Annotated in this window: 44 protein-coding genes and 1 tRNA gene (1 of these 45 only partly in view); 21 read left to right on the forward strand and 24 right to left on the reverse strand. The window is 30.0% G+C overall.

The window, feature by feature from the left end:
* The first annotated feature begins 204 nt into the window (after window positions 1-204).
* From ACSHW5_RS03235 to ACSHW5_RS03255, 5 genes are all read left to right on the forward strand, one after another.
* Window positions 205-765: a DUF2911 domain-containing protein gene (locus ACSHW5_RS03235; RefSeq protein WP_435674675.1), complete on the forward strand. Its 561-nt coding sequence runs from the start codon at window positions 205-207 to the stop codon at window positions 763-765.
* Between the two features lie 133 nt (window positions 766-898).
* A complete protein-coding gene (locus tag ACSHW5_RS03240; protein ID WP_435674676.1) occupies window positions 899-4,435 on the forward strand; it encodes a leucine--tRNA ligase in 3,537 nt (1,178 codons plus the stop codon).
* 59 nt (window positions 4,436-4,494) lie between these two features.
* The gene (locus ACSHW5_RS03245; RefSeq protein ID WP_435674677.1) at window positions 4,495-4,752 is read left to right on the forward strand and encodes a SemiSWEET family sugar transporter; all 258 of its coding nucleotides are present in this window, start codon (window positions 4,495-4,497) and stop codon (window positions 4,750-4,752) included.
* 220 nt (window positions 4,753-4,972) lie between these two features.
* Window positions 4,973-6,382, forward strand: a complete 1,410-nt coding sequence (locus ACSHW5_RS03250; RefSeq protein WP_435674747.1) for a sensor histidine kinase — start codon at window positions 4,973-4,975, stop codon at window positions 6,380-6,382.
* A gap of 66 nt (window positions 6,383-6,448) precedes the next feature.
* Window positions 6,449-7,225 (forward strand): enoyl-CoA hydratase/isomerase family protein, encoded by a 777-nt coding sequence (locus ACSHW5_RS03255; RefSeq protein ID WP_435674678.1) that lies wholly within the window; start codon window positions 6,449-6,451, stop codon window positions 7,223-7,225.
* Window positions 7,226-7,308: 83 nt separating this feature from the next.
* Here ACSHW5_RS03255 and ACSHW5_RS03260 read toward each other — a convergent pair whose 3' ends face one another.
* The 6 genes from ACSHW5_RS03260 to ACSHW5_RS03285 all read right to left on the reverse strand — a co-directional run bounded on the left by ACSHW5_RS03260 (window position 7,309) and on the right by ACSHW5_RS03285 (window position 12,871).
* Window positions 7,309-7,890, reverse strand: coding sequence for a DUF3244 domain-containing protein (locus ACSHW5_RS03260; protein WP_435674679.1), 582 nt, complete (start codon window positions 7,888-7,890; stop codon window positions 7,309-7,311).
* Window positions 7,891-8,292: 402 nt separating this feature from the next.
* Window positions 8,293-8,877, reverse strand: a complete 585-nt coding sequence (locus tag ACSHW5_RS03265; RefSeq protein ID WP_435674680.1) for a hypothetical protein — start codon at window positions 8,875-8,877, stop codon at window positions 8,293-8,295.
* A 401-nt stretch (window positions 8,878-9,278) separates the two neighbouring features.
* On the reverse strand, window positions 9,279-9,863 hold the full coding sequence (locus ACSHW5_RS03270; RefSeq protein WP_435674681.1) for a hypothetical protein: 585 nt from the start codon (window positions 9,861-9,863) through the stop codon (window positions 9,279-9,281).
* A 356-nt stretch (window positions 9,864-10,219) separates the two neighbouring features.
* Complete coding sequence (locus ACSHW5_RS03275; RefSeq protein ID WP_435674682.1) at window positions 10,220-10,798, reverse strand: hypothetical protein; 579 nt, start codon at window positions 10,796-10,798, stop codon at window positions 10,220-10,222.
* A 448-nt stretch (window positions 10,799-11,246) separates the two neighbouring features.
* On the reverse strand, window positions 11,247-11,828 hold the full coding sequence (locus ACSHW5_RS03280; protein WP_435674683.1) for a hypothetical protein: 582 nt from the start codon (window positions 11,826-11,828) through the stop codon (window positions 11,247-11,249).
* 386 nt (window positions 11,829-12,214) lie between these two features.
* Complete coding sequence (locus tag ACSHW5_RS03285; RefSeq protein ID WP_435674684.1) at window positions 12,215-12,871, reverse strand: hypothetical protein; 657 nt, start codon at window positions 12,869-12,871, stop codon at window positions 12,215-12,217.
* Between the two features lie 191 nt (window positions 12,872-13,062).
* On the opposite strand from ACSHW5_RS03285, the gene ACSHW5_RS03290 reads away from it, so the two are divergent.
* Window positions 13,063-13,935 (forward strand): AraC family transcriptional regulator, encoded by an 873-nt coding sequence (locus ACSHW5_RS03290; RefSeq protein ID WP_435674685.1) that lies wholly within the window; start codon window positions 13,063-13,065, stop codon window positions 13,933-13,935.
* A gap of 72 nt (window positions 13,936-14,007) precedes the next feature.
* Here ACSHW5_RS03290 and ACSHW5_RS03295 read toward each other — a convergent pair whose 3' ends face one another.
* The 3 genes from ACSHW5_RS03295 to ACSHW5_RS03305 form a co-directional block, all read right to left on the reverse strand.
* Window positions 14,008-14,667 (reverse strand): HD domain-containing protein, encoded by a 660-nt coding sequence (locus ACSHW5_RS03295; RefSeq protein ID WP_435674686.1) that lies wholly within the window; start codon window positions 14,665-14,667, stop codon window positions 14,008-14,010.
* A gap of 1 nt (window position 14,668) precedes the next feature.
* Window positions 14,669-14,908: a hypothetical protein gene (locus ACSHW5_RS03300; RefSeq protein WP_435674687.1), complete on the reverse strand. Its 240-nt coding sequence runs from the start codon at window positions 14,906-14,908 to the stop codon at window positions 14,669-14,671.
* Between the two features lie 95 nt (window positions 14,909-15,003).
* Entirely contained in the window at window positions 15,004-15,414 is a 411-nt protein-coding gene (locus tag ACSHW5_RS03305; RefSeq protein WP_435674688.1) for a BrxA/BrxB family bacilliredoxin, read from the reverse strand.
* Window positions 15,415-15,824: 410 nt separating this feature from the next.
* On the opposite strand from ACSHW5_RS03305, the gene ACSHW5_RS03310 reads away from it, so the two are divergent.
* From ACSHW5_RS03310 to ACSHW5_RS03320, 3 genes are all read left to right on the forward strand, one after another.
* Entirely contained in the window at window positions 15,825-16,586 is a 762-nt protein-coding gene (locus ACSHW5_RS03310) for a TerB family tellurite resistance protein (RefSeq protein ID WP_435674689.1), read from the forward strand.
* Between the two features lie 237 nt (window positions 16,587-16,823).
* A complete protein-coding gene (ileS, locus tag ACSHW5_RS03315; protein WP_435674690.1) occupies window positions 16,824-20,696 on the forward strand; it encodes an isoleucine--tRNA ligase in 3,873 nt (1,290 codons plus the stop codon).
* A gap of 4 nt (window positions 20,697-20,700) precedes the next feature.
* Window positions 20,701-21,078 (forward strand): TraR/DksA family transcriptional regulator, encoded by a 378-nt coding sequence (locus ACSHW5_RS03320; RefSeq protein ID WP_435674691.1) that lies wholly within the window; start codon window positions 20,701-20,703, stop codon window positions 21,076-21,078.
* 268 nt (window positions 21,079-21,346) lie between these two features.
* Here ACSHW5_RS03320 and thrC read toward each other — a convergent pair whose 3' ends face one another.
* The 4 genes from thrC to ACSHW5_RS03340 form a co-directional block, all read right to left on the reverse strand.
* Window positions 21,347-22,633, reverse strand: coding sequence for a threonine synthase (thrC, locus tag ACSHW5_RS03325; RefSeq protein ID WP_435674692.1), 1,287 nt, complete (start codon window positions 22,631-22,633; stop codon window positions 21,347-21,349).
* A 70-nt stretch (window positions 22,634-22,703) separates the two neighbouring features.
* Window positions 22,704-23,633, reverse strand: coding sequence for a homoserine kinase (locus tag ACSHW5_RS03330; RefSeq protein ID WP_435674693.1), 930 nt, complete (start codon window positions 23,631-23,633; stop codon window positions 22,704-22,706).
* Window positions 23,634-23,718: 85 nt separating this feature from the next.
* Window positions 23,719-26,157: a bifunctional aspartate kinase/homoserine dehydrogenase I gene (gene thrA / locus ACSHW5_RS03335; RefSeq protein WP_435674694.1), complete on the reverse strand. Its 2,439-nt coding sequence runs from the start codon at window positions 26,155-26,157 to the stop codon at window positions 23,719-23,721.
* A 315-nt stretch (window positions 26,158-26,472) separates the two neighbouring features.
* Window positions 26,473-28,035 (reverse strand): hypothetical protein, encoded by a 1,563-nt coding sequence (locus ACSHW5_RS03340; protein WP_435674695.1) that lies wholly within the window; start codon window positions 28,033-28,035, stop codon window positions 26,473-26,475.
* A 132-nt stretch (window positions 28,036-28,167) separates the two neighbouring features.
* Between ACSHW5_RS03340 and ACSHW5_RS03345 the strand changes: the two genes are divergently transcribed.
* The 11 genes from ACSHW5_RS03345 to ACSHW5_RS03395 all read left to right on the forward strand — a co-directional run bounded on the left by ACSHW5_RS03345 (window position 28,168) and on the right by ACSHW5_RS03395 (window position 44,143).
* A complete protein-coding gene (locus tag ACSHW5_RS03345; RefSeq protein ID WP_435674696.1) occupies window positions 28,168-29,343 on the forward strand; it encodes a 2-isopropylmalate synthase in 1,176 nt (391 codons plus the stop codon).
* A 101-nt stretch (window positions 29,344-29,444) separates the two neighbouring features.
* Window positions 29,445-30,566: a 3-isopropylmalate dehydrogenase gene (gene leuB, locus ACSHW5_RS03350; RefSeq protein WP_435674697.1), complete on the forward strand. Its 1,122-nt coding sequence runs from the start codon at window positions 29,445-29,447 to the stop codon at window positions 30,564-30,566.
* A gap of 342 nt (window positions 30,567-30,908) precedes the next feature.
* Window positions 30,909-32,585: a dihydroxy-acid dehydratase gene (gene ilvD / locus ACSHW5_RS03355; RefSeq protein ID WP_435674698.1), complete on the forward strand. Its 1,677-nt coding sequence runs from the start codon at window positions 30,909-30,911 to the stop codon at window positions 32,583-32,585.
* A 108-nt stretch (window positions 32,586-32,693) separates the two neighbouring features.
* The gene (gene ilvB, locus ACSHW5_RS03360; RefSeq protein ID WP_435674699.1) at window positions 32,694-34,427 is read left to right on the forward strand and encodes a biosynthetic-type acetolactate synthase large subunit; all 1,734 of its coding nucleotides are present in this window, start codon (window positions 32,694-32,696) and stop codon (window positions 34,425-34,427) included.
* A 95-nt stretch (window positions 34,428-34,522) separates the two neighbouring features.
* On the forward strand, window positions 34,523-35,053 hold the full coding sequence (gene ilvN, locus ACSHW5_RS03365; protein WP_435674700.1) for an acetolactate synthase small subunit: 531 nt from the start codon (window positions 34,523-34,525) through the stop codon (window positions 35,051-35,053).
* Between the two features lie 90 nt (window positions 35,054-35,143).
* Entirely contained in the window at window positions 35,144-36,619 is a 1,476-nt protein-coding gene (gene ilvC, locus ACSHW5_RS03370; protein ID WP_435674701.1) for a ketol-acid reductoisomerase, read from the forward strand.
* A 71-nt stretch (window positions 36,620-36,690) separates the two neighbouring features.
* The gene (gene ilvA / locus ACSHW5_RS03375) at window positions 36,691-37,953 is read left to right on the forward strand and encodes a threonine ammonia-lyase IlvA (RefSeq protein WP_435674702.1); all 1,263 of its coding nucleotides are present in this window, start codon (window positions 36,691-36,693) and stop codon (window positions 37,951-37,953) included.
* A 166-nt stretch (window positions 37,954-38,119) separates the two neighbouring features.
* Window positions 38,120-39,712, forward strand: a complete 1,593-nt coding sequence (locus ACSHW5_RS03380; RefSeq protein WP_435674703.1) for an NADP-dependent glyceraldehyde-3-phosphate dehydrogenase — start codon at window positions 38,120-38,122, stop codon at window positions 39,710-39,712.
* 334 nt (window positions 39,713-40,046) lie between these two features.
* Window positions 40,047-42,893 (forward strand): DNA polymerase I, encoded by a 2,847-nt coding sequence (polA, locus tag ACSHW5_RS03385; RefSeq protein WP_435674704.1) that lies wholly within the window; start codon window positions 40,047-40,049, stop codon window positions 42,891-42,893.
* Window positions 42,894-42,903: 10 nt separating this feature from the next.
* Complete coding sequence (locus ACSHW5_RS03390; protein WP_435674705.1) at window positions 42,904-43,293, forward strand: hypothetical protein; 390 nt, start codon at window positions 42,904-42,906, stop codon at window positions 43,291-43,293.
* A 43-nt stretch (window positions 43,294-43,336) separates the two neighbouring features.
* A complete protein-coding gene (locus ACSHW5_RS03395) occupies window positions 43,337-44,143 on the forward strand; it encodes an N-acetylmuramoyl-L-alanine amidase (RefSeq protein ID WP_435674706.1) in 807 nt (268 codons plus the stop codon).
* Window positions 44,144-44,200: 57 nt separating this feature from the next.
* Here ACSHW5_RS03395 and ACSHW5_RS03400 read toward each other — a convergent pair whose 3' ends face one another.
* The gene (locus ACSHW5_RS03400; protein ID WP_435674707.1) at window positions 44,201-44,929 is read right to left on the reverse strand and encodes a polysaccharide deacetylase family protein; all 729 of its coding nucleotides are present in this window, start codon (window positions 44,927-44,929) and stop codon (window positions 44,201-44,203) included.
* 7 nt (window positions 44,930-44,936) lie between these two features.
* Window positions 44,937-48,014, reverse strand: coding sequence for a DUF2723 domain-containing protein (locus ACSHW5_RS03405; RefSeq protein ID WP_435674708.1), 3,078 nt, complete (start codon window positions 48,012-48,014; stop codon window positions 44,937-44,939).
* Between the two features lie 170 nt (window positions 48,015-48,184).
* On the opposite strand from ACSHW5_RS03405, the gene ACSHW5_RS03410 reads away from it, so the two are divergent.
* Window positions 48,185-48,256, forward strand: a tRNA-Gln gene (locus ACSHW5_RS03410).
* Between the two features lie 320 nt (window positions 48,257-48,576).
* Here ACSHW5_RS03410 and ACSHW5_RS03415 read toward each other — a convergent pair.
* The 9 genes from ACSHW5_RS03415 to ACSHW5_RS03455 form a co-directional block, all read right to left on the reverse strand.
* Window positions 48,577-51,717, reverse strand: coding sequence for a type I restriction endonuclease subunit R (locus tag ACSHW5_RS03415; protein WP_435674709.1), 3,141 nt, complete (start codon window positions 51,715-51,717; stop codon window positions 48,577-48,579).
* A gap of 156 nt (window positions 51,718-51,873) precedes the next feature.
* Window positions 51,874-52,242, reverse strand: coding sequence for a YkvA family protein (locus tag ACSHW5_RS03420; protein ID WP_435674710.1), 369 nt, complete (start codon window positions 52,240-52,242; stop codon window positions 51,874-51,876).
* Between the two features lie 52 nt (window positions 52,243-52,294).
* Window positions 52,295-52,465 (reverse strand): hypothetical protein, encoded by a 171-nt coding sequence (locus tag ACSHW5_RS03425; protein ID WP_435674711.1) that lies wholly within the window; start codon window positions 52,463-52,465, stop codon window positions 52,295-52,297.
* Window positions 52,455-52,595: a hypothetical protein gene (locus ACSHW5_RS03430; RefSeq protein ID WP_435674712.1), complete on the reverse strand. Its 141-nt coding sequence runs from the start codon at window positions 52,593-52,595 to the stop codon at window positions 52,455-52,457. The genes ACSHW5_RS03425 and ACSHW5_RS03430 overlap by 11 nt, the downstream gene beginning before the upstream one ends.
* A 46-nt stretch (window positions 52,596-52,641) precedes the next feature.
* Window positions 52,642-52,908 (reverse strand): hypothetical protein, encoded by a 267-nt coding sequence (locus ACSHW5_RS03435; protein WP_435674713.1) that lies wholly within the window; start codon window positions 52,906-52,908, stop codon window positions 52,642-52,644.
* The gene (locus tag ACSHW5_RS03440; protein ID WP_435674714.1) at window positions 52,892-53,497 is read right to left on the reverse strand and encodes a hypothetical protein; all 606 of its coding nucleotides are present in this window, start codon (window positions 53,495-53,497) and stop codon (window positions 52,892-52,894) included. Before ACSHW5_RS03440 ends, ACSHW5_RS03435 begins: the two co-directional genes overlap by 17 nt.
* Window positions 53,498-53,657: 160 nt before the next feature.
* Window positions 53,658-55,733, reverse strand: coding sequence for a hypothetical protein (locus tag ACSHW5_RS03445; RefSeq protein WP_435674715.1), 2,076 nt, complete (start codon window positions 55,731-55,733; stop codon window positions 53,658-53,660).
* Window positions 55,734-55,747: 14 nt separating this feature from the next.
* Window positions 55,748-56,530 (reverse strand): M43 family zinc metalloprotease, encoded by a 783-nt coding sequence (locus ACSHW5_RS03450; RefSeq protein ID WP_435674716.1) that lies wholly within the window; start codon window positions 56,528-56,530, stop codon window positions 55,748-55,750.
* Window positions 56,531-56,566: 36 nt separating this feature from the next.
* Window positions 56,567-57,671, reverse strand: the 3' portion of a protein-coding gene (locus tag ACSHW5_RS03455; protein ID WP_435674717.1) for a PD-(D/E)XK nuclease family protein. The gene runs 41 nt beyond the window's last position; the window shows 1,105 of its 1,146 coding nt (coding positions 42-1,146); the start codon falls outside the window, past its right edge — the gene reads right to left on this strand; the stop codon is at window positions 56,567-56,569.

A 57,671-nucleotide genomic window follows, 5' to 3' on the forward strand; every position in this document is an offset into this window, starting at 1 on the left:
TAGCGGTTGTTTTTTTAGTGAAAAAATATGTGTTTCCGTCTAAAAAGGATAAGAATTGCAATTCAGATTGCGGTTGTAATTAAGTAAAACACTTTTTTCAATTTTTATATTTAGAGTTCTTTAACAGAAAAATAATAGTAAAACTGAGTAAGCTTTTCTATTTTTGAAGACTTAGTACAAAAATCACATCAAAATTATTTAAAAATGAAAAAAACAATTTTATCATTGGTAGTTTTTGCAATCGCAATATTTATATCAACAGAGACTTTTGCTCAAAAATTTCCAAAACTAGATGTTAGTCCTATGGATGCAGCTAGTTATCCTAATAACTGGAGAGAAGCAAATAAATTAATAAAAGTGGTGTATAGTAGACCACAATTAAAAGGAAGAGATTTGTCTAAATTAGCTCCAGAAGGAAAAGTTTGGAGAACTGGTGCAAACGAAGCTGCAGAAATATCTTTTTATAAAGATGTAACTTTTGGAGATAAACAAGTGTCTGCCGGAACATACACCATGTTTACAATACCAAACAAGCAAGATTGGACCGTTATTTTAAGTACAGCTAAAAATGTTTGGGGTTCTTATTTTTACGATGAAACTGAAGATGTTGTTAGAGTTACCGGAAAACTTTCTACATCAGCAGACGCTACAGAAGCTTTTTCTATAGTTTTTGAAGGAGAAGAAGGCAACGCAACCATGCATTTAGGTTGGGGAAAAACTATTGTTTCTGTACCGGTAAGTGAAAAAGAAGAAGTAGAAAACTAAAAATAGATTCGCATAAAAAACAATAAAAACCACAACATAGTTTGTGGTTTTTTTATGAATAAACTTTGGGGTTTACAAATTATAATCTTTTGTATAATAAACGTAAATTTGCCGCTTAATTAAGATACTAACAATGCAATACAATCACTTAGATATAGAAAAGAAATGGCAAAAGTTTTGGGCAGAAAACCAAACTTTTAAAGCCAATAATCCCGCCCAGAACAAAGTTGAAGGGGAATTGGAAAAACCTAAATATTACGTGTTAGATATGTTTCCTTATCCTTCAGGTGCCGGTTTACATGTTGGGCATCCTTTAGGGTATATTGCAAGTGATATTTATGCACGTTACAAACGTCATAAAGGTTTTAATGTATTGCATCCGCAAGGATATGATTCTTTTGGGTTACCAGCAGAACAATATGCAATTCAAACTGGGCAACACCCAGCAAAAACTACAGAAGATAATGTTGCAACCTACAGAAAACAATTAGATAAAATTGGTTTTTCTTTTGATTGGAGTAGAGAAGTTAGAACTTCTAGTCCGGAATATTATAAATGGACACAATGGATTTTTATTCAATTGTTTAATTCTTGGTACAATAAAGATACAGACAAAGCAGAAGATATTACTGAATTAGAAAAAATCTTTAAAACAGCAGGAAACGCAACCGTAAATGCAGTTTGTGATGAAGATATAAAATCTTTTTCTGCGGATGAATGGAAATCTTTTTCAACAAAAGAAAAAGAAGAAATCTTATTACAATACCGTTTAACATTTTTATCAGATACAGAAGTAAACTGGTGTCCTGGGTTGGGAACCGTTTTGGCAAATGACGAAATTGTAAACGGAGTTTCAGAACGTGGAAGTCATCCTGTTGTTAGAAAAAAGATGACACAATGGTCTATGCGAATTTCTGCGTATGCACAACGTTTGTTAGATGGATTAGAAAAAATAGATTGGCCACAACCTTTAAAAGATTCTCAAACCAATTGGATTGGTCGTTCTCAAGGAGCAATGGTTACTTTTGATATCCTATCCCCAACCCTTTCCGAAGGAAAGGGAGCAAATACGGACTCTAAAAAAGCACCTGGTTATATGACTGGAGGAAATAATTCTTATTTGTTGCTTGAGAAAGCAAAAGAAATGAGAGCAAATCCAACTCCAGCTGAAGCCATTTTATGGAAATATTTAAAAGGGAAAAAATTAAAATTTAAATTTAGACAACAACATTTAATCAATGATTTTATTGTTGATTTTGTTTGTTTAGCCAAAAAGTTAATTATAGAAGTTGATGGTAAAATTCACGATTATCAGCTAGAAAAAGATGATGCCAGAACTTTAGAATTAGAGCAAAAATCTGGTTTTAAAGTCATTAGATTTAAAAATGAAGAAGTAATTGGTAATGTTGAAGAAGTTATAGCAAAAATAGAAACCGAATTAAATAATCAATTTTACAAATTACAGAAATTAGAAAAAGAAATTCAACAAAGTCAAGAAGTTCAAACACAAAAAAATTCAGAGAAAGAAAATACAAACATTCACCACAAACTAGCTTCCACAACAGTGTCCCTTTCCACCGGAAAGGGAGTCAGGGATAGGATTGAAGTATTCACAACACGCCCAGACACTATTTACGGTGTAAGTTTTATGACGTTAGCTCCAGAACATGAGTTGGTGGCTAAAATTACAACAGATGCTCAAAAAGCAGAAGTTGAAGCTTATATAACGGCAACCGCAAAACGCTCTGAACGCGATAGAACGGCAGATGTAAAAACCATTTCTGGTGCTTTTACAGGTGCGTATGCAATTCATCCTTTTTCTGGTGATAAAATTCAGATTTGGATAGGAGATTACGTGTTGGCAAATTACGGAACAGGTGCAGTAATGGCAGTTCCTTGTGGAGATCAACGAGATTATGATTTTGCAAAACATTTTGGAATTCCGATTCCGAATATTTTTGAAGGAGTAGATATTTCTGAAGGAGCACATGCAGATAAAGACGGAACAGTAATTGCAAATTCAGACTTTTTATCAGGATTAAAATACAAGAAAGCATTAAAATTAGCCATTTTTGAAATGGAAAAACGTGGCTTTGGTTACGGAAAAATAAATTACCGTTTGCGTGATGCTGTTTTTAGTAGACAACGTTATTGGGGAGAACCTTTTCCTGTTTATTACAAAGACGGAATGCCACAAATGATTGATACAGAACATTTGCCAATTGTGTTGCCAGAAGTAGAAAAATACTTGCCAACTGAAGACGGAAAACCGCCTTTAGGAAACGCAACAGAATGGGCGTGGGATTCTCGTGGAAAGAAAGTGGTTTCTAATGATAAGTTAAAAAATAAAACGGTTTATCCACTAGAATTAAATACCATGCCAGGTTGGGCGGGTAGTTCTTGGTATTTTAACAGATACATGGATGCTACAAATGCTACTGAATTTGCAAGCAAAGAAAACCTAGATTATTGGAAAGAAGTAGATTTATATATCGGAGGCTCTGAACATGCTACAGGGCATTTATTATATGCTCGTTTTTGGCAAAAATTCTTGTTCGATAAAGGAATTGTACCGGTAGATGAGTTTGCAAAAAAACTGATTAATCAAGGAATGATTCTAGGAACTTCTGCATTTGTGTACAAAGCAACTGCTTTTGTAAAAAACGGTTGTGGTTGTTCTGATGAAAAATCGAATGATGATGTTATTGCAAAAATACCAGCTGTATTTGTTTCTAAAAATTTATTTACAAATGACAATGAATTTGAAACAGTTGTTAAAAATTACTTATTAGATAACAAGTTTTTAGATCCTAATTTTGCAGATTTAGTAATGATTACTAAAACGGCTTTGCATGCAGATGTTTCTTTGGTAAATGCTTCTGATGAATTAGATGTTGATGGTTTTAAAAATCATGCTTTAAATGCTGATTATAAAAATGCCGAATTTATTTTTGAAGACGGAGTTTATAAAGTAGGGCGTGAAGTAGAAAAAATGTCTAAATCTAAATACAATGTGGTAAATCCTGATGCTATTTGTGAAGAATATGGAGCAGATAGTTTACGTTTATTCGAAATGTTTTTAGGTCCTTTAGAACAAGCAAAACCTTGGAAAACTTCTGGTATTTCTGGAGTTTCATCCTTCTTGAAAAAATTATGGAAACTGTATTTTAATGGAGATAACTTTGAGGTTTCAGACACAGAACCAACAAAAGACGAATTAAAAACCTTACATAAAACAATTAAAAAAGTAGAAGATGATATAGAGAATTTCTCTTTTAACACATCAGTTTCTACCTTTATGATTGCTGTAAATGAGTTAACCGCTTTAAAATGTAACAAACGTGCAATCTTAGAGCCTTTAGTAATTTTGGTTTCTCCTTATGCACCACATATTGCTGAAGAAATCTGGAGTTTATTAGGGCATAAAGAGTCTATTTCTACGGCAGCTTTCCCAGTTTTTGAGGCAAGTCATTTGATAGAAAGCGCTAAAAATTATCCTATTTCTTTTAATGGAAAAATGCGTTTTACATTAGAATTGTCTTTAGATTTATCAAAAGATGAAATAGAAAAGGCTGTTTTAGAAAATGAAAAAACAATTGATCAATTAGAAGGTAGAACTCCTAAAAAAGTAATTGTTGTGCCAGGTAAAATAGTAAACATAGTGGGATAGAAAGTGCAGTGTATTTTTTGTTTGTAGATAAGATGTTTGTCAAGTAAAAATTAAATAAAATGATAGATCTTCATGAGATTATTGGATTGGTTGCAGCAGTTTTAACAACAGCTTCATTTTTACCTCAAGTTGTTAAAACGGCCAAAACAAAAGATACTTCCGGACTTTCTTTATCCATGTATATTATCTTTTTTATTGGAGTTCTTTTGTGGTTAATTTATGGTGTTTTAATAAACAGTTTATCAATAATATTAGCCAATATTATTACGGCGTCGTTAACATTATATTTATTACTTATGAAATTAAGGTATAAATAAAAAAATAATATTAAAATATAATTAAAAGTCATTACGCTAATTTGTATTGACTTTTTTTTTGCAGTTTATTTTTTTAGAAATTTAACAAAATAAGTGTCAAACTATTTTTTATTAATTGTAATTTTCGGAATGTTTTTTGTTGAAGGTAAACAAGAATAATAAAAACCAAAATTTGATTCGTTTTAACAACATTTCTTTAAAAAATCGCATCTTTTTATCAATGATATTGTTGGTGTTATTGGCATCAGTATTAATATTGGTAGTTACTGTTATTCAGTATGATGAACAAACAAGAGACTATAATATTCAGCGTTTCGAGCGTAAAGAAGCCATTACCAAAGAAACCATAGAATTAGAGTTGAAAAATAAAACAACCTATCCGGTAAATACGAATAACTTAGCTAAGATTTTTCAAGAGCGAATTTATGAGATATCTTCCATAAATAAATTAAACATTTCTATATATGATTTAAGTGGAGAATTATTAAAATCGTCTATTGCCAATGCATTTGAAAAAATTGATTTAGAACCAATTCCGGTTGCAGTACTAAAAGAATTAGCTCAGAATTCTAATCATAAAATATTAAAAAATAGAGAAGAAAACGGTATTAGTTACCAATCTTCTTATTCTTATATAAATGATCCAAAATTTAAACGAATTGGGATTTTAGAATTGCAATTTACCCAAGATAATTCTGAGATAGAACATGAACTTAAAGAGTTTATTTCTAGGTTAAGTTTGGTGTATTTATTAATGTTTATAATTGCCATTGCCTTGGCGTACTTTTTATCTAGTTATATCACGCGTTCTATACAAACTATTTCAGATAAAATGCAACAAACTCGTTTAAATGAGCGCAATGAAAAAATTATTTTAAATGCAGCGAGTTCCGAAATTGAGATTTTGGTAGAAGCGTACAATAGTATGATAGATCAGCTAGAAGAAAGTGCAGCAAAACTAGCAAGAAGTGAACGTGAACAGGCTTGGCGAGAAATGGCAAAACAAGTAGCACACGAAATAAAAAACCCGTTAACACCTATGAGGTTAACTGTTCAAAGTTTTGAACGTAAATTTAATCCAGAAGATGTAAATGCAAAAGAAAAACTGGCAGAATACAGCCAAACACTTATTCAGCAAATAGATGTAATGAGTTCTATTGCTTCTGCATTTTCTGATTTTGCCAAAATGCCAACACAAAAAAGAGAGAAAATTGAAGTTATAAGTGTTGTTAAATTGGCCTTAGATATTTTTAATGTTCAGGCGGTAAAATTTATTCCGGGTGAAAAAGAAATTTATGCCAATTTAGACAAAACACAATTGATAAGAATTGTAACTAACTTGGTTAAAAATGCTTGTCAGGCTTCAGAAAATGAAGAAAATCCTATTGTTGAAGTAAAAGTTTTATCTGATGGAAATGCCATTAAAATTATTGTTTCGGATAATGGAAAAGGTATTTCTGATGATGTAAAGGATCTTGTTTTTGAACCTAAATTTACCACTAAAACAAGTGGAATGGGGTTAGGTTTAGGCATCATTAAAAATATTATTGAGGCTTTTGATGGATCTATTTCATTTACTTCTAAAGAAGGAATAGGCACGGTTTTTACCGTAATTTTGCCTAAAACATAAGTTCAAAAGAACAATACATTAGCTTATTAAAGTAAGTACTTATAATAAATTTAAAATCTTAAAAAGATGGAGTTCAAGAATATTTTAGTTGAAAAACAAGATGGTTTAGGATATGTAACCATTAATCGTCCTAAAAAATTAAACGCATTAAATAAAGATACCATAGAAGAGTTGCATGAAGCTTTTAAGATGTTAGAAGAAATGCTAGATGTAAAAGTAATTATACTTACCGGAAGTGAAGAAAAGGCTTTTGTAGCCGGTGCAGATATTTCGGAATTTGCGCATTTTTCTGTGGATGAAGGAAAAGAGTTAGCCAGAAAAGGCCAGGAAATTTTATTTAATTATATAGAAAATTTATCTACTCCTGTAATTGCAGCTGTTAATGGTTTTGCTTTGGGTGGCGGTTTAGAATTGGCAATGGCATGTCATTTTAGAATTGCATCGGAAAATGCTAAAATGGGTTTACCAGAAGTTTCTTTAGGTGTAATACCTGGTTATGGAGGTACACAGCGTTTGCCACAATTAATTGGCAAAGGAAAAGCTATGGAGATGATTATGACCGCAAGCATGATTACCGCGCAAGAGGCAAAAGAAGTTGGCTTGGTAAATTATGTTGTTTCTCTGGAAGAATTAGTGCCTTTAGCAGAGAAAATTGCTGGGAAGATCATGAGAAACTCTTCAGTTGCCATTAGTGCTGCCATTAGAGCTGTTAATGCAAACTTTGAAGATGGAATAAATGGTTTTGAGACAGAAGTTATAGCTTTTGGAGATTGTTTTGGTACCGAAGATTTTACAGAAGGAACCAATGCTTTTTTAGAAAAAAGAAAACCAAAGTTTCAGTAAAATGTAATAACAAGAGTAAAACATAAAAAAGCGAGCCATTTTTGGCTCGCTTTTAATTTATACTAATTAAAGTACATTGATATTTAAATTTTAAATTCCTTAGTATATTCTTTGTTGTTACAATATACAATTACTTTGTAATCTCCTTTTTCTGTATTAGATAAGCGATATACTTTGTTAAGTATATCTTTGTTTTCTGTAATTGTTTTAGAATAAATAAGTTCATCATTATAGTAAAGAATTACTTTAACAGGTTTTCTATCAAAATTAATTTTTGAAATTAATACGCTGTTTTTTTCAGTCCTAATTACAGGTTTAAAAATTGTGTATTCTTTACTAGGAATAAAAGAAATAGTTCCTTTTTTAATTAAAAATGGTTTTACCGTAATCTCAAAATCTTTGTTTAATTCTGCTGTATAGCTTCCGTTTTTTAGAGCATTTAAATTAAACATTCTAGAATATTTTCCAGAATTTATAATTAATTGATTGTAAATTGTTATTCCATCTTTATTTTTAATAGTGAGGGTTTGTCCTTTTTTTACTGATTTAAATTCTACTCTCACTCTTTTTGCATCTTCATAAGAAGTACTGTTCAAATTTGCGTAGCTAATTAATGTTCCAAACATGAATGCTACTACTAGAATTTTTTTAATTGTGTTTTTCATTTTCTTGTCATTTTAATATTAATAACACTTCAAAGATAGGGTAGGAGTTTGTCCTAGAAAACAATAGAATTGGTATGTTTGTGTGGTAAATTATCAATATTGGTAAAAAAGTATTTTTATACTGATAATATAGTATAGAAAATAGATAATTTCAATTATCTGATTAAATTACATATTTTTAAAAATAGAAAAAATTTTGTTCTATTAATAAGAACAATTTGGTAGTTAAATTTCTGTAGAAATTCAATTGATGCAAAGCACATAATTGAGTTCTTATTAATTATAGATTTAATTTTTAGAGTGTTTTATAAATTTCTGTAAAAATAAAAGCGAGCCCTAGAAGGCTCGCTTTACTCATTAATGTATAAGCAGTACATTTAATGAAACAATTAACTAACTTATTTAAATTTTAAATTCTTCTACATAAGAATTATTATCATCATTAATAATAACTTTATACGTACCAGTTACATTTTCTTTTTCTAACAAACGAAATACTTTATTTAATACTGGTTCTTCTGTGAATGTATTAGAATAGATAATTTCATCATTATGATAAAGAGAAATTGTTAATGGTGTATTACTGAAGTTTATTTTAGTAATAAAAAGTAAATTCTTTTTAGTTCTAACTACAGGTTTAAAGATTTTATATTCTTCGCTGGTATTAAACGAAATAGATCCTTTTTTTACTGTAAATGGCTTTACAACAATCTCAAAATCTTTATGTAATTCTGCTGTATAGTTTCCTTTTTTTAGCGCAGTTAAATTAAATACTCTAGAGAATTTTCCGGAGATTAAAATTTCTTGATTGTAAATTGTTGTTCCATTATTATTTTTAAGAGAGATAGTTTGTCCTTTTATTACAGAGTTAAATACTACTCTTACTTTTTTTGCATCATCAAAAGATGTTTTGTTCTCATTTGCGTAGCCAATTAATGTTCCTAACATAAATGCTACTACTAAAATTTTTTTAATTGTGTTTTTCATTTTCTTGTCATTTATTGATTAATAACACTACAAATGTATGGCGAGTTTAAGGTTGTGAAAACAATAGAATTGGTGAATTTATATGCTAAATTATCACATTGGGTATTTTAAGGTTTTTATACTGATAATTTAGTATATAAAGTTGGTAATATCAATTAACTGATTAAATTACATATTTTTAAAAATAGAAAAGATTTTGTTCTATTAATAAGAACAATTTGGTAGTTAAATTTCTGTAGAAATTCAATTGATGCAAAGCACATAATTGAGTTCCTATTAATTATAGATTTAATCTTTAGAATGTTGCATAACATTCTGTAAAAATAAAAGCGAGCCCTAGAAGGCTCGCTTTACTCATTAATGTATAGCAGTACATTTAATGAAACAATTAACTAACTTATTTAAATTTTAAATTCTTCTACATAAGAATTGTTATCATCATTAATAATAACTTTATACGTACCAGTTACATATTCATTTTCTAACAAACAAAATACTTTATTTAATACTGGTGTTTCTGTGAATGTATTAGAATAAATAACTTCATTATTATGATAAATAGCAACTTTTACAGGCTCTTCATTTAAGTTGATTTTAGAAATAAAAAGTAAATTCTTTTTAGTTCTAACTACAGGCTTAAAGATTTTGTATTCTTCGCTAGTATTAAACGAAATAGCTCCTTTTTTTACTGTAAACGGCTTTACAACAATCTCAAAATCTTTATGTAATTCTGCTGTATAATTTCCTTTTTTTAGCACAGTTAAATTAAATACTCTAGAGTATTTTCCGGAGATTAATATTTCTTGATTATAAATTGTTGTTCCATTATTATTTTTAAGAGAGATAGTTTGTCCTTTTTTTACAGAGTTAAATACTACTCTTACTTTTTTTGCATCATCAAAAGATGTTTTGTTCTCATTTGCGTAGCCAATTAATGTTCCTAACATAAATGCTACTACTAAAATTTTTTTAATTGTGTTTTTCATTTTCTTGTCATTTATTGATTAATAACACTACAAATGTATGGTGAATTTAAGGTTGTGAAAACAATAGAATTGGTGTATTTATATGCTAAATTATCACAATAGGTTTTTTGATGATTTTTATACTGGTAATTTAGTATAGAAAGTTGATAATTTTAAATATTTTTAATGTACATCCATAGAAGTAAATTAAGTAGTCATTATTTTTATTTAAACTAAACAGTTGGTAACTAAATTGCTAACTAATTTTGTAATTTCAAAAGATCTTAAAGAACTTGAAAACAAAAAAAGCGAGCTCCAGAGAGCTCGCTTTATTCATTAAACGATAGCAGTACATTTAATGAAACAACTAATTATTTTTAAATATTAAATTCTTTTACAAAAGATTTGTTATCACTATTAATAATCACTTTATAATCTCCAGTTTTGTCTTTTAACAATCGAAATACTTTATGGAATACTGGTCCTTCTTTAAAAGTTTCTGAGTAGATAAGTTCATCTTTGTAATAAATGGTAATATCTATAGGCTCTTTACTTGAGTTGATCTTAGATATTAAAAGTCTGTTCTTTTCAGTTCTAATTACGGGTTTCATAATAGTATATTCTTTACTAATACTAAAAGATACTTCACCTTCTTTAACTGTAAATGGCTTAACAATAATCTCAAAATCTTTATGTAACTCTGCTGTATAATTTCCTTTTTTTAGCGCAGTTAAATTAAATACTCTAGAGAATTTTCCGGAGATTAAAATTTCTTGATTGTAAATTGTTCTACCATTATTATTTTTAAGAGAGATAGTTTGTCCTTTTTGTACTGAATGAAATACTACTCTTACTTTTTTTGCATCATCAAAAGATGTACTCTTCACATTTGCGTAGCCAATTAATGTTCCTAACATGAATGCTACTACTAAAATTTTTTTAATTGTGTTTTTCATTTTCTTGTCATTTATTGATTAATAACACTACAAATATATGGTAGGAGTTTGTTCTAGAAAACAATAGAATTGGTATGTTTGTATGGTATATTATCAACTAATTTTGATTTGTGTTTGTGTAGGGGTAATTTAGAATATAAAATGGTTAATTTCAATTATTCTCTTTGACACATGCTTAGTTTGTTTTTGTAAAGAAACTCTGTACTTTCTTTTAGTAGAATTTATAAAAGTACATTGCTTTTTCTTTAACGTTCTTTAAACTAAACTAAAAATTGCGCAATATTTTGTGAATGATAGATATTCTATACAGAAATGGGAAAATGAATTTTGTTTTGGATTCTTACCAGAAAGAGAAAATATATATATAAAAATAAAAGCGAGCCTTAGAAGGGCTCGCTTTATTCATTAAATTGTACCAGTAAATTTAATGAAGAAACAACTAACTATTTTATTTAATTATAAATTCTTTTACATAAGAGTTGTTATTACTATTAATAACAGCTCTATATGTTCCTTTTTTATTTTTTTTCATACGTAATACTTTTTCAAAAAGTACTTCATCTTTAAATTTTTCAGAAAAGATTACTTCATTATTGTAATAAAGTGTAACCACAATTGGTTCTTTACTTGTGTTCATTTTAGAAATAAAAAGTCGGTTTTTTTCAAATCTAATAAGAGGCTTGTAAATTGTATATTCTTCATTTTCTAAAAAAGAAATAGATCCTTCTTTTACTATAAATGGTTTTACAATTACCTCAAATGTTTTATTTAATTCTGCAGTATAAGTTCCGTTTTCTAAGGCTGCTAAATTAAATACTCTAGAGTATTTTCCTGAGTTTGAAATTTCTTGATTATAAATGGTGGTACCATCGTAATTTTTAATGGTAAGATTTTGTCCTTTTTTTACGAAATTGAATTCTACTCTTATTTTTTTAGCATCATCTAAAGATGTTTTGTGCTCACTTGCGTAGTTAATTAATGTTCCTAACATAAATACTACTACTAAAATTTTTTTGCTTGTATTTTTCATTTTGTTGTCATTTATTGATTAATAACACTGCAAATATATGGGGTATTTAAAATTCTAAAAACAATAGAATTGGTGTATTTGTATGCTAAATTATCAGAATAAACTTTGCATTGTTTTTTGAGTTGGTAATTTAGAATATAAAATAGGTAATTTTATATATTCAGATAAAGTTGTGTAATATTTAAAAGAAGTTCTTTGTAATGTTTAAACTATAAATTGTTGACAATGATGTTGCTAGCAAATCTTGAGGTTTAAAAGGATGAATCAGAAACAATTTTAGGCTAGTTTTTTTAGAAGATCATAAAATATGTATAAAAAATAAAAGCGAGCCCTGGAGGCTCGCTTTATTCATTAAACTATAGCAGTAGATTTAATGAAACAATTAACTAAATATTAAATTCTTTTACGTAAGATTTGTTCTGGCTATTCACAATAACTCTATAATTTCCAAATTCATTTTTTGCTAAACGAAAGACTTTATTCAAATTTTTCGATTCATTAAAAGTCTTAGAAAATATAAGTTCTTCTTTATAATAAAGAGTAACGTGAACAGGTTCTTTGTTTGTATCTATTTTAGAAATAAAAAGTCTGTTGTTTTCATTTCTAATAATTGGTTTTATAATTTTAGTTTCCTTTGATGTTAAGAAACTAACATTACCATCATTTACTACAAATGGTTTAACAATAATTTCAAAATTTTTATTTAATTCTGCGGTGTAGTTTCCATTTTTTAAAGCAGATAAATCAAACATTCTAGAATAGTTTCCGGTGGTTTTAAGATTTTCAGAAAAAAGAATACTACCATTGTCTTCTTTTATAATTAAAGTATTTCCTTTTTTTACTGAATTAAATTCAACTTTTACCCTTTTCACATTACTTATAGTAGTAATTCCTTCGTTTGCATAGCTAATGAATGTTCCAAACATTAATGCTACTAATATGTTTTTTTTAAATGTTGTTTTCATTGTAATCCTATTTACTTTATAAAATTGCTTACCATTTATTTTAATTGGCATTACATCTCTTATTATTCTGTTTTTCAATATTTAAGAATAATAATATGGCAAATTTACAGACAATACTAAGGTTAAAAAACATCAAAATTGGTGAGTTTGTATGCTATATTATCAATTAAGGTAGTGTTAATTTGATGTTAAGTTAAATGAACATATAATAGTGGTAATTTTATAACTATTATTAAAAAATTGTATTGTAAATTTGTAAAAAAATAATAATGAATAACGTAAAACCTACTTTAGAAAAAATAAGCCCCGGTTTTGGAAGTTCTATCTTGGTTAAAAAACATACAGAATTTCTAAAAAAAATAAAAGCATTTTGGCATTTTCATCCAGAAATTGAGCTAATATATGTTAATAAAGGAAAGGGGAAAAGACATATTGGTAACCACCTTTCTTACTTTAATAATAGTCAATTATTATTAATAGGATCTAATTTACCACATAATGGATTTACAGATAGACTTACCACAAATGGTTCTGAAACTTTAATTCAATTTAAACCAGATTTTTTAGGCGATGATTTTTTTGATGCACTAGAAATGCAGCCAATTAAAAAGTTATTAGAGAAATCTAAAAAAGGAATTTTATTTGGGGTAAAAACGAAGAGAAAATTAGGACCAAGAATTGAGAAAATTGCAGAAAAAGATGGTTTTAAACAAATCTTAATTTTATTAGAAATATTACACACACTTTCTAAATCAGAAGATTATACCTTATTAAATGCAGATGGTTTTGCTTTTGAAACCTTGCCACAAGACAGTAGTAAAATAGATGTTATTTTTAAACATATAAATGAAAATTTTAAAGAACACATAAGTTTAGATGAAATTGCCAGTTTGGTGAGTATGACAGTTCCTGCTTTTTGTAGGTTTTTTAAGAAAACTACAGGAAAAACATTTACAAAATTAGTAAATGAATATAGAGTTGTACATGCCACTAAATTATTGTCTGAAAGCCCAACAAGCATTACAGATATTTGTTTTGAATGTGGATTTAATAATTTTTCTCACTTTAATAAGTTGTTTAAAGAATTTACTGGAAAATCTGCATCTAAATATAGAAATGAAATGATGAGTTTAGTGCAGTAGTTAAATAGGGCAGCAGATTTGTCTTTTTTAGAATAGATTAAAACGGCATTTGAAGTAGCTAAGGAAAATTAGTTATTGAATGCCGTTCCATTCATTATAAAACTGGTTTAAAAACTGAACCATATAATTGTGTCTTTCTAATGCAAGTTGTTTACCTGTTTTGGTATTCATTTTATCCTTTAGCAAAAGTAATTTTTCATAAAAATGATTAATTGTTGGCGCCTCAGATTTTTTATATTGCTCTTTGGTCATCTTTAAATTGGGTGCAATTTCCGGATTATAAAGTGGCCTGTTTTTAAAACCACCATAATTAAAACAACGTGCAATGCCAATAGCACCAATGGCATCTAATCTGTCTGCATCTTGTACTACTTCTAATTCTTTAGAAGAAAATTTTTCTGTACCCGCTTCTAAAGAGTTTTTATAAGAAATATGTTTTATAATATTAATTACATGTTTCATAGTTTCTTTATCAACTAGTTCTTTTTCTAAGAAGTCTTTGGCTACTTTAGGACCAACGGTTTCATCACCATTATAAAATTTAGGATCTGCAATATCATGTAGCAAAGCAGCTAAAGAAACCACAAAAATATCAGTTTTTTCTTCTTTTGATATTAAGATCGAATTTTTAAAAACACGTTCTATATGAAACCAATCGTGTCCACCTTCAGCATTTTTTAATTCTTTTTTTACAAATGCTATGGTATTTTTTATAATAATATCCTGATTCATTTTATTTTCTTGAAGCTAGTTCTTTCTTAATTTTTTTAATTTCAATCATAAAATAGATTTGCATAGGAATAAAAAAGAGAGGTAAAAAAGAATTGAAAGAAATACCTTCTATATATGTTTTATATCCTCCAACTATAAAAAGTAAGACAATAATACATCCATGAAATAAAGACAGTTTTTTCTGAGTTTTCAGTTTTTTTAAAAGTTCTTCTTTTGTATATGTAGAAAATAATGATGCCATCTGTTTGGTTTTAGTTGAAACAAAAAATCCACGTTTTTTTTACGTGGATTTTTGTCTTAATTCTTATTTCAAAAAAAGTTATTGTCTAAAATAGATTAACAAAACTCTTCGTAAGCCTGTGCTAAATTTTGTGCAATCATTTGTGCAGATCTTCCTTCTATATGATGACGCTCTAACATGTGTACTAAATTACCGTCTTTAAACAACGCAATTGCTGGCGAAGATGGAGGAAAAGGAATCATAAACTCACGTGCTTTTTGTGTAGATTCTTTTTCTACACCTGCAAAAACGGTAGTTAAGTTTGTTGGTGTTTTTTCAGCACCTAAAGATGCAATAGCACCAGGTCTTGCAGTACCAGCTGCACAACCGCAAACAGAGTTTACCATTACTAAGGTTGTTCCTTCTTTAGACATTGCGTTTTCAACATCTTCACTTGTATATAATGCTTCAAAACCTGCTTTGATTAATTCATCGCGCATTGGTTTTACTAATTCTTCTGGATACATATTTTCTAAATTTTAAAATGCAAAGATAGGTATTTGTTTGTCAAAATTCAACAAACTTAAAAATGGAAATTTCAATAGAAACATCAATAAAATTGATATTACAAAGTTTTTTTTATTTTTGGGCATGCCCATTTTTGAATAAAAGTTACGTTAGCACTGCACTTTTATTCAAAAATCGTCAGGTTTGGAGTTTATCTTGAGCTTGCCGATGGGCACTCGTTTTTTTTGAGAAAAACAAAACAGCCCTCAAACAAATGTTTCAATCCTTCAGGCAAGTTAGTCACAAAGTAAAAATAAGGTATAAAGTTGCAGAACTAAGTTTTCTAAAAACCTAAAAATCCAATTTTCATAACTATAAACGGTTGTTTCTTTGAAACTTTGTAACTTTGCCACTTCAAAAAAAATAATAAATGGGAAGTTTTACAAAATGGTTAGGAGCAGGATTAGGATTTACTTTTGGAGGTCCAATTGGTGCAGCTATTGGTTTTGCAGTAGGTAGTTTTGTTGATGGTTTTTCAGAAAAAGATGTAAGTCAAGAACAAATAGACTACGAGAGAAGCAGACAATCTGGAACAAGAAGTGCTGCAGATACACAATCTGGAGATTTTGAAATGAGTTTACTTGTTTTGGCATCTATTGTTATAAAATCTGACGGAAAAGTAGATCAACGAGAGTTAGATTTTGTGCGTTCTCAATTTGTGGGTATGTATGGCAAAGAAAGAGCAAACAATGCCTTTAAACTTTTTAGTGGCATCATAAAAAAAGAAGTTTCTGCACGCCAAGTTTGTATACAAATAAGACAAAACATGTCTCATGCTGCGCGTTTACAATTGTTGCACTTTTTGTTTGGTATTGCAAAAGCAGACGGAAATGTATCTGAGTCAGAAGTTGAAGAAATTAGAAAGATGGCGGGTTATTTATACATCAATCAACACGATTTTGAGTCTATAAAAGCCATGTTTTATGATGCTTCAGAAAATGCTTATAAAATTTTAGAAATTGAGAAAACTGCCACAGATGCAGAAGTAAAAAGTGGTTATAGAAAAATGGTAAAAAAATACCATCCAGATAAATTACAAGGATTAGGAGAAGAGCATTTAAAAGGTGCAAACGAAAAATTTCAAAGCATACAAGCCGCGTATGAAAAAATTAAAAATGAACGTGGGTTGTAATTAGAGTCGCAAAGTTGCAAAGTAACAGAGTTACTAAGTTTAGTCCTCGGATTCTTAGTTTTTTTATCATTTTGATATCTTATTAAAGCTTTGTTACTTTGTTACTTTTTTTTCCTGCTGTTACTTTGAGCCTTTGATTCTTTGTAACTTTTTTACCCTTCGCAACTTCTTCATAAACAAACTCAAGAAATTCCAAGAAATTCCTTAATTTCGCACTCTTATTAGAAAAGACAGAAAATGAAAGCGAAATTTCCTGAGTATAAAGGACTTGACTTACCAAAAGTGGCGGAAGAAATTCTAAACTATTGGCAAGAAAATAACATCTTCGAAAAGAGTGTAACTTCTAGAGAAAACGCAACACCTTTTGTGTTTTTTGAAGGACCTCCTTCTGCAAACGGACTTCCAGGAGTTCACCATGTTTTGGCAAGAGCTATTAAAGATATTTTTCCTCGTTATAAAACCATGAAAGGCTTTCAGGTTAAAAGAAAAGCCGGTTGGGATACACATGGTTTGCCAATAGAACTGGGCGTTGAAAAAGAACTAGGAATTACCAAAGAAGATATTGGAAAAACTATTTCTGTAGAAGATTATAACGCCGCTTGTAGAAAAGCTGTTATGAAATATACAGATGTTTGGAATGACCTAACCAATAAAATGGGGTATTGGGTAGATATGGAAGATCCGTATATTACCTATGAACCTAAATATATGGAATCTGTTTGGTGGTTGTTAAAACAGATTTACAACAAAGAATTAATTTACAAAGGATATACAATTCAGCCATATTCGCCAAAAGCGGGTACAGGTTTAAGTTCTCACGAGCTAAATCAACCAGGAACTTATCAAGATGTAACAGACACAACAGTTGTTGCGCAGTTCCTATCCCCAACCCATTCCAAAGGAAAGGGAGCTGAAAACGATATTTATAAAGCATTCAAATTAGAGCATGATTTGGAAGTCCTTCCCTCTGGGAAGGATTTAGGATGGGATTTTTATTTCCTAGCTTGGACCACAACTCCTTGGACGTTACCAAGTAATACGGCACTTACGGTTGGACCTAAAATAGAATATGTTTTAGTAGAAACGTTTAATCAATATACTTTTGAACCAACAAAAGTTGTTTTGGCTAAAAAATTAGTTGGGAAACAGTTTGACAAAAAATTTGTTCAAGTTGAAGATTTTTCAGCAATAGAAAGTTTTAAGTCTACAGATAAAAAAATTCCTTTTAGAATTTTAGCCGAATGTAAAGGAGCAGATTTAGTTGATATTAAATACGAACCCGTTTTAAATTACTGTTTGCCAAATGACAATCCGCAAGATGCTTTTAGAGTAATTGCAGGAGATTTTGTAACCACAGAAGACGGAACAGGAATTGTACATACAGCACCCACTTTTGGGCAAGATGATGCAATGGTTGCCAAACAAGCAACACCAGAAATTCCGCCAATGTTGGTAAAAGATAGTGATGGTAATTTAGTTCCATTAGTAGATTTACAAGGTAAGTTTAGACCAGAAATGGGCGAGTTTGCTGGTAAATATGTAAAGAACGAGTATTATGAAGATGGTGAAGCGCCAGAAAGATCTATTGATGTTGAACTGGCTATTAAACTAAAAACAGAAAACAAAGCCTTTAAAGTAGAAAAATACAAACACAGTTATCCAAACTGTTGGCGTACAGATAAACCAATTTTATACTATCCATTAGATTCTTGGTTTATTAAAATAACCGATGTTAAGGATAGAATGCATAGCTTAAACAAAACCATTAACTGGAAACCAGAATCTACAGGAACTGGACGTTTTGGTAATTGGTTAGCAAATGCAAACGATTGGAATTTATCGCGTTCTCGTTATTGGGGAATTCCGTTGCCAATCTGGAGAACAGAAGATGGTAAAGAAGAAATTTGTATTGGTTCTGTTAAAGAATTAAAAGAAGAGATGAAAAAATCTGTAGCAATGGGATTTATCCCATTGGATATTTTCGAAGATTTTGAAGTTGGAAATAATTCTGAAGAAAACTATGCCAAAATAGATTTGCATAAAAATATTGTTGATGAAATTGTGTTAGTTTCTTCAACTGGGCAACCTATGAAACGCGAAAGCGATTTAATTGATGTTTGGTTCGATTCTGGTTCTATGCCGTATGCACAATGGCATTACCCGTTTGAAATGCCCCCTCAATCCCCCAAAGCGGGACTTTCTAGCACGCCCAAATATCAAACTGCTAGAAAATCTTCTTATTCTTTAATGAATAAATTGAAAAAAGAGCGATTAAAAAACCCTACTGAAGCAGAAAAAATACTTTGGGATGCTTTAAAAACGAAGCAATTAAATGGTTTTAAATTTAGAAGAGAACATATTATAGACGAATATATTGTAGACTTTGTTTGTTTAGCACAATGTTTAGTTGTTGAAGTTGATGGAGGTTATCATACAAAAGAAGAGGTTAAAAAAGCAGATGTATTTAGAACTGAATTTCTAAACGATTTAGGTTATAAAATAATCCGATTTACAAATGAAGAAGTAATAGGAGATTTGGATGCTGTTTTAGAGAAAATAGCTCACGCATTGAGTTTTTCCCCTTTGGGGAAATTAAAAGGGGCATTTCCTGCAGATTTTATTGCAGAAGGAGTAGATCAAACACGTGGTTGGTTTTATACATTACACGCAATTGCAACCATGGTTTTTGATTCTGTAGCGTATAAAAACGTAGTTTCTAATGGTTTGGTTTTAGATAAAAACGGACATAAAATGTCTAAACGTCTAGGGAATGCAACAGATCCTTTTACAACACTATCAACCTATGGGGCAGATGCAACACGTTGGTATATGATTGCAAATGCAAATCCTTGGGACAATTTAAAATTTGATTTAGATGGAATAGAAGAGGTAAAACGTAAGTTTTTTGGAACTTTATATAACACCTATTCGTTCTTTACTTTATATACAAATATTGATGGTTTTTCTTATGAAGAAGCAGATGTTGCTTTAGAAGATAGACCAGAAATAGACCGTTGGATTTTATCAGAATTACATACTTTAATTAATAAAGTTGATAAGTTTTATGAAGATTACGAACCTACTAGAGCTGCAAGAGCAATATCAGATTTTACACAAGATTACTTAAGTAATTGGTATGTACGTTTAAGTAGAAGACGTTTTTGGAAAGGAGACTATCAATCAGATAAAATTTCTGCTTACCAAACATTGTACACGTGTATGATTACCATAGCAAAGTTAGGTGCGCCAATTGCTCCATTTTTTATGGACAAACTTTACAAAGACTTAACCACTACTACACAAACAGAGCAATTTGAAAGTGTACATTTGGCAGAGTTTCCAAAGTATGATGCTAGTTTTGTAGATAAGAGTTTAGAGCGTAAAATGGAAAATGCACAAATAATCTCTTCTTTAGTTTTATCATTAAGAGCAAAAGAAAAAATAAAAGTGCGTCAGCCTTTGCAAAAAATTATGATTCCTGTTGATAGTGAACAACAGAAGGAAGAAATTTTAGCGGTTGCAAACTTAATTCAGAACGAAGTAAACATAAAAGAGATTCAAATTTTAGACGATGCTTCAGATATCTTAATCAAACAAATAAAGCCTAATTTTAAAACATTAGGACCAAAATTTGGAAAAGATATGCGTTTTATTGCTGCTGAAGTTCAGAAATTTAATCAAGAAGATATTAACAAAATAGAGAAAGATAAAAACATTCTTCTTGTTGTTAATGGAAAAAATATTACTTTGGGACTCGAAGATGTAGAAATATCATCAAAAGATATAGAAGGTTGGCTAGTTGCTAATGAAGGTTCGTTAACAGTAGCTTTAGATGTAACCATTACAGATGAATTGCGTAAAGAAGGAGTTGCCAGAGAATTGGTAAATAGAATTCAGAATGCACGTAAAGACACAGGTTTAGAGGTTACGGATAAAATTAAGCTTACAGTTTTAAACTATAAAAGCTTACAGCAATCTATTACTGAGAATAAAACATATATTATGAGTGAAACATTAACCAAAGAATTGGTTTTTGTTGATGAATTAAAAAATGGTACAGAAATTGAATTTGATACCATTAAAAGTAGAATATTAATAGAAAAAATATAAAATTATGTCGGACGTTAAATTAAAATTTTCAGACGATGACTTGCAAGAGTTTAAAGCACTAATTGAAGAAAAAATTGCGAATGCAAAAGATGATTTAGCATTGTTAGAGAGCGCTTATAAAAATAATGCGGATAATGGTACAGAAGATACTTCGCATTCATTTAAATCTTTTGATGAAGGTTCAGATACAATGGCAAAAGAAGCCAATGTTCAGCTAGCTATTAGACAAGAGAAATTTATTAGAGACCTAAAAAATGCATTATTACGTATCGAAAATAAAACTTACGGAATTTGTAGAGTTACTGGTAAATTAATTCAGAAAGAGCGTTTAAAGTTAGTACCTCATGCTACTTTAAGCATAGAGGCTAAAAGAAAACAATAGGTTATTACCTACAGTAAAATATAGTATAAGGCTATTTAAAAAGTACAATTTTAGTGCTTTTTAAATAGCTTTTTTTTGTAGGATTATTTTACAGAAATCTTTTAAATTTTGATAAGTGGATATGTGTTCTTACCTGAATTAATGAACTTATAAACACGTTTTATAAAATCAGAAATTATAAAAGTAGCTTTATTTAACAATTTTAAAATAAAAAAGTCCTAACTATTTTAATGGTTAGGACTTATTAATTTTATAAAAGTTTCATTTCTTAATTGTTCATTAAGAAATCTTTCAAATCTTGGTAAGTTGAAGCTTTAAAAGCCACTTTTTTATTATTGATAACTTTTTTAATCTGTGCAGGAATTTCTACTGTAACAGGTAAAGTTTCTTCCACAACATCTAAAAATTTAACGGGATGAGCAGTTTCTAAGAATACGCCAAATTCGTTCTCTTTTAATCCGTGTTTTTTTAATCCTAAATAACCAACTGCTCCGTGCGGATCTGCAACATAACCAGAATTCGCGTAGATTTCTTTCATGGTGGTTCTTGTTTCATCATCAGAAAAACTATAAGATGAGAAAGCCTTTTTAAGCGCTTCTAAATCATTATTAAACAATTCTTGTATTCTGATAAAGTTACTTGGGTTACCAACATCCATAGCGTTAGAAATAGTTGCTTTAGATGGTTTTGGCTTGTAAATACCATCAACTAAATAATTAGGTACCGTATCGTTTACATTGGTAGAAGCTACAAAATGTTTAATTGGTAAACCTAATTTTTGAGCCATCATTCCTGCACAAATATTTCCGAAATTACCACTTGGCACAGAAAAGATTAAATCTTTATTTTTTTTATGTAATTCTTTATATGCAAAGAAAAAATAAAACATTTGAGGCAACCAACGCGCAACGTTTATAGAGTTTGCAGAGGTTAATGTTTTGGTAATTTCTTCATCTAAAAAAGCAGTTTTTACCATTTCTTGGCAATCATCAAAAACACCGTCTACTTCTAAGGCCGTAATATTTTGCCCTAAAGTTGTTAGTTGTTTTTCTTGAATGTCACTTACTTTTCCTGAAGGATATAAGATGACAACATTTACGCCTTTTGCCCCTAAAAATCCGTTGGCAACTGCGCCGCCAGTATCGCCAGAAGTTGCTACTAAAACAGTAACTTCATCATCATTGTCTTTGTTGAAATATTCTAAACATTGCGCCATAAATTTTGCACCAACATCTTTAAAAGCCATGGTTGGACCATGAAACAATTCTAAAGAAGCAATGTTATCATCTACTTTTACCAAAGGAAAATCGAAAGAAACGGTATTTGCTACAATCTCTTTTAATGTTGACGTCGGAATTTCATCGCCTACAAATTGTTTAATTACTTCGTATGCAATTTCATGATTAGAATAATCAGAAATATTTTCGATAAAATCTTTTGAAAGTTGTTGAATGTTGTCTGGAAAATAAATTCCTCTGTCTTTTGCAAGACCTTCTACAACGGCGTTTTTAAAAGTTGATTTTGGCGATTTATGATGTAAACTGTAATAGTTCATTGTATTTAGAATTTAGGTTTTAGTAATAAGTATTTAGTGTTTTTATTTGCTAACAACTAGATACTAATCACTATTTACTATTTATTATTTTCATTCCTTCAGGATTCACTTTTGAAATAAACATTTCAAAGTCAATACCTGTGTTTTTATAACTTTCTTCGATACTGTTGTACACTTCTTTGGCAACTTTATCTCCTTTACAAAGCGCAAAAATTGTTGGACCAGAACCGCTAATTCCTGCACCTAAAGCACCTGCTTTTATGGCTGCGTTTTTAACATCGTCAAAAAACGGAATTAAACTTTTACGCACAGGTTCTACAATAATATCTACCAAAGAGTTGCTAATTAATTCGTAATTATCAGAATATAGTCCGCTAATTAAACCACCAACGTTTGCCCACTGCGTAACGGCATCTTTAAGTGCAATTTCTGTAGGTAAAACTTCTCTAGCATCTTTTGTTTTTACTTCTACCTGCGGATGAATGGCCACAACTCTTAATTCACTAGGAACCGGCAATTTAATAATTTCTAAAGGATGATAACTTCTCACTAAGACAAAACCACCATAAATAGCTGCAGAAACATTGTCTGCAATTGGTGTTCCGCAAGCAACTTCTTCGCCAAACATTGCAAATTTTGTTAATTCTAATTCAGAATAGATATTTCCTAAAAGTTGATTTGCGCCAAAAGCGGCGCCAGCAGCACTTGCAGCAGAACTACCTAATCCGCTTCCAGGAGAAAATCCTTTGTGAATTGTTAGCTCAATTCCGAAATCTGCATTTGCTTCATTCAGTATTTTTTTAACAACAGCACTTGCAGCATTTTCATCAACATTATAGGTTAAATTTGCGCCAGTAATATTGGTTATTTTAACGCCTTTTTCGGTTGTTTTTGTAAAGGTCATTTCGTCTCCAACTGCATCTACAGCAAAACCCAGAGAATCAAATCCGCAAGAAACATTGGCAACAGTAGCGGGAGCAAATATTTTTAAATAATCCATATTTTTTAGTTTGCAGTTTGCAGTTTGCAGTCTCAGTTTTCAGTCAGTTGCTAACTGAAAACTGCTACTGCCAACTGAATGCTTTTTATTTATTCCCTATTCTAATTACATCCGCAAAAATACCAGAAGCAGTAACATCTGCACCAGCACCAGCACCTTTTATTAATAATGGGTTTTCTGGATATCTGTCTGTAAAAAATAAAACGATATTATCACTTCCTTCTAAATTGTAAAAAGGATGATCAGACGGAATGTGTTGCAAACCTACATTTGCTTTTCCATCTACAAATTCTGCTACATATTTTAATCGGCAATCTTTGTCGTTTGCTTCTTTAAATATATTTTGAAAATGCGCTTCGTTCTTTGTAAGTGAAGCGTAAAAATCATCATTATTGGTTGTTTTTAAACTGTTTTCAGGTAAAAAGGCATTGTTTTCAATATCTGCCAATTCTAATTGATAACCACTTTCTCTGGCTAAAATTAAAATTTTTCTAGCTACATCAACACCACTTAAGTCAATTTTAGGATCTGGTTCTGTATATCCTTCTTTTTGAGCTGCGGCAACCACATCATGAAAAGTTGAATCTGCATTAAAATTATTAAATACAAAATTTAAACTACCAGACAATACAGCTTGAATTTTATGAACTCTATCTCCAGAATTAATTAAATTCTTTAAGGTATCTATAATTGGTAAACCTGCGCCAACATTTGTTTCAAATAAGAAAGAAGCATTGTATTTTCTAGAAACTTGTTTTAAGGTTTTGTAATTATCAAAACTAGAGGCACAAGCTATTTTGTTACAAGTAACTACAGAAATACTTTCGCGTAAATATTTTTCATATATTTCAGAAACTTGCTGATTTGCAGTGTTGTCTACAAAAACACTATTGATAAGATTGCTTTCTTTTACTTTTTTATGAAAACTATCTAGAGTTGTAGGTTCTCCGTTTTCTAAAACTTCTTTCCAATTTTTTAAATTAATTCCTTCAATATTAAAAGCCATTTTTCTAGAATTAGCAATTCCGATAACTCTAATATTTAGTTTTAAATTTTCTTTTAAGAATTTCTTTTGTTGATGTAATTGTGCCAAAAAGCGCTCACCAACATTACCAACACCGGTAACAAACAAGTTTAGTTGTTTTGTTTTTTCTTCAAAAAATTGTTGATGTAAAGTATTTAAGGCTTTTTTTGCATCGCATTTATTAATTACTGCAGAAATATTTTTTTCTGAAGAACCTTGTGCAATTGCTCTCACATTTACATTGTTTCTACCTAAGGCGCTAAACATTTGTCCGCTTAAACCTTGGTAATTTTTCATGCTTTCTCCAACCACTGCAATTATAGCCAAATCATTTTCTACAATAACTGGCTTTATTTTTTTCTTTTTTATTTCTATGCTAAAAGTATCGTCTAAAATTGATTTTGCTTTTGCGGCATCATTTTCAAAAATACCTACACAAATTGAGTGTTCTGAAGATGCTTGAGTAATAAATACAACATTTATTTTTGCTACAGAAAGTGTTTCAAATAAGCGTTTAGAGAAACCAGGAATACCAACCATTCCGCCGCCTTCTAAAGTTATTAAGCTAATGTCTTCTATATGAGAAATTCCTTTTACTTCGTTTCCGTTTTTAGGATCTTTACAAATTAATGTTCCCGCACTTTCTGGCTCAAAAGTATTTTTAATTCTAATGGCTATTTCTTTTCGTAATGCAGGTTGAATTGTTGGTGGATACAAAACTTTTGCTCCAAAATGAGACAATTCCATAGCCTCTTCATACGATATTTCTGAAATTGGGTAGGCTTGTTTTACAACTCTAGGGTTTGCAGTAAACATACCAGAAACGTCTGTCCAGATTTGTAATTCATTTGTTTCTAATGCTGCCGCATAAATGGAAGCAGTAAAATCAGATCCGCCTCTACCCAAAGTGGTAGTTTCTTCTGCTTCGTTAGAAGAGATAAAGCCACCTAAAACAATTACTTGGTGTTTGTTTTCTTTAAAGAAGGAAGTAATGTTTTTATTCGTGATTTTAAAATTTACTTGAGCATCTAAATACTCATTATTGGTAATGATTAAATCTCTACTTTCTTTATGGTCTGCGTCAAATAATTCTTTTGCTGCATTAGCAATAATGTAAGACGAAAGTCTTTCGCCAAAACTATATACTTTTGCTAAGGTTTTATGCGATAATTCTTGTAACAAGAAAATTCCTTCATAAATAGACAATAATCTGTCAAATAAATAGGTAACTTCTTCGTGAACCTCTTTTTTGTTTTTAGCAATTAAATCATCAACTACTTCAAAATGAATTTGTTGAATAGATGCTAACGTTTCTTTAGCAGCCGTTATATCTTCTAAAGCTTCATTAGCACCAGCTAATAATTTATCGGTAGTTTTTCCAAAAGCAGAAACAACTACTGCAATTTTTTCTTTTTTAGATGCTGCCTCAACAATTGCTAAGACTTTTTGTATTTTTCCTGAACTTGCGACAGATGAACCGCCAAATTTTAATACTTTCATTTCTAATGAATAGTTTGTGTAATTAAATATTTTATTGAGTTTGTTTCGTTGTTATGCGAAACAATAGTTAACCTTGAGTGATATGAATATAGCAGAACCCCTAAAGGGTAATTGTTGTATTTGTGCGTGTAATTGTGCGCATAGAAGTATAAACTACATCTGTAGTTTTTGAAGAATTAATATGTGTATTAGATAAATTCACGCAACAAAAATAATAGTATTATTTAATTTTATAGGGGTCAGTGGAGATTATTTCTTTTATTTTATAAATTTATATAGTATTGTTATAAATTCATTGGTTAAAATGTTGTTTTCTTATTTTTTAGTACGATGTTTTATTTTTTCTTTAATAATTAAAGCAATTGGCTTGTTTTCTATCTTACTTTCTAGCCAAGATAAAATGTCTAAGTACAAGAATGCTCTTTTTTCATACGGATGATTTTCGAACGTTTTTAATTTGGCGTGTATTTTTTTAAACTCATTTTTTATTTCATGAGGAAAAACATCACTTAAATCTCTAATAGAAGTAAGAAACACTTTTTGTACTTCTTGTAAATTCTCCATTTTTAGTAGAAATTTATAGGTGTCTACAAATTGTCTTTCTAAGTCGTAATCCAAACCGCATTCGTAATGCGCTATTAAATTTAAAATTCGTGCAAAACATTGTAAATCTTCCGCAGAACCAATGTTTTTAGATTTAATTATTTTCTGTAAATAGGCAATACATAGTTTGTTTTTACCCATTCCAAAATACAAACAAGCAATTTTGTAATATAATAAAACAATAAAATGGTTATCAAGTCTGTTTTTAAACTTGTCTATTTTGTTGTTGATAATATCAACCAAATATTCTCCTTTTTCAAAAGATCCTTCTAAAAAGTGTAAATGAAGTTTGTTAGAATACAAATACAAGAAAATTAACAACTCTGTATTGGTATTTAACGGAATTTCTTTTCGATCTATTTCTGCTTCAAAAAAATTGAGTTCGTTTGTAAAAGTAGTTACTTTTTTTACTAAAAAAGAAGCCTCTAATAAATAGTTTTTAGATTTTAAATAAAAAACAGGATGTAAATTAATATGCTTTGGGCTGTTAAATAAATCTACACATTTACGTGCATACTTGTAGCTCATTAGAAAATCCTGAATTAAAAAACTATGCCATAAATGTGCTTTATATAACCATAGTTTTTCGCGAAAACCAAATTTCTGAAAGTCATATTTTGGCATTCTATCATTAAAATATTGTTCAACAAATTGTAGCTCTTTTATATTTTTTACATAGCCATTTTGTATTAAATGACTGTAAAGTTGTAATGATAAATTAGATAGTTTACTAGCAATTACATTGTCTTGACTTAGTTCTTTTGCTTGTATACAAAGTTGATCTGCTCTATTACTTAAACTTCTTGTAATGTATTGTGTTTCTATTACTTTTTCTAGTTCTACAATTTCGTAGGCAATGTTTTTTTCTTCATTGTCTAAAGCCATATTTTTGGCTTTTTCTAAGAGTTTTAAACTTTGTTTGTACAATCCTTTTTGATATAACACCGTGGCAAAATCTAATTGTTCTCTAATTTGAATTCGTACATTTTTATGTGCAGGATTCAATCTTAAACTGATTAAAATTTGTTTGTATAAATGTGCTTTAAGGTTAGATAGTTGTTGTTTAGAAACAATACCACTTCCTATAATAACCTTTTCATTATAGACTTTTAGTTTTTCTAAAAATTTAAATAAGGAAAAAAATTTAGCATCAATATTACCATCTAATCTACCAACATAGAGATTAAATTGTCTTTTTTCTGATTTAGTTAAAGACTTAATTAAAACAAAAAGAGCATCATTTTGATGATTGGCTGATGTAGCACTTTTACTCATAAGAGTTTGATAATTAGATGATTGTGTTTTTTTAAAGGATATTAGAAATCGTATAGATTTGTAAAAATAAGTATTTATTTTAATCTCATTATCTATATTTGATTATAATTTAAGATAATCTTTACTAAAAATATGCAAGATAATAAAGTTCAAATTTTTGACACTACATTAAGAGACGGGGAACAAGTGCCTGGCTGTAAGCTAGATACGTCCCAAAAATTAGTAATTGCTGAAAGGTTAGATTTATTAGGCGTTAATGTTATTGAAGCTGGTTTTCCGGTTTCTAGTCCTGGAGATTTTAATTCAGTTACAGAAATTGCAAAAATTGTTAAAAATGCAACCGTTTGTGGGTTAACAAGGGCGGTAGAAAATGATATAAAAGTTGCAGCAGATGCTTTAAAGTTTGCAAAATATCCAAGAATTCATACGGGTATAGGTACAAGTGATTCACATATACAATTCAAATTTAATTCAACAAGAGAAAAAGTAATAGAACGCGCTGTAAAAGCTGTTTCTTATTCAAAGTCTTTTGTTGAAGATGTAGAGTTTTATGCAGAAGATGCTGGAAGAACAGGTAATGAATTTTTAGCTAAAGTTTGTGAAGCGGTCATAAAAGCCGGTGCTACAGTTTTAAATATACCAGATACTACAGGATATTGTTTGCCAGAAGAATATGGTGCAAAAATGAAATATTTACGTGAAAACGTAAGAGGAATAGAAAATGTAATCCTTTCATGTCATTGTCATAATGATTTAGGCATGGCAACTGCAAATTCTATTGCTGGTGTAATTAACGGAGCGCGTCAAATAGAATGTACTATTAATGGTATAGGAGAACGTGCAGGAAATACAGCTTTAGAAGAAGTTGTTATGGTATTAAAACAACACCCATATTTAAACTTAGAAACAAGTATCAATACAAAATTATTGTATGATACTAGTATTATGGTTCGAGAAAGTATGGGAATGCCAGTACAGCCAAACAAGGCTATTGTTGGTGCAAATGCATTTGCACACAGTTCAGGAATTCATCAAGATGGCGTTATAAAAAACAGAGAAACATACGAAATTATGGATCCTGAAGATGTTGGTGTTACCGAAAGCGCCATTGTGTTAACAGCAAGAAGTGGTAGAGCGGCTTTGGCGTATAGAGCAAAAAAAATTGGTTATGAATTAACTAAAGTACAGTTAGATGTTGCTTACGTTGCCTTCTTAAATACAGCAGACGCTCAAAAAGAAGTAAAAGATGAGGATATTCATTTGATAATGAAAGAAGTTAGTAAGACATCAAAAATAATAATAGCATAAATAAAAAATAAACTTTGTCTTCATTGGTAGCTGTAATTTTTGAATATTATTCAATAATTACAGCTACCTTTGTGTTTTTTAATGAGATATTTAGTAATAAGATGAAATATACAATCGCTGTAATTCCTGGAGATGGTATTGGACCAGAAGTAATTAATCAATCTATAAAGGCATTAGATGCCATTGCAGATGTTTATGATCATATTTTTATATACAAAGAGGCAGAATTGGGCGCTAGCGCAATAGAAAAAACAGGAGACCCTTTGCCAGAAAAAACTATTGAAATTTGTAAAAATGCAGATGCCATTTTATTTGGCGCAATAGGAGATCCTAAATATGATAATGATCCGGCGGCAAAAGTAAGACCAGAACAAGGATTATTAAGATTGCGAAAAGAATTAGGTTTGTTTTGCAATGTAAGCCCGGTAAAGGCCTATGACAAATTAATAAAAAACTCTCCGCTTAAAGAAGATATTATTGCAGGTACAGATCTTGTAATCTATAGAGAATTAACAGGCGGAATTTATTTCGGAGAAAAAGAATTAAGTAAAGATGAACAATCAGCTTTTGATATTTGCTCATATAATGTAAAAGAAATCTCTAGAATAACTCATTTGGCGTTTAAAGCAGCACAAAATAGACGCAAGAAAGTAACGTTAATAGATAAGGCAAATGTATTAGAAACGTCTCGTTTATGGAGAAAAACAGTTACAGAAATAGCAAAAGAATACAAAGATGTAACTTTAAATTTTCTGTTTGTAGATAATGCTTCCATGCAATTAATATTAAATCCAAAACAGTTTGATGTAATTTTAACAGAAAACTTATTTGGTGATATTATTTCTGATGAAGCTAGTGTTATTGTAGGTTCTATAGGTTTATTAGCATCATCATCAATCGGAGAAAAAAACGCGTTGTTTGAACCAATTCATGGCTCATTTCCGCAAGCAATTGGCAAACAAATTGCAAATCCGTTAGCATCAATTTTATCAGCATCAATGATGTTAGATTATTTAGGTCTTAAGGAAGAAGCAGACGCTATACAAAGAGCAGTAAGAAAATCGTTAGTTTTAGAAATAACAACAGCAGATATACAAGGTATTACTACCTTTTCTGCAACAACCGCAAAAGTAGGAGATTTTATAGCAGATTATATCTTGCATCAAGAAGATAGCAATATGAATTTTAAAAACATTCATATGGGACAAAGTACCATTATCTAAAAAAAAAGAATAGTTGCGTATTTAAATATAATTTGTAATATTTACAGCAATGAAAAAACAAGTATTAAATATTATTGCTATTATCAATGTCTACGTACTTATTACGAATTGATAAGAAGGTTCTATTTATAATTTTTATAAACAAACCTTCCATTAAATGGGAAGGTTTTTTTATGAATTTATTTTAAAGATTGAATGTCATATTAAAAACAATCTAAACAACTGTTAATCAATTGTTTAATATGTTTTTTCGACACCTGAATTTAAAGAATATTATTGAATTTTATTCAATAAAAATACAGAAACATAGTAATTTAGACAACAAATTGAAGAAATCATTAAATGAAACTAAATAAACACAGTAGCAGATTAACACAAGATGAATCTCAACCTGCATCACAAGCAATGTTGTATGCAGTAGGTTTAACAGATGAAGATATGAGCAAAGCTCAAGTTGGTATTGCAAGTACAGGTTATGATGGAAACCCATGTAACATGCACTTAAACAACTTAGCAGCAGAGGTTAAAATAGAGTGTAAAATTGCAGATTTAGTTGGTTTAGGATTTAATACAATTGGGGTTTCAGATGGTATTTCTATGGGAACTTCTGGTATGAATTACTCGTTAGCTTCAAGAGATATTATTGCAGATTCTATAGAAACTGTAATGAATGCTCAAAGTTACGATGCTTTAGTTTCAGTGGTAGGTTGTGATAAAAATATGCCAGGAGCAGTTATTGCCATGTTGCGTTTAAATCGTCCGTCTATTATGATGTATGGTGGTACAATTGCATCAGGAAACTACAAAGGAAAAAAATTAAATATTGTTTCTGCTTTTGAAGCTTTAGGTCAGAAAATGGCGGGAGAGATAGAAGAAGATGAATATAAAGAAATTATAAAAAGAGCTATTCCGGGTGCTGGAGCTTGTGGAGGTATGTATACAGCAAACACCATGGCTTCTGCAATAGAATGTATGGGTTTTTCTTTGCCTTATAATTCATCAATACCAGCAGAAAACCCAAATAAACTTTCTGAAGCGGAAAGAACGGCTATTGCTATTAAAAACTTATTAGAATTAGATTTAAAACCTTTAGACATTATTTCTAAAAAATCTTTAGAAAATGCCATTGCTTTGGTAAATGCTTTAGGAGGTTCTACAAATGCAGTATTGCACTTTTTAGCAATTGCACATGCGGCAGAAATTGAGTTTACCTTAGAAGATTTTCAAAGAGTTTCAGACAGAACTCCATTAATTGCAGATTTAAAACCATCTGGAAAATACTTAATGGAAGATGTTCATGGAATTGGTGGTACGCCAGCAATCATGAAATATTTACTAGAAAACGGTTATTTACATGGAGATTGTATGACGGTTACTGGTAAAACATTAGCAGAAAATTTAGAAAATGTAGAAGCAATGGAATTTGATGATCAAGATGTAATTTATCCAACGGATAAAGCATTAAAATCATCTGGTAACTTGCAAATTTTATATGGAAATTTAGCAGAAGAAGGTGCTGTAGCAAAAATTTCTGGAAATGAAGGATTGCTTTTTGAAGGAAAAGCAGTGGTTTATGACGGAGAACAAGCTGCAAATACGGGAATTATAAACGGTGAAGTAGAAAGAGGAGATGTAGTCGTCATTAGGTATGTTGGACCTAAAGGAGGACCAGGAATGCCAGAAATGTTAAAACCTACTTCTTTAATTATGGGAGCAGGTTTAGGAAAATCTGTAGCTTTAATTACAGATGGTCGTTTTTCTGGAGGAACGCATGGTTTTGTGGTTGGGCATATTACACCAGAAGGACAAGAAGGAGGAACTATCGGAATTCTTAAAACTGGTGATAAAATTAGAATTAGTGCAGAAGATAACTCTATAAATGTTTTACTTTCTGATGAAGAATTAGCTGCAAGAAGAGAAAATTGGGTTGCACCTGCATTAAAACACAAAAAAGGAATTTTATACAAATACGCAAAATCAGTAGCATCAGCATCTAAAGGATGTGTTACAGATTTATAACAAGAATTAAGAATCAAGAATCAAGAAATAAGAGTTAAGAAATAAGACAAGAGAATATTTTAATCTTTGTTCTCTTCTCTTTATTCTTTTATCTAAATAAGAAATAATATGGAAACACAAACCATAAAAAACAAACAAAACACAGCAAAAGTTACAGAAAGGATTTCTGGTAGCGAGGCAATCGTAAGATGCTTAATTGCTGAAGACACAAAAATAATTTATGGATATCCTGGTGGAGCAATTATGCCAGTGTATGATGAATTGTATAAATATCAAGATAAAATTCATCACGTTTTAACACGTCATGAACAAGGAGCAACACATTCTGCCCAAGGATTTGCAAGAATTTCTGGTAAAGTAGGTGTTTGTATTGCAACTTCTGGGCCAGGAGCAACCAATTTAATTACTGGTATTGCAGATGCACAAATAGACTCTACACCAATGGTGTGTATTACGGGTCAGGTTTTTTCTCATTTGTTGGGAAGTGATGCATTTCAAGAAACGGATATTGTTGGTATTTCTACACCCGTAACAAAATGGAATTGTCAAGTTACCAAAGCATCTCAAATACCTGAAGCAATTGCAAAAGCTTTTTACATTGCAAAAAGTGGAAGACCAGGACCTGTTTTAATAGATATTACAAAAGATGCTCAAATAGAAGAGTTTGACTTTTCGTATGAAAAATGTACAAAAGTAAGAAGTTATAATCCAGTTCCTAATACAGATATTTCTTCTGTAGAAGCTGCAGCTAAATTAATTAATGAAGCTAAAAAGCCGTTAGTAGTTTGGGGGCAAGGAGTTGTTTTAAGTGAAGCAGAAGAAGCTTTTAAAGCTGTAATTGAAAAAGCAGGAATTCCATCTGCATGGACAATTTTAGGGGCTTCTGCAATTCCTACTTCACATCCATTAAATGTGGGTATGGTTGGTATGCATGGTAATTATGCGCCTAATGTTTTAACAAATGAGTGTGATGTATTAATTGCTATTGGTATGCGTTTCGATGATCGTGTTACGGGTAGTTTAAGTACTTATGCAAAACAAGCCAAAGTAATTCACTTTGAAATTGATCCTGCAGAGATAGATAAAAACGTAAAAACAGACGTAGCTGTTTTAGGAGATGCAAAAGCAAGTTTAGAATTGTTATTGCCTTTATTAAATGAGAATTCTCATCCAGAATGGCGTCAAAAATTTGCAGACTTATATGCTATTGAGTACGAGAAAGTAATTAAAAACGATTTATATCCTACAAAAGAAGGAATTACAATGGGTGAGGTTTTAAAAGAAATCAACATTCAGAGTAAAGGAAATGCAGCAATTGTAAGTGATGTTGGTCAACACCAAATGATTGCTTGTAGATATGCAGAGTTTAACCAAACAAAAAGTAATATTACATCTGGTGGGTTAGGTACAATGGGCTTTGGTTTGCCAGCTGCAATTGGTGCTAAAATGGCGGCTCCAGAAAGAGAAGTAGTTTCTATTTCTGGTGATGGTGGTTACCAAATGACGATTCAAGAATTAGGAACTATTTTTCAGCAAAAAGCAGCGGTAAAAGTAGTGGTTTTAAATAACGATTTCTTAGGAATGGTACGTCAGTGGCAACAATTGTTTTTCGATAAACGTTATGCATCAACAGAAATGGTAAATCCTAATTTTGTTGCTATTGCAGAAGGGTATTATATCAGAGCAAAAAAAGTTACAAAGCGTGAGGAATTAGCTGCTGCTGTAGAAGAAATGATGGCAAGTAAAGAAGCGTATTTCTTAGAGGTTTGTGTAGAAAAGGAAGACAATGTGTTTCCAATGATTCCTACAGGGGCGAGTGTATCGGATATAAGACTAGAATAATAAAGAATTAAGATAAGTGAATAAAGAACAAAGAGTAAAGAGAAAAGTAATTGAGAGCTTTGAAACTTTAAACTTTAAACCTTGAACTTAATATTATGAGTACAGAAAAACAATTTTACACAGTATCTATTTATACTGAAAATAATATAGGATTGTTGAATAGAATTTCAGCAATTTTCCAAAGAAGGCATATAAATATAGAGAGTTTAAATACGTCTCCATCAGAAATAGCAGGTGTTTCTAAATTTACTATTGTTGTAAGTATGACAGAAGTAAATATTAAGAAAATTATTGGTCAAATAGAAAAGCAAGTAGAGGTTATTAAAGCGTATTATCATAATGATGATGAAACAATTTATCAGATTTCTGGATTGTTTAAAATCAAATCTGAATTATTATTTGAAGAACCTCAGATTCAAAACATCATTAAAGAGAGTCACGCAAGAATTGTAACTGTAAATACAGAATTTTTTGTCCTAGAAAAATCAGGAAAGAAACAAGAAATTGTAACATTATACAATCAATTAAGTGTTTTTGGTATTATGCAATATACACGTTCAGGACGTGTTGCTATTACCAAAGAAGAAATGAAAATATCAGCATTACTAGAAACATACAACAACTAAAAAAAGAGTATAGAAAAAAGAGTTTAGACGGATATAACCTGTCTTTTTTCTTTTCTCTAAAATCTTACATCACAAACAAAAACAATAAAAATGTCAAATTATTTTAACACATTAACATTAAGAGAAAAATTAGAGCAATTAGGAAAATGTCGTTTTATGGACTCTTCAGAATTTGAAGACGGAGTAGAAGCATTAAAAGGGAAGAAAATTGTTATTGTAGGTTGTGGAGCACAAGGTTTAAACCAAGGTTTAAATATGAGAGAATCTGGTTTAGATATTTCTTATACATTAAGACAGGCTGCTATCGAACAAAAAAGACAGTCTTATATCAACGCATCTTCAAATAATTTTGAGGTAGGTAGTTATGAAGAAATGTTACCAATTGCAGATGTGGTAATTAATTTAACACCAGATAAGCAACATACAAATGTTGTAAATGCAGTAATGCCTTTAATGAAAAAAGGAGCTACATTGTCTTATTCTCATGGTTTTAATATTGTTGAAGAAGGAATGCAAGTTCGTGAAGATTTAACTGTAATTATGGTGGCGCCAAAGTCTCCAGGATCTGAAGTTAGAGAAGAATATAAAAGAGGATTTGGTGTGCCAACATTAATTGCGGTTCACCCAGAAAATGACCCACAAGGAAAAGGTTGGGCAGAAGCAAAAGCGTATGCAGTTGCAACAGGTGGTGATAAAGCAGGAGTTTTACAATCTTCTTTTGTTGCTGAAGTAAAATCTGATTTAATGGGAGAGCAAACTATTTTATGTGGTTTGTTACAAACAGGAGCAATTTTATCTTTTGATAAAATGGTGGAAGAAGGAATAGAAGCTGGTTATGCTGCTAAGTTAATTCAATATGGTTGGGAAACTGTAACAGAAGCTTTAAAGCATGGTGGAATTACAAATATGATGGACAGATTGTCTAATCCTGCAAAAGTAGAAGCTTTTAGATTATCAGAAGAATTAAAAGACATTATGCGTCCGTTGTTTCAAAAACACATGGATGATATTATGACAGGTCATTTCTCTCAAACAATGATGGAAGACTGGGCTAATGATGATAAAAACTTATTAACTTGGAGAGCTGCAACAGGCGAAACTGCTTTTGAAAAACAAGAGATTACAAGTGATGAAATTTCTGAACAAGAATACTTTGACCACGGAACTTTATTAGTTGCTTTTGTAAGAGCTGGTGTAGAATTAGCTTTTGAAGCAATGACAGAATCTGGAATTATAGATGCATCTGCATATTATGAGTCTTTACACGAAACGCCATTAATTGCTAATACAATTGCAAGAATGAAATTGGCAGAAATGAACCGTGTAATTTCTGATACTGCAGAATATGGTTGTTATTTATTTGACCATGCTTGTAAGCCTTTATTAACAGATTTTATGAAAAATATAAAAACGGATGTTATTGGTAAATCTTTTAGCTCAGAAAACGGAGTTGATAACCAAGAGTTAATTAGAATTAACAAAATTATTAGAAATCATCCTGTAGAAAAAGTAGGAGAAAGATTAAGAACTTCTATGACTGCTATGCAAGTTGTAAAAACGGCATAATTAACATAATTTTTTTTATAAAAACCTGTCAGATGTAATTGTCTGACAGGTTTTCTTTTTATATTCGACCTATGCAAACAAAGCCTATGTATTACCCAAGTTTAGAAAACATAAAAGCAGCTGCAAAAAACTTAAAAGGTGTTGCTGTTGAAACTCCGTTGTATAAAAATTTGAACCTGTCAAAAGAACTAGCGGCAACAATTCTTTTTAAAAGAGAAGACTTACAAGTGGTACGTTCTTATAAAATTAGAGGAGCATACAATAAAATGTCTTTTTTAACTTCGGATGAAAAACAACGCGGAATTGTTTGTGCAAGCGCCGGTAACCATGCACAAGGTGTTGCTTTATCTTGTAAATTATTGAAGATTAAAGGAACTATTTTTATGCCCTCTCCAACACCAAACCAAAAAATTAACCAAGTAAAAATGTTTGGTGAAGATTTTATTAAAATTGTAATAGAAGGAGACACTTTTGACGACGCCTCTGATGCTGCAAAATTAGAGTGTGATTCTAAGAACAAAACCTTTATTCATCCTTTTAATGATGAAAAAGTAATAGAAGGTCAGGCAACGGTTGGTTTAGAAATTTTACATCAAGCTAACATAAAAATCGATTATGTTTTTGTGCCCATTGGCGGAGGTGGGTTATCTGCAGGATTGTCTTCAGTATTCAAATACCTATCACCAGAAACCAAAATAATAGGAGTTGAGCCAGAAGGAGCACCTTCTATGTTAACATCTCTTAGAAATAAAGAAAATACTTTGTTAGAGACCATAGATTCTTTTGTGGATGGTGCAGCAGTAAAAAAAGTGGGCGATTTAAATTTTGCTATTTGCCAGCATAACTTAGCAGAAGTAATTACGGTTCCTGAAGGAAAAATTTGTCAGACCATTTTAGATTTGTACAATAAAGATGCTATTGTAGTAGAACCTGCAGGTGCTTTAAGTATTGCTGCCCTAGATTTTTTTGCTGATAAAATAAAAGGAAAAAATGTGGTTTGTGTGGTTAGTGGTAGTAATAACGACATTACTAGAACTGCAGAAATTAAAGAACGTGCTTTGTTATACGCAAATCTAAAACATTACTTTATTGTAAAATTTCCACAAAGAGCAGGAGCTTTAAAAGAGTTTGTTGTAGAAATTTTAGGCCCGAATGATGATATTACTCATTTTGAATATACAAAGAAAAATAATAGAGCTAATGGATCTGCCGTTGTTGGTTTAGAACTGCAATCTTCCAAAGATTTAGAGCCTTTAATTAAAAGGATGAAAGAAAATAATTTCTTTGGCGACTACTTAAATGACAAGCCAGATTTATTTCAATTTTTGGTGTAATTATATTGAATTTTTAAATTAAAATATGGTTAAAACCGCGAAATCCTTTTCGTGTTTTAAATAGTATATAAGATACTTTACAGTTATTTTTAGTTAATTTTGGATCATAAATAATACGCTATTTATTAAATAAACTATTATTATGCCATTTATAGAAAATTAAATTATGAAAAAACAATTTACAGAAATACCAGAAGCATATAAAATTACATCACTTTTAAATCAAAAATCTTATTTGGTAAGTGGTGAGTTAAAAGAATGGAAAGGCGAATTTACAGAAGTGTATTCTTCCATTTCATCAACTAAAGAATACAAACCAACTTTGTTAGGAACGGTTCCTAATTTAACAGGAGAAGAAGGGTTAGAAGCTTTAAATTCTGCTTATAAAGCGTATGATAAAGGGCAAGGTTTATGGCCAACAATGAGAGTTGCAGACAGAATTGAATGTATGGAAGAGTTTGCAGAGCAAATGAAAACCAAACGTGATGAAATTGTAAAACTGTTAATGTGGGAAATTGGAAAAACATTACCAGATTCTGAAAAAGAATTTGATAGAACCGTAGAGTATATTTACGATACCATTGAAGATTACAAACAAATGGACAGAAATTCTGCTAAATTTCAAAAAAATAGCGGCGTGTATGCACATGTAAGAAGAGGGCCATTGGGTGTTGTTTTTTGTTTAGGTCCTTATAATTATCCTTTAAATGAAACATTTGCATTATTAATCCCTGCATTAATTATGGGAAATACTGCTGTTTTTAAACCTGCAAAACACGGCGTTTTATTATTGTCTCCATTAATGGAAGCTTTTCAAAATAGTTTTCCAGAAGGTGTTGTAAATGTAATTTTTGGTAGAGGTAGAGTGTTGGCAACGCCAATTATGAAAACTGGTAAAGTAGATGTCTTAGCTTTAATAGGTAACAGTAAATCTGCAAATGCTATTCAAGCAAATCATCCTTTTAAAAATAGATTGCGTTTGGTTTTAGGTTTAGAAGCTAAAAACCCTGGAATTGTTTTACCAAATGCAGATTTAGACTTGGCAATTGATGAATGTATTTCTGGTGCAACTTCTTTTAATGGACAACGTTGTACAGCGTTAAAAATATTATATGTTCATGAACATATTGTAGATAAATTTAACAAACGTTTTGCAAAAAGAATAGATGCCTTAAAGTTTGGAAATCCTTGGGAAAATGGTGTAAAATTAACGCCTTTACCAGAACCAGGAAAACCAGCATATATACAAGAGTTAATTGATGATGCAACAGCAAAAGGAGCCAAAATTATTAATAAAAAAGGAGGCGTAACAACTGATAATTATATTTTTCCTGCAGTTTTATATCCAGTCTCTAAAGACATGAGAGTTTTTCAAGAAGAACAATTTGGACCAGTAACACCAATAGTTTCTTTTAAAAATATTCAAGAACCTTTAGATGATATGGCAGAATCTAATTACGGACAACAAGTAAGTGTTTTTGGTAGCGAAGTAAAAACCTTAGCGCCATTAATTGATACTTTGGTAAACTTGGTGTGTAGAGTAAATTTAAATAGTGCAGCTCAGCGTGGCCCAGATGTATATCCGTTTACTGGAAGAAAAGATTCTGCGGTTGCTACTTTAAGTGTACATGATGCATTGCGTTCTTTTTCAATTAGAACTTTTGTGGCTTCAAAAGATACGCCATACAACAATGCTATTTTGGCAGAATTATTAGATAAAAAGACTTCTAATTTTATAAGTACAGATTATCTTTTATAATAGATATTAACTATAATAGTTCAAAAAAATCTCCATAGCTTTATGGAGATTTTTTGGTTTTTATGTTTCCGTTTGGCGGTGTACTTTATTGATAGTTTTCTAACTATTAATTAAAACGCACAATATTATTACAATGCAACATTTGTATCGTTGTCTTCTTTCTTTCAAGGAAACTACCGCGCCTTTATCAACAGAGAAAAAATAGACTTCTTTAGGCATCAAACTAAAAAACAGGACAAAGGGGTTTGCTAACAAGTTTCATTTTAAATTTCTATTAAAAACTAAACTTATAAAGCGTAAGTTTTTGTAGTTTTATAACTTCAATATTTTTACTATGTCAGATCAAAAAAGAGTTTTTTTAGTAGATGCTTTTGCATTAATTTTTAGAGGATATTATGCATTTATTAAAAACCCAAGAATTAATTCTAAAGGCTTAGATACTTCTGCAATAATGGGATTTATGAATTCGCTTTTAGATGTAATAAAACGTGAAAGACCAGACCATTTAGCGGTTTGTTTTGATAAAGGAGGTAGCGCAGATAGAGTAGAAATGTTTGAAGCCTACAAAGCCAATAGAGATGAAACACCAGAAGCAATTAAAATTGCTGTACCTTATATTCAAGAGATTTTAAAAGCCATGCACATACCAATAATGGTAAAAGAAGGTTTTGAGGCAGATGATGTAATAGGCACACTTTCTAAACAAGCAGAAAAAGAAGGGTATAAAACGTATATGGTTACTCCTGATAAGGATTTTGCACAATTAGTATCGGAAAATATTTTTATGTACAAACCACGTTTTGGTGGCGGTTATGATATTTGGGGAGTTCCGGAAGTACAAGCAAAATTTGAAGTGGAAAGACCAGAACAAGTAATAGATTTCTTAGGAATGATGGGAGATGCTTCTGATAATATTCCGGGGTTGCCAGGAGTTGGAGAAAAAACTGCAAAAAAGTTTTTAGCAGCTTATGGTTCTATGGAAAACTTGTTTGAGAACACACACGAGTTAAAAGGAAAAATGAAGGAAAAAGTAGAAGGCGCAAAAGAATTAGGCTTGCTTTCTAAAAAACTAGCAACAATAATGTTAGATGTTCCGGTTACTTTTGATGCCAAAGATTTTGAATTAGACCAACCAGATATTGAAAAAGTAACAACGCTTTTTAACGAGTTAGAATTTAGAAATTTATTAACCAATTTCTTAAAAACCTTTGCCGATGAAAATGCTGAAAAAGTAAATTCTGTAGAAAGTTCTTCAAATACAACTGAAAAGTCAGAACCTAAAAAAGCGGCTCCAACCCCAGAAGGTCAGTTTGATTTATTTGCGGCGCCAGGATCAGGAAGTGTTTCTGAAAAAGAAGTAGCATCCGGATTTAAAACTATAGAAAACACCAATCATTTTTATCAACATATAGATACACCTTTATCAAGAAAATTATTATTAAAAAAGTTATTGCAACAAACCTCAGTGTGTTTTGATACTGAAACTACAGGCTTAAAAGCTTTAGAAGTTGAGTTAATTGGAATTGCTTTTTCTTTTGAAGTTGGTAAAGGATATTATGTTTCGTTTCCAGAAAATCAAGAAGAAACATGTGCAATTTTAGAAGAATTTCGTCCATTTTTCGAATCGGAAATAGAAAAAATAGGCCACAATTTAAAATACGATATTAAAGTATTATCAAACTATAATATGCCTGTTAAAGGAAAGTTGTTTGATACCATGATTGCCCATTATTTAATAAATCCAGATATGCGTCACGGAATGGATATGTTGGCAGAAACCTATTTAAATTATCAACCTGTTTCTATCACAGAATTGATTGGTAAAAAAGGTAAAAACCAATTGTCTATGCGCGTGGTTCCTTTACATGACCAAACAGAATATGCCGTAGAAGATGCAGATGTTACACTTCAGTTAAAAGAACATTTTACCAAAGAATTAGAAAGTGGTAATGTTACCAAGTTGTTTAATGATGTAGAATTGCCTTTGGTTTCTGTTTTAACAGCTATGGAAATTGAAGGAATTAATATTAATATTGATTTCTTAAAAGAAGTATCCATTGCCTTAACGGATGATATAAACAGACTTGAAAAAAATATTTACGAAAAAGCAGGAGAAGAGTTTAATATTGGTTCGCCTAAGCAATTAGGGATTGTTTTGTTTGAGAAAATGGAATTGGTTAAAAAACCTAAAAAGACAAAAACGGGTCAGTATAAAACAGGAGAAGATATCTTGTCTTTCTTAGCAAAAGACCATGAAATTATTAGAGATATTCAAGAATATCGTCAATATAAAAAATTACAAAGTACTTATGTAGATGCCTTGCCAAATGAGGTAAATCCTAAGACAGGAAGAATTCATACAGTGTATGCGCAAGCAGTTGCTGCAACGGGGCGTTTAAGTTCTAATAACCCTAATCTACAAAACATTCCTATTAGAACAGAACGTGGTAGAGAAGTTAGAAAAGCATTTATTCCAAGAGATGAAAATCATGTGTTGTTAGCCGCAGATTATTCGCAAATAGAATTGAGAATTATTGCAGCTTTAAGTGAAGAAGAAAACATGATAGAGGCTTTTAAAAATGGCGAAGACATTCACGCATCTACGGCAGCAAAAGTTTTTAATGTTCCTTTAGAAGAAGTTACACGCGAACAACGTAGCAATGCAAAAACGGTAAATTTCGGAATTATTTATGGGGTTTCTGCCTTTGGTTTAAGCAACCAAACCGATTTGAATAGGAGTGAAGCCAAAGAATTGATAGACACTTATTATGAAACTTACCCAAAATTAAAAATGTACATGTCTGCTCAAGTAGATTTTGCTAGAGAACATGGGTATGTAGAGACGGTTTTAAACAGGCGTAGGTATTTAAAAGACATCAATTCTAGAAATGCAATGGTTAGAAGTGGTGCAGAAAGAAATGCTGTAAATGCACCAATACAAGGTTCTGCCGCAGATATTATTAAACTGGCAATGATACATATTTACAATAGGTTTGAGAAAGAAGGTTTTAAATCTAAAATGTTATTACAAGTGCATGATGAATTGGTTTTTGATGTTCATAAAGACGAGTTGGAAATCATTAAACCAATTATAAAATACGAAATGGAGAATGCTTTTAAAATGAGCGTACCTTTGGATGTTGAAGTAGGCATTGGAGAAAATTGGTTACAAGCTCATTAGAAAATAAAATATGGAATTAGATTATATAGAAAATATACATGGTCATGAGCAAAATATTGTTCGATTGTACAACTTTAACAAAGTAGAAGCAATAAAGTTTAGAGACTTAATAATAGAAACAATTATAGCTAAAAGACAAAAATTAGATTTATCCGAAGTAGATTTTATTGCACAGCGTAATTGTAATTTAATTTTTGGACTGTTTACAACTGATGAAGGAATACTTACAAAAGACAACAACACTTTTTTTTGTGTTTTAACTTTAGAAGGTTTTACAAACATGGCAAAACTCATAGAGCCTTTTTGCAAGAAAGAATCTAAAGGTTATCAATATTTATATGATATAGACAATCCTACAGATTTATTATTTTGCCCTACAGCAAGTGCAATTGAAGAATAGCTATTCCTGTAAGTGTTGCCGTTGGAATTAACACAAATAAATAATGAAGTATTTAAAACTTTTAGTTGTTCTTTTTCTTTTTGCTGCTTGCTCAAAGAACATTTACAAAATATCTAAGAAAGAGTATCATAAAGAAGCTAAGAAACTAGGAAAATCTCTCAGTAAAATTCCTCAAGATACATTAGGTAACAAACTAATTAAGGTGATAAAATCTCAAAATTTTAATTTGAGAAAACCCAATTTAATAGTAATTCATCATACAGCCCAAGATAGTTGTAAACAAACGTATAGAACATTTGCTTTAAAACGTACTCAAGTGAGTTCTCATTATGTAATTTGCGATGATGGAAGTGTAACACAGATGTTAAATGATTTAGTAAGAGGTTGGCATGCAGGAGAAGGACGCTGGGGTAAGAACACAGATATTAACAGTGTTTCCATTGGTATTGAATTAGATAATAATGGTAAAGAACCTTTTTCTGAAGCGCAAACAACCAGTTTACTATTACTTTTAGAAAAACTTACTAAAAAATATAAAATTCCCTATCAAAATATTGTTGGGCATGCAGATATTGCTCCCGGAAGAAAAGTAGATCCTAGTGGTTTATTTCCTTGGAAAAAATTAGCAGACAACGGATTTGGTATTTGGTTTGATAAAGAAAAACTAAAGACAGTAGTACTTCCATTAGGTTTTAATGCTAGGTTTGCCTTAAAATTTATTGGCTATAATACAGACAATTTAGAGAATGCTATTTATTCTTTTAAACTTCGTTTTAATTCGGAAGAAGTCTCTGAAACTTTATCAGAAAAGGATAAAAAAATATTGTTTTTATTGATGGATAAAATATAAGTCTGATTTTAATTGTAGGAACGTTATTTCATAGCTTGTTTGTCGTATTTTAAATCGTTAAGAATCTATTGAGATGGCTTTAAATACAAACCCTTTTTTTGTGAAATAGGCCAATACTTGTGGTAATACAAATTTTAGTTTGTTGGCAGCTTTTACACTATCATGAAAAACCACAATACTTCCGTTACTGGTGTTTTTTAAAACATTTTCTAGGCATTTTTCTTTAGAGATAGTAGTGTCAAAATCTGCGCTTAAAACACTCCACATAATAATTTTATATCCTCTTTTTAAGATTTCTAAAGCTTGATTTTTTCTGATTTTCCCATACGGAGGCCTAAATAATTTAGGATTTTCTTTTAAATTGGTTGAGTTTTCTTGTGAGGTTTTAAGAACCTTGTTGGTATTATTATTATTATTATTATTATTTGTAGGTTTTGGAATTAAACGATCTAAATGGTATTTACATGCTAAAAAATTATCTAAATAAGCTTCTGTTGTATGTTGCCATCCATTAAAATGATTTTGAGTATGATTACCAACAGAATGTCCATTCTTAATTATTTTTTCAAATATTTTAGGATTATTTTTTACATTTTTACCAATGCAAAAAAAAGTAGCTTTTGCATTGTATTTCTCTAATTCGGATAATACAAATTGGGTAATTTCTGGTGTTGGGCCATCATCAAAAGTGAGGAAAATTTCTTTTTTTTCTAATGAAAAACGCCAAGTATATTTAGAAAATAATCTAAAAAATATACTTGGCGTTTTAGGTATGTAAAATTTCATTTACAGATTATTCTTCTGGTATTAAATGATCAAAAAGTCTAAGAGAACTTAAAAATTCATCTTTCATTTTTGTAATATATGCTTCATCTTTATCCCCTTTTTCAACTTGGGAAATTATATTCTGAATCATATAAAAAGTAGTTTCAATTTCGTCATTAATTAAATGAACATCACTTTCAGAAAAAGTACTTAACCAAATTAATTTCTCACTAAATAAACCATTTAAAGTTTCTGCAGTTTGTCTGGCTTTTTCTTTATTTCCTAATTTATAATACATCTCTGGATATCCTAAAGACAAACTATAATGGTCAAAATCTTTAATAGGTAATTTTTCTAAAGACAGGTCTAAAATCTCTAAAGCTTTAAGAGTGTCTCCTTCTTTTGCAAAGGTTTCAGACAAACGCATTAAACTATTTCTTAAAGTAATTGCGTTTCTTTTGTTTTGTTCGTCTAAATAAATTTTACCGTCGTTTATGTTTCTCCAATCCCATTTCTGAATGTTTTGAGCCATTTTCTCTGGATCAATTCTTCCCATATCAAACAGGCTTCTTTTATTCATGGAGGTTCTAATAGGTACAAATTTATACGCCAAACCGTCTAATTGCATATAATCTTTTAACCAAATATATTCTTCATCTGCATTTGCGCCTCCCGTAAAATAAATAGGATGATCCCAGTTGTTATTCGCAATAATATCTAACATTAAAATACGGTTTTTAAAGAGTGCTCTATCATCTATGGTAATGTCTATAAATGGTAGAATTTTATCTGCATCTTTTTGAGCTACAATACCATTTTTAAGTACCTTTTCTTTATCAACAGGTATTCTAATTTTATTGGTGGGATAAAATTTCTCTTTTACACCTTGTTCTTCATCTATATAATATGTGGCATCACTATCAGAAGAAATCCAACGCATAAAATCTTTTACAGAAATAATGGAATCTTTAAATTTTGGATGTTCTATATGATACGCAACATCTAAACTACCATATTTGTATTGGTCATGTACTAATTGCGATGGAATTGGTGGTGCTTTGTAAGTAGCACGTTTCATTTGATCTATGTACCAATCTGTTGCAAATAATGAGGTGTTTATTAATTTTATATCTGTTCTAATACCTTCTACCTCTTGCATGTACCAAAGAGGAAATGTATCATTATCACCAATGGTAAACATAATGGCGTTGGGGTCGCAAGATTCTAAATACGCCTGTGCATTTAAATGTGCGGTGTATCTATTAGAACGATCATGATCGTCCCAGTTTTGTGAGGCCATTAAGGCTGGTACAGCTAATAATGAAATTCCGGTAACTGCCATGGCAACTGTCTTTTTGTTGTATGAATTCTTTAAGTATTCATACAATGCAAGTACGCCAAAGCCAACCCAAATTGCAAAAATATAGAAACTACCTACTACAGCATAATCTCTTTCTCGCGGTTCAAAAGGTTTTGGGTTTGTATAAAAAATAATGGCAAAACCAGTAAATGCAAAGAATAAAAAGAGGGTAAAAAAGTTTTCTTTGTCCCATTTTATTTGATAAAGTAACCCAATAATACCTAAAATTAACGGTAAAAAGTAGTATTTATTTCGTCCTTTGTTTTCTAAAACTTGTGCGGGTAATTTTTGTTGAGATCCCAATCTTGCTTCATCAATAACGTCAATTCCGCTTAACCAATTTCCATTAAAAATATCTAGGTTTCCTTGAATGTCGTTTTGTCTTCCAACAAAATTCCACATAAAATAACGCCCATACATATAGCCAAACTGGTAACTCATCATAAATGTAATGTTCTCTGCAAAAGTTGGTCTACGTTTGCTATTTGCAGGAATTCCTGCAATTGCTTTGTACATTTTTTCTGAAGCAGGATTTACCATTCTTGGTATAAAGCCTTTGTGTTTGTCTGAATAATTTGGAATTACGTTTTTGTATTTATTTACAATTTCGTACTTGCCATTTCTTTTTTCGTATTTTGGTTTATCATCCTTATACGGTTTGTTTGCGTCTTGTTCTCTTTCAAAGGAATTAGAATAATAGGTATCGTAAAAAACATTGGCATCTCCATATTGTTCACGCTCATAATAGGCTAATAATTCGCGCGCGCTAGAAGGGTTATTTTCGTTAATAGTGGTATTTGCATTTGCTCTAATAGGTAGCATCATCCAAGAAGAAAAACCTATCATAATAAACAAAACAGATAATATTAAAGTGTTTGCGGCAATTTGTTGTCTTTTTCGTGTATATTTTAATCCGTAGAAAAACAATGCAACTAAAATAAGAAATGCAATTATAGATCCAGAATTATACGGCATTCCAATAGAATTGATAAAAAATAATTCTGACGCACTAAAGAATTTTAGAGTAAAAGGAAATAGAAATTTAAATACAAACATTAAAATTACTACAGAGATAACGGTAGCAATTGCTGTTGTTTTTAGGTTTATTTCTTTGTAGGTTTTAAAGAAATACAGCATAAAAATAGCCGGAATTACCAACAATGAAAGGATGTGTACCCCAAAAGACAAGCCTACAACAAAACTAATTAATAGCAACCATTTGTTACCTCTTGCTGTGTGTATTTCGCTTTCCCATTTTAAACCTAGCCAGAATAATAATGCCATTAAAAAGGAAGACATTGCGTACACTTCTCCTTCTACGGCACTAAACCAAAAACTGTCTGTAAATGTGTACGTTAAAGCACCAACTACACTACTTCCTAAAATAGCAATGTATTTTCCTTCGGAAAGTTCTCCTGTTTTTAAAGCCAATTTTTTTGATAAGTTGGCAATTGTCCAGAACATAAATAAAATGGTAAATGCACTAGCTAAAGCAGACATAAAGTTCACCATTTTGGCAATTTCTGTTACATCTGTTGTAAACATTGCAAAAAATGCACCCAACATTTGAAAAAGTGGCGCACCTGGCGGATGCCCAACCTCTAGTTTTACTGAAGTGGAAATATATTCGCCACAATCCCAAGCACTAACAGTAGGCTCTAAGGTTAGTGAATATGTAATTAAGGCAATGGCAAATGTAACCCATCCTAAAATGATGTTCCATTTATTAAATTTTTCTGATGTCATAATCCAATTAATAATCTGTGGCGAATTTACTAATAAATATGAATACAAGGAGTTGAGAACTGTTTTTATAAACGATAAATTCGTCTTAAAAATATGTTAAAGATAAAATTTATTAAAAAAAGTTTGTGAAATTTAAAAAATAGATTAAATTTGCACCCGCATAAAAGCATTGGCCTATGGTGTAATTGGTAACACACCGGTTTTTGGTACCGACATTCAAGGTTCGAGTCCTTGTAGGCCAACAAAAGCAACTTTTAATCATTTGATTATCAGTTGCTTTTCTCGTTTATAGGGTTTCTTGTGTCGGTAATATTTTCTTCTTTCTTTTTTTTAATTTAATATTTATTTGATTAAGAGTGGTTTAACTTTATTCGGTTTATTGGCTTATTATAAAAAAGTGACATTTTTATCAGTTTTTTTTAGGGGAAATTGAATTATTTTAAATTTTGAATATTTAATTTCTTCTTAGAAGAGTCTTTTTAGTAGGGTTTTTTCTTAACAATTTACTCACCTCTAGACAATGTGTTTTTTACTTTAAAACAGCTCATCTTGAAAAGAAAACTTATTTATTATACTTCTTAAAATTCTCAGCTTGTTCAAAAATTTCTTTAAAAACTTCATCTTTGGTAATAGGTGGGTAGCCGTTTTCTGCTAAAAGAATTATTAAGTCTACTTTTAATTCAGCTTTAATATCGTCACGATGATTCCAATCTGTGTATTTAGCTTTATCATCAACTACTTTTTTTACTTCTTTTGCTAAATGAATTAATTTATCATCAGGATAATCAAAATCATACTTATGAGCAATCGCTTTTAAAATATCATAAAACGCTTTTTCTTCAAAGTCAATTCCCATTTCAGAAAAAGAACTTTTCTCTTTTCGTAATTCGTGATACAAGTCAATAATTTCATCAGTAAAATCTTCTAAAACATTACTATTTAAAATATCTTGTTCACTACGTTCATTGTATTTATCGACAATAGATCTAAATTTTCTAGAAAAATCTACACCTTGAATTTTGTTCGTTTTCTTTAATTCGTCAATTGCTTTTAATAGTAATTGCTGTAATAATTTAATCTTTGTGTTAGGTAGTTTTATCTTTTCAATTTTGGCTAAATAAGCTTCATCGAAAATATCTATTTCACGCTGTTTTTCTTCTCCAAGTTTAAAAATTTCTTCTACACCATCACTTTGTAATGCTTCTTTTATCAATTCTCTGACTCTAGCATTCATTTGTGCAGTATCAGGCACATTTCCTTTTGTTAATTTGAATACAATAGAACGAATTGCTAAATAAAAGTGAATGTGGTCTTTTTGAAGTTCTGTAAATTCATTTGCGCCACAACAAATATCATAAGCAGCTTTTAAACGCTTTACAATATTCATAAAACGTGTTTCTGAATTTTTGGTAATCTGAACAAATTCAGCTCCTTTATTTAAACATTCTAATTGTTTGATGCCTATTCCAGAAAAGTAATCTGATGCATCAAATCTATGAAACAGTTTTGCTAATAAGTCTAATTGATCTTTTACAACAACAATAGAGGTTTCTATATCTTCAAAGTTTTGACTATCAACAGCAGAATATTGTTTTAAAGCTAAATTCATTTGCTTTTTAAAACCAATATAATCGACTACTAATCCTTTAGATTTGGTTTTGTACTTACGGTTTACTCTAGAAATAGTTTGTATTAAATTGTGTTGCTGTATGGGTTTGTCAATATACATGGTATCTAAAAAAGGCACATCAAAACCTGTTAACCACATATCTACTACAATAGCAATTTTAAAGTTAGATTTTTCATTTTTAAATTGCCTGTCTAGTTCTTTTCTTTCTTCTTTTGTACCTAATAAGTCATACATTTCTTTAGGATCATCCTTACCACGTGTCATTATCATTTTAATACGCTCCATTGGTTTGATTTCCTTCTTCTCTTTATCTGTTAAAATTGAGCCTTCTTCAAAAGCTTTTAACTCTGTCCATTCTGGTTTTAACGCAATAATTTCTTGATATAAATTAAATGCAATGGGTCTGGAACTACAAACAAATAATGCTTTCCCTTTTAAAGTAGCTCCTTCTTCAATTCTCGTTTCATAATGTTTGACAAAATCTTCTGCCACTGCTTTAATTCTATCAGGGTCACCAATTACAGCATTCATATTTGCAGAAGCTTTTTTACTTTCTTCTATTTGATAATCGTTTGCACCTTCTTCCGCACAAACTCTGTAATATTCCTCTATTTCATATAATTTTTTACTTTCTAAAATTACTTTTGCAGCTCTACCTTCATATACAATTCTTACTGTAATATCATCTTTTTCAGATTCTGTCATTGTATAAGAATCTATAATATCTCCAAATACAGTTAAAGTTGCATCAATCGGTGTACCAGTAAAACCAACATAAGTTGCATTGGGTAATGAGTCATGTAGATATTTTGCAAAACCATAGGTCTTTTTTACGCCTTCTTCTGTTACTGTTACTTTTTGATCTAAATTTATTTGACTTCTATGTGCTTCGTCTGAAATACAAATCACATTATTTCGTTCGGTTAATAATTCAAGGTCTTCTGTAAATTTATGAATAGTTGTTAAAAAGACACCACCACTTTTTCTTTCTTGAAGTAAGTCTTTTAATTCTTTTCTACTCTCTACACTTATTACAGAATTATCTCCTATAAAACCTTTAGCATTTGTAAATTGAGCTGATAATTGATCATCTAAATCTGTTCTATCTGTTATAATTACTAACGTTGGACTTTTAAAGTGTTTACTTCTCATTAATAAACGAGCCAAAAACAACATGGTGTAACTTTTACCACAACCTGTTGCTCCAAAATAAGTTCCACCTTTTCCATCTCCTTTTGGTTTTTGATGTAGCTTTATATTCTCTAAAAGTTTGGTAGCTGCATAATATTGTGGATAACGACAAACAATTTTTAAATCGTGTTTATTGCTATCTGGAAAATAAATAAAATGATGAATAACTTGTCTTAACCTGTCTTTATTAAACAAGCCTTGAATCATAGTATACATAGAATTTATACCATCTACTTCTTGGTCATGACCAAACACTTTCCTCCAAGCATAATAAAACTCGTAATTCGCAAAAAACGACCCCATTTTACTATTTACACCGTCACTAATTATACAAAAGGCATTGTATTTAAATAATTCTGGAATATCTCTTTTATAACGAGTTGTTAGCTGAATATAAGCATCGTGCATTGTTGCATTTTCACGAATAGCACTTTTAAACTCCATAACAACTAAAGGTAAACCATTGATATATAAAATACCATCTGGAATCCTTTTTTCGTAACCGAAAATTTCTAGCTGATTTACAATTTTATAAAGATTGTTATCTAAATCTGAATAATCTATTAAATGAATGTACAGGTCTTTTTTAGAACGGTCTTCTCTTTCTAATTGAAATCCATTGCAAACCAATTTCATGATTTGTTTATTAGAATCGTACAAATCTGAAGCACTAAAAACTTCTAACTTACGGATTACCGAATTAATTTCGGAATCTGTAATGTTTTCTTTTTGATATTGGTTTTGTAAATAAGTTTTAATGTCTGCTTTAATAAGCACTTCGTTTTCCTTACGAACAATAGCATTGCCTAACAAATGAGGAATTCCTTCTTTGCCCAATAATTCTATAAAAACAATTTCTAATTGTGCTTCTGTAAATTTCATAGCTACAGTAGTTTTTTTAATTTTAATCTTAAAATTTAAAAAGGGAATTTACAATTTCTTTTGCGATTTGTAATATCTAATAGGTAAGAATACGTTAAAAGCAAAAATGCCAAACCATATTTTATGATTTGGCATTTTACTCCTTTTCCAAATATTTTAAAGCTTGCTAAACTTCCATTTTTTGTATTCACTTAATTCAAGGTCTACAAACTTTAGACAAAGAGCCATTACTGCTGCATCATCTACGTATCCAATTCCAAAAATAAAATCTGGTATTGCATCAATTGGTGATAAAACATACAATAAAGTAGAACCTATTGAAGCAATAATATACCATGGAATTTGATCATAATCCCCAGAAATATAATCTTTAAACATGCTAAAAAGCAATTTAAACTCGTTTAAAAATTTTTTTAACTTCGATTTTTTCTCAAATTTCTGATTTAACTCTTCATAATTATTTAGAACATCTTCTAAATGTTTTTTATCAAAATCTCTTCTGTTTTTATTAAATGTGTTTTCCATTGTTTTCTATTTTAAATTAATTAAATTTTTGTAAGAACTGTAACTTTAAAGTTTATTTTGAAGGAGCAATACCATCAACAATAAAGTCAATTAAACTACTAATAAACGCTCCAGCTTTCCTACCAGCTTTGTATGGTGGGACTTTTGAGAAATCGTCATCCATCTTTGTAATATTATTTTCAATATTACTTGCCTTTTTTTGTAACCAGTTTTTATTTTCCATCTTTATTTTCTTTTTTCTTGTTATTAATTTTTTTACCATGCTCAATTGCATCTTGTCCTAATTTTGCTCCAGCTCCAAGTGCAAACAAAGCTGTTAGAACTTTTACTCCAAATTTTAATGATTCATTCATGTTTTATCTTTTTTAGTTAAGGTTTTTGCCAATAGAAAAAGACCCTTTATTTTTTTAAATTATAATTATTTAAGACTTTCCACACATACACTGCTGGTTTATAGGTATCTAAAATTAGATAAGCATTATCATATTCCTTTTTTTTCATATAATAATTATAAGCTTGTCTAATAATTGTGTTAATGGCTAAACCACCAACCGTTATACTCATGTCTGTATTTTGATTAAGAAATTTTGTTAATTCTACTTTATCCGTTTCTTTAGATGTATTATTAATTGAATGAAGTAATACAGCTTCATATATTTTTGTCATATATTTCATTTATTGGTTCAACTACTACTTTTAATTTAAATTCATTCCCTATTTTTCTCAAATAGCAATACTTAAGAATCTCTGGGTAATCATTTTTTAATTTCCAATACATTCCTTCACTGTTAGAAGGCAGCATTCCAGTTTCCAAATACTCATTAAGTGGTATTAATTTTTTATTTATTATGTTTTCAGGGTTTTTAGAGACAAAATTTTTCCAATTATTTTTTATTTCTTTTAAGGTTATTGAAAGTAATTTACCAGATAATTCTGCATACGAATTGTTTAACATAAACTCTAAATCTGATTTTCTGATTGCAGGATCTATCTCTGAAAGCGGAGCATAAGCCACCATTTTTAATTTGTTTGATTTTACTTTAAAGAGCATTACAGAAATAAGTTCGTTGTCTACAAATGACAATCTCCAAACAGGAATACTCTTTATCATGTCTGCTACATTCTTAAAACCACTAGCTAGATTAATTCCTCCACAATCTTTATACGCAATGGCTAGAAAATCATAAACTTTGTTTCCAAATTGAAGTTTATCTAAACTATTTTCTGTCGCTAAAATTTTTACTTCTACATTCATAATGAGAATCTTTATGTTAATTACTCTACAAATGTAAAATCTATAATAGACTTAAAATCAATGTGTTCAGGGCTGAACAAAATAGAACAACTATTAAAATTTGGGTATAAAAAAAGCTCCCTAGATTTAGGGAGCTTTAAAAAAACATATTGTAAAGTACTTAATTTACATACCTTAACTCGACTAGTCCGTCATCTATACTAAATTCACAATATTTACCATTGTCCATCTTAATTTTTTTTAAGTTGACTTCTTCTAACTCTGGAAATTTTAAATTAATTGCTGATAAGGTATTATCTTGGATTTGAAAATAAATTGGGTTTACAAAACAAGAAACTTTCTTTTTAATATTATTATCAATAAAAACATCTATCTCTACTAAACTAGAACTATTTAAAAACTTACTAGTTACGGCATTAACATAGTTTTCTTTATCCAATGCAGTTCTAAGGGTTAAATAATAGTAATAATCTTTATTTAATTTTAAAGCGTTGGTTAAAACACCGTCTTTGATAACGAAAGGGTAAGCGCTTTTTCCAGAAACTAAAACAAACCCAATATTCTGAACAACTTCATACTTATCACCCGCAAACTTACCTTCATCTTTATTCCCTTCATTACTTCTATTATTAATTAAAATTTTAATGTCTTTATTCTCTTTTTTAATAATGAAGTCAGATTTAATCTTAAAATCTACCTTATACACTTTATCACAAAACTCTTTTAAAAACTTACATGATTTAGAGCTATTAATTTCAGGTAGTATATTAATATGTGAATTAAAAGAAATAATAGCATTTATCTCTTGAAAGTATTTATGAAAATATAAAGCAATGGTTTCTGATTTATCTGACTGTAATCTAAAAACAATCTCCTTAGTATCTTCTTCAAAAAGTATCAACAATTCACAATCATCATGCTCTATAAAACAATAAATACCGTTTACATGCTGACTAAAAAAAGGCATTTTTAAAAAATGCTTAGAAAAATTATATTGAATATCTGCAAGTATTACTTTTAATGGCAATGTATCCTCATGCCAATTAACTTCAGTATATTCTTTTTTAGCTTTTAATTTAGAAACACTCAACTCTTCGCCATTTGGTGTAAATTCGATTCCTTCTAAAAAAAATTCTATGTTTGCCAAACAATTTTTATTCTCAAAATCTCCAAGAAACTCAACAGGAACACCATCCGTTTCATTATCGAGTAACTCTAAATATTCAAGATTAGGAAATGCTTCCAATATTAAATGTAATATTGACGAAGTAATTATTAATTTATTCGAACTAAGATTTAAAAATTTTAATTTTTTGTGCTTCTTGTTTTGATTAAAAAAATCATTACTTATTAAATTTTGAGGTAAATCTAAATATTCTAAATTCTCAGGTAATTCATGAATGTTAAAACTTTTAATTAAATTTAAACCTAAGCCTAAATACTCAATGCAACTTGGTAATATTTCTAAGTTATCTAATGCACTAATTGCATTTCCTTCTAGGTCTAATTCAGTTAACTTTGGTAAGTTTAGATTAATTTCAGATAAGTTCTGAATTGTTGTTCCAAAAATTTTTAAAGAAGTAAGATTTTTAGGTAACCATTTTATATTATCATTGTAACAGTATAATATACTAAGAGTTTCAAGTTGGTTTAATTTTGAGAGTACTTGAAAATCAAAGTTAGAAAAATAAGTCCAACCAATTGTCACCTGAGTAATTTTAGAATCTTCTATTTTTTGAAATAATTCCATTAACCCAAAATCGCTAATATGTAATGAAAACTTATTATTATAAATATCTCTTAAGTTCTTTTCTATTGCTAATCTCTCTTCAATTGTTTCAACAAATTTAAATAGATTAATATAGTTTATTACTGTTTTCCACAAAGCGTCGCCAACCTTTTCTTTGCCCATTTGTAAGGGCATTAAATCACCTCCTTCAAACAAAAAGGTCTTAACTTTTTTAGGTATATGAATTTTGGAAACAATCTCTGGAGCAACACCTGTAAAGGAAACCATATCTGCATCCTTATCTATTTTAAAACTTTTAGGTTCTAAACTTTTATTTAGTAGTTTTTCGTTTACTACATCATACAAGTAGTAATGATGTTTATCTTTAAGTGGATAAATAAATTTTTCAACTGATAAAATGTCGTCTATTAATTCTTCATTTTCTTCAGAATTTAAATAAAAACTATTATGAAACTCTGCTTTATGTATAGAAATGTGTTTTGTCATAACTAAATTGTTTCCTAATTTACTTGAGACATTTCATACAAATTTCTTCGATAAGAAATTATTTTACGACGTATAGCCTTTGCTTGATCTTTTGTAAAAAAACAACGACAACCACTATAATCCATAAAATTATTATAATTAGGTCTATCTTTTATATTATTTATTGCAGAACAAGGTTTTTTTCTTGGCTGATCTGTACAGTTCTCCTGAAATGGTGTGTCTTCAATATAATCTGTTTGCACACTTCCTCTTTTATTTTCTTTACAATTAGTATTTCCCCAAACATGCCATAAACCAAGAGCATGTCCCATCTCATGAGTAACAGTATTACTACTATTTCCAAATGAAGAACTCCTAATTTTAATAGATTTAGGGTGATTTTTACTCAATAACACTTTAGAAACACTACCTAATTTCCCCACGATAATATGTATAATTGAATCTGAACCAAATCTTTTTATAAGTTTTGCTCTAAGCCTCCTAATACCTCCATTATATCTCTTAACACCTTTTAGTGGTGAATAATTTAACTGCACATTTGCTAAGTGAAATTTAATATTAGGGTTGCCAATAAGTTGTCTAAAATCGGCATGTAATGAATCCATTGAATTGGTTGCACTATAATTTTTATTTAATTCATTTAATTCTTGCAGAATAATTTCTTTGTTTATTATAGATTTGGAAATATGAAAAACTACAGGGATTTTAATAGTTCTACCATCGTCTGGTAAGTTGTTATTTTGACCTCTAATTGGTGCAAAAATTAAACAAAAAATAATTAATAAAAAGTTTTTCATGGTTAGTGTTTTTTAGGTTAGTTATATATTAATTCTTTAATTTAAAAAATTATGTTTCCAGTTGCTTATATCTTTTTCTGGATACAAGTACTCTATTACTTCTATAAAAATATTATTAAAATCTTTTTTAATGTTACTCACTACAATTTCTGCAAATTGATCTAGTTCGTTTAATGAAATTTCGTATTCTTTAACTAGAAAATGACAATGTAAACCTTGAGTTTGACCTCTAAACTTATCTAAATACTGAGGATGCATTTGAAACCTAACGTCCAACTCTGGTATGCGATCTTTATCATTTCTCATTAACTCTAAGATAATTTTATAACTAGCAACTTTACCAGAAATTAAATCTTCTGATACAATTGTAATAAAAGTATTTAAATGATTTTCTTCATCCCAAAAATTCCTCCAATTAATATCACTACCATAGGTTTGCAATCCTAACTTTTCTGCTATTAACTCATATTGTGTTTTTAAATAACTATGTCCTTGCACTAAAGTATCATAAGCGTTATTAATTTGACTAGCATTTTTGAAAAAGAATTTTGCAGATTCGTTCATAGTATAAGTTGTTGATAGGTTTTCTATCGTATTAAAAAAATCATTTACATATATTTTATAAGCTTCATCTTCCATGCTATTAATATCTAGAGTTTCTTTAACAGCAGAAATCCATTCCCAATGGGTTATATTAATAAACTTACCCAAAACATTATCTGGAATAACATGAGGATTTAAGGTTAATAATACACCTACTTTTATAGCATCATCAATCGTAAAAAAATCCCAATACTCTTTTAAATCATTATCTAACCTATGATTAATTTTATTTTCAATTAAGATAGTATTTAAACTAACCAAATCTTGCAGTACAATATCTATTCTACCTCCTTTATTTGTGGAAAATTCAGTTTCTACTTCAAAATCAGAAAAATTTTGTAGTGCTTCTTTTTTATCTTGTTTATCTATTAATTTCGATTTAATACACGCTAATAAACTAGATATAAACAAATCTTTAAACTTATGTGCCTCATTAACTCTAAAATAAAACGCATAAATATTAGACAATACATTCTCATAATGTGGTTGTTTAGCAATCCCTAAAAAGGTTTTGGGTTTCCTTTTTATTTTAGGTATT

Origin of the sequence: Polaribacter sp. (genome assembly GCF_051251875.1) — a bacterium.
Classification (GTDB): domain Bacteria; phylum Bacteroidota; class Bacteroidia; order Flavobacteriales; family Flavobacteriaceae; genus Polaribacter.

What these genes read in the sequence shown, in the direction of transcription:
- ACSHW5_RS03235 (WP_435674675.1), top strand. Translation starts at nt 205, where the DNA reads ATGAAAAAAACAATTTTATCATTGGTAGTTTTTGCAATCGCAATATTT.
- ACSHW5_RS03240 (WP_435674676.1), top strand. Translation starts at nt 899, where the DNA reads ATGCAATACAATCACTTAGATATAGAAAAGAAATGGCAAAAGTTTTGG.
- ACSHW5_RS03245 (WP_435674677.1), top strand. Translation starts at nt 4,495, where the DNA reads ATGATAGATCTTCATGAGATTATTGGATTGGTTGCAGCAGTTTTAACA.
- ACSHW5_RS03250 (WP_435674747.1), top strand. Translation starts at nt 4,973, where the DNA reads ATGATATTGTTGGTGTTATTGGCATCAGTATTAATATTGGTAGTTACT.
- ACSHW5_RS03255 (WP_435674678.1), top strand. Translation starts at nt 6,449, where the DNA reads ATGGAGTTCAAGAATATTTTAGTTGAAAAACAAGATGGTTTAGGATAT.
- ACSHW5_RS03260 (WP_435674679.1), bottom strand. Translation starts at nt 7,890, where the DNA reads ATGAAAAACACAATTAAAAAAATTCTAGTAGTAGCATTCATGTTTGGA.
- ACSHW5_RS03265 (WP_435674680.1), bottom strand. Translation starts at nt 8,877, where the DNA reads ATGAAAAACACAATTAAAAAAATTTTAGTAGTAGCATTTATGTTAGGA.
- ACSHW5_RS03270 (WP_435674681.1), bottom strand. Translation starts at nt 9,863, where the DNA reads ATGAAAAACACAATTAAAAAAATTTTAGTAGTAGCATTTATGTTAGGA.
- ACSHW5_RS03275 (WP_435674682.1), bottom strand. Translation starts at nt 10,798, where the DNA reads ATGAAAAACACAATTAAAAAAATTTTAGTAGTAGCATTCATGTTAGGA.
- ACSHW5_RS03280 (WP_435674683.1), bottom strand. Translation starts at nt 11,828, where the DNA reads ATGAAAAATACAAGCAAAAAAATTTTAGTAGTAGTATTTATGTTAGGA.
- ACSHW5_RS03290 (WP_435674685.1), top strand. Translation starts at nt 13,063, where the DNA reads ATGAATAACGTAAAACCTACTTTAGAAAAAATAAGCCCCGGTTTTGGA.
- ACSHW5_RS03295 (WP_435674686.1), bottom strand. Translation starts at nt 14,667, where the DNA reads ATGAATCAGGATATTATTATAAAAAATACCATAGCATTTGTAAAAAAA.
- ACSHW5_RS03300 (WP_435674687.1), bottom strand. Translation starts at nt 14,908, where the DNA reads ATGGCATCATTATTTTCTACATATACAAAAGAAGAACTTTTAAAAAAA.
- ACSHW5_RS03305 (WP_435674688.1), bottom strand. Translation starts at nt 15,414, where the DNA reads ATGTATCCAGAAGAATTAGTAAAACCAATGCGCGATGAATTAATCAAA.
- ACSHW5_RS03310 (WP_435674689.1), top strand. Translation starts at nt 15,825, where the DNA reads ATGGGAAGTTTTACAAAATGGTTAGGAGCAGGATTAGGATTTACTTTT.
- ileS (WP_435674690.1), top strand. Translation starts at nt 16,824, where the DNA reads ATGAAAGCGAAATTTCCTGAGTATAAAGGACTTGACTTACCAAAAGTG.
- ACSHW5_RS03320 (WP_435674691.1), top strand. Translation starts at nt 20,701, where the DNA reads ATGTCGGACGTTAAATTAAAATTTTCAGACGATGACTTGCAAGAGTTT.
- thrC (WP_435674692.1), bottom strand. Translation starts at nt 22,633, where the DNA reads ATGAACTATTACAGTTTACATCATAAATCGCCAAAATCAACTTTTAAA.
- ACSHW5_RS03330 (WP_435674693.1), bottom strand. Translation starts at nt 23,633, where the DNA reads ATGGATTATTTAAAAATATTTGCTCCCGCTACTGTTGCCAATGTTTCT.
- thrA (WP_435674694.1), bottom strand. Translation starts at nt 26,157, where the DNA reads ATGAAAGTATTAAAATTTGGCGGTTCATCTGTCGCAAGTTCAGGAAAA.
- ACSHW5_RS03340 (WP_435674695.1), bottom strand. Translation starts at nt 28,035, where the DNA reads ATGAGTAAAAGTGCTACATCAGCCAATCATCAAAATGATGCTCTTTTT.
- ACSHW5_RS03345 (WP_435674696.1), top strand. Translation starts at nt 28,168, where the DNA reads ATGCAAGATAATAAAGTTCAAATTTTTGACACTACATTAAGAGACGGG.
- leuB (WP_435674697.1), top strand. Translation starts at nt 29,445, where the DNA reads ATGAAATATACAATCGCTGTAATTCCTGGAGATGGTATTGGACCAGAA.
- ilvD (WP_435674698.1), top strand. Translation starts at nt 30,909, where the DNA reads ATGAAACTAAATAAACACAGTAGCAGATTAACACAAGATGAATCTCAA.
- ilvB (WP_435674699.1), top strand. Translation starts at nt 32,694, where the DNA reads ATGGAAACACAAACCATAAAAAACAAACAAAACACAGCAAAAGTTACA.
- ilvN (WP_435674700.1), top strand. Translation starts at nt 34,523, where the DNA reads ATGAGTACAGAAAAACAATTTTACACAGTATCTATTTATACTGAAAAT.
- ilvC (WP_435674701.1), top strand. Translation starts at nt 35,144, where the DNA reads ATGTCAAATTATTTTAACACATTAACATTAAGAGAAAAATTAGAGCAA.
- ilvA (WP_435674702.1), top strand. Translation starts at nt 36,691, where the DNA reads ATGCAAACAAAGCCTATGTATTACCCAAGTTTAGAAAACATAAAAGCA.
- ACSHW5_RS03380 (WP_435674703.1), top strand. Translation starts at nt 38,120, where the DNA reads ATGAAAAAACAATTTACAGAAATACCAGAAGCATATAAAATTACATCA.
- polA (WP_435674704.1), top strand. Translation starts at nt 40,047, where the DNA reads ATGTCAGATCAAAAAAGAGTTTTTTTAGTAGATGCTTTTGCATTAATT.
- ACSHW5_RS03390 (WP_435674705.1), top strand. Translation starts at nt 42,904, where the DNA reads ATGGAATTAGATTATATAGAAAATATACATGGTCATGAGCAAAATATT.
- ACSHW5_RS03395 (WP_435674706.1), top strand. Translation starts at nt 43,337, where the DNA reads ATGAAGTATTTAAAACTTTTAGTTGTTCTTTTTCTTTTTGCTGCTTGC.
- ACSHW5_RS03400 (WP_435674707.1), bottom strand. Translation starts at nt 44,929, where the DNA reads ATGAAATTTTACATACCTAAAACGCCAAGTATATTTTTTAGATTATTT.
- ACSHW5_RS03405 (WP_435674708.1), bottom strand. Translation starts at nt 48,014, where the DNA reads ATGACATCAGAAAAATTTAATAAATGGAACATCATTTTAGGATGGGTT.
- ACSHW5_RS03415 (WP_435674709.1), bottom strand. Translation starts at nt 51,717, where the DNA reads ATGAAATTTACAGAAGCACAATTAGAAATTGTTTTTATAGAATTATTG.
- ACSHW5_RS03420 (WP_435674710.1), bottom strand. Translation starts at nt 52,242, where the DNA reads ATGGAAAACACATTTAATAAAAACAGAAGAGATTTTGATAAAAAACAT.
- ACSHW5_RS03425 (WP_435674711.1), bottom strand. Translation starts at nt 52,465, where the DNA reads ATGGAAAATAAAAACTGGTTACAAAAAAAGGCAAGTAATATTGAAAAT.
- ACSHW5_RS03430 (WP_435674712.1), bottom strand. Translation starts at nt 52,595, where the DNA reads ATGAATGAATCATTAAAATTTGGAGTAAAAGTTCTAACAGCTTTGTTT.
- ACSHW5_RS03435 (WP_435674713.1), bottom strand. Translation starts at nt 52,908, where the DNA reads ATGACAAAAATATATGAAGCTGTATTACTTCATTCAATTAATAATACA.
- ACSHW5_RS03440 (WP_435674714.1), bottom strand. Translation starts at nt 53,497, where the DNA reads ATGAATGTAGAAGTAAAAATTTTAGCGACAGAAAATAGTTTAGATAAA.
- ACSHW5_RS03445 (WP_435674715.1), bottom strand. Translation starts at nt 55,733, where the DNA reads ATGACAAAACACATTTCTATACATAAAGCAGAGTTTCATAATAGTTTT.
- ACSHW5_RS03450 (WP_435674716.1), bottom strand. Translation starts at nt 56,530, where the DNA reads ATGAAAAACTTTTTATTAATTATTTTTTGTTTAATTTTTGCACCAATT.